The organism is Rhizobium sp. WYCCWR 11128, from assembly GCF_013416305.1.
GTDB lineage: Bacteria > Pseudomonadota > Alphaproteobacteria > Rhizobiales > Rhizobiaceae > Rhizobium > Rhizobium indicum.
In genome coordinates this window covers 114860-172228 of the sequence record NZ_JACCEZ010000008.1, presented here as the reverse complement: position 1 = coordinate 172228, position 57369 = coordinate 114860, and the positions used below count along the sequence as shown (strand labels likewise).

Annotated in this window: 51 protein-coding genes and 1 pseudogene (2 of these 52 only partly in view); 27 read left to right on the top strand and 25 right to left on the bottom strand. The window is 60.5% G+C overall.

Annotated features, from left to right (window positions below):
• From HX898_RS23470 to HX898_RS23435, 8 genes are all read left to right on the top strand, one after another.
• Window positions 1-757 carry the 3' portion of an LLM class flavin-dependent oxidoreductase gene (locus HX898_RS23470; RefSeq protein WP_138390202.1) on the top strand. The gene continues 284 nt to the left of window position 1, outside the view, so 757 of the gene's 1041 nt are visible here — the last part of the coding sequence; the start codon falls outside the window, past its left edge; the stop codon is at window positions 755-757.
• A gap of 4 nt (window positions 758-761) precedes the next feature.
• Window positions 762-2225 carry an aldehyde dehydrogenase gene (locus HX898_RS23465; RefSeq protein ID WP_138390203.1) on the top strand — a complete coding sequence of 488 codons (1464 nt, stop codon included), beginning with the start codon at window positions 762-764 and terminating at the stop codon, window positions 2223-2225.
• A gap of 5 nt (window positions 2226-2230) precedes the next feature.
• A complete protein-coding gene (locus HX898_RS23460) occupies window positions 2231-2554 on the top strand; it encodes an NIPSNAP family protein (protein ID WP_003538302.1) in 324 nt (107 codons plus the stop codon).
• A gap of 44 nt (window positions 2555-2598) precedes the next feature.
• Window positions 2599-3609 (top strand): ABC transporter substrate-binding protein, encoded by a 1011-nt coding sequence (locus tag HX898_RS23455; RefSeq protein WP_138390204.1) that lies wholly within the window; start codon window positions 2599-2601, stop codon window positions 3607-3609.
• 113 nt (window positions 3610-3722) lie between these two features.
• Window positions 3723-4595, top strand: coding sequence for an ABC transporter permease (locus HX898_RS23450; RefSeq protein WP_138390205.1), 873 nt, complete (start codon window positions 3723-3725; stop codon window positions 4593-4595).
• A 1-nt stretch (window position 4596) separates the two neighbouring features.
• Complete coding sequence (locus HX898_RS23445; protein ID WP_170281443.1) at window positions 4597-5397, top strand: ABC transporter permease; 801 nt, start codon at window positions 4597-4599, stop codon at window positions 5395-5397.
• Window positions 5394-6473 carry an ABC transporter ATP-binding protein gene (locus HX898_RS23440; RefSeq protein ID WP_138390207.1) on the top strand — a complete coding sequence of 360 codons (1080 nt, stop codon included), beginning with the start codon at window positions 5394-5396 and terminating at the stop codon, window positions 6471-6473. The genes HX898_RS23445 and HX898_RS23440 overlap by 4 nt, the downstream gene beginning before the upstream one ends.
• Before the next feature lie 10 nt (window positions 6474-6483).
• On the top strand, window positions 6484-7938 hold the full coding sequence (locus HX898_RS23435; RefSeq protein ID WP_180195894.1) for an NAD-dependent succinate-semialdehyde dehydrogenase: 1455 nt from the start codon (window positions 6484-6486) through the stop codon (window positions 7936-7938).
• 111 nt (window positions 7939-8049) lie between these two features.
• Here HX898_RS23435 and HX898_RS23430 read toward each other — a convergent pair whose 3' ends face one another.
• The 15 genes from HX898_RS23430 to HX898_RS23360 form a co-directional block, all read right to left on the bottom strand.
• Window positions 8050-9579 (bottom strand): FAD-dependent oxidoreductase, encoded by a 1530-nt coding sequence (locus tag HX898_RS23430; RefSeq protein ID WP_180195893.1) that lies wholly within the window; start codon window positions 9577-9579, stop codon window positions 8050-8052.
• Entirely contained in the window at window positions 9576-10793 is a 1218-nt protein-coding gene (locus HX898_RS23425; protein ID WP_180195892.1) for an NAD(P)-dependent oxidoreductase, read from the bottom strand. Before HX898_RS23425 ends, HX898_RS23430 begins: the two co-directional genes overlap by 4 nt.
• A 9-nt stretch (window positions 10794-10802) precedes the next feature.
• Window positions 10803-11783: a GHMP kinase gene (locus HX898_RS23420; RefSeq protein WP_138390211.1), complete on the bottom strand. Its 981-nt coding sequence runs from the start codon at window positions 11781-11783 to the stop codon at window positions 10803-10805.
• On the bottom strand, window positions 11780-13729 hold the full coding sequence (locus HX898_RS23415; RefSeq protein ID WP_180195891.1) for an HAD-IIIA family hydrolase: 1950 nt from the start codon (window positions 13727-13729) through the stop codon (window positions 11780-11782). The genes HX898_RS23420 and HX898_RS23415 overlap by 4 nt, the downstream gene beginning before the upstream one ends.
• A complete protein-coding gene (locus tag HX898_RS23410; protein WP_180195890.1) occupies window positions 13719-14660 on the bottom strand; it encodes an SDR family NAD(P)-dependent oxidoreductase in 942 nt (313 codons plus the stop codon). Before HX898_RS23410 ends, HX898_RS23415 begins: the two co-directional genes overlap by 11 nt.
• Window positions 14661-14692: 32 nt before the next feature.
• Complete coding sequence (locus tag HX898_RS23405; protein ID WP_180195889.1) at window positions 14693-15652, bottom strand: lysylphosphatidylglycerol synthase transmembrane domain-containing protein; 960 nt, start codon at window positions 15650-15652, stop codon at window positions 14693-14695.
• Complete coding sequence (locus tag HX898_RS23400; RefSeq protein WP_138390215.1) at window positions 15649-17619, bottom strand: hypothetical protein; 1971 nt, start codon at window positions 17617-17619, stop codon at window positions 15649-15651. Before HX898_RS23400 ends, HX898_RS23405 begins: the two co-directional genes overlap by 4 nt.
• Before the next feature lie 19 nt (window positions 17620-17638).
• Window positions 17639-18877, bottom strand: a complete 1239-nt coding sequence (locus HX898_RS23395) for a glycosyltransferase family 2 protein (RefSeq protein ID WP_180195888.1) — start codon at window positions 18875-18877, stop codon at window positions 17639-17641.
• A 17-nt stretch (window positions 18878-18894) separates the two neighbouring features.
• A complete protein-coding gene (locus HX898_RS23390) occupies window positions 18895-19521 on the bottom strand; it encodes an SIS domain-containing protein (protein WP_180195960.1) in 627 nt (208 codons plus the stop codon).
• Window positions 19522-19788: 267 nt separating this feature from the next.
• Window positions 19789-20013, bottom strand: coding sequence for a phosphatase PAP2 family protein (locus tag HX898_RS33305; protein WP_246697975.1), 225 nt, complete (start codon window positions 20011-20013; stop codon window positions 19789-19791).
• A 191-nt stretch (window positions 20014-20204) separates the two neighbouring features.
• Window positions 20205-20561 carry a RidA family protein gene (locus tag HX898_RS23380; protein WP_180195887.1) on the bottom strand — a complete coding sequence of 119 codons (357 nt, stop codon included), beginning with the start codon at window positions 20559-20561 and terminating at the stop codon, window positions 20205-20207.
• A gap of 14 nt (window positions 20562-20575) precedes the next feature.
• Window positions 20576-21397, bottom strand: coding sequence for an ABC transporter permease (locus tag HX898_RS23375; RefSeq protein ID WP_017958323.1), 822 nt, complete (start codon window positions 21395-21397; stop codon window positions 20576-20578).
• On the bottom strand, window positions 21397-22653 hold the full coding sequence (locus tag HX898_RS23370) for an ABC transporter permease (RefSeq protein WP_180195886.1): 1257 nt from the start codon (window positions 22651-22653) through the stop codon (window positions 21397-21399). Before HX898_RS23370 ends, HX898_RS23375 begins: the two co-directional genes overlap by 1 nt.
• A 69-nt stretch (window positions 22654-22722) precedes the next feature.
• The gene (locus HX898_RS23365) at window positions 22723-23772 is read right to left on the bottom strand and encodes an ABC transporter substrate-binding protein (protein WP_138390220.1); all 1050 of its coding nucleotides are present in this window, start codon (window positions 23770-23772) and stop codon (window positions 22723-22725) included.
• A 48-nt stretch (window positions 23773-23820) separates the two neighbouring features.
• Complete coding sequence (locus tag HX898_RS23360; protein WP_180195885.1) at window positions 23821-24903, bottom strand: ABC transporter ATP-binding protein; 1083 nt, start codon at window positions 24901-24903, stop codon at window positions 23821-23823.
• Between the two features lie 241 nt (window positions 24904-25144).
• Between HX898_RS23360 and HX898_RS23355 the strand changes: the two genes are divergently transcribed.
• The 4 genes from HX898_RS23355 (at window position 25145) to HX898_RS23340 (ending at window position 28646) form a co-directional block, all read left to right on the top strand.
• Window positions 25145-26542, top strand: a complete 1398-nt coding sequence (locus HX898_RS23355; RefSeq protein WP_180195884.1) for a PLP-dependent aminotransferase family protein — start codon at window positions 25145-25147, stop codon at window positions 26540-26542.
• 3 nt (window positions 26543-26545) lie between these two features.
• Entirely contained in the window at window positions 26546-27838 is a 1293-nt protein-coding gene (locus tag HX898_RS23350; protein WP_180195883.1) for an FAD-binding oxidoreductase, read from the top strand.
• A gap of 161 nt (window positions 27839-27999) precedes the next feature.
• Window positions 28000-28251: an AbrB/MazE/SpoVT family DNA-binding domain-containing protein gene (locus tag HX898_RS23345; RefSeq protein ID WP_138334589.1), complete on the top strand. Its 252-nt coding sequence runs from the start codon at window positions 28000-28002 to the stop codon at window positions 28249-28251.
• The gene (locus tag HX898_RS23340; RefSeq protein WP_029873484.1) at window positions 28248-28646 is read left to right on the top strand and encodes a type II toxin-antitoxin system VapC family toxin; all 399 of its coding nucleotides are present in this window, start codon (window positions 28248-28250) and stop codon (window positions 28644-28646) included. The genes HX898_RS23345 and HX898_RS23340 overlap by 4 nt, the downstream gene beginning before the upstream one ends.
• Window positions 28647-28689: 43 nt before the next feature.
• Here HX898_RS23340 and HX898_RS23335 read toward each other — a convergent pair whose 3' ends face one another.
• The 5 genes from HX898_RS23335 to HX898_RS23315 all read right to left on the bottom strand — a co-directional run bounded on the left by HX898_RS23335 (window position 28690) and on the right by HX898_RS23315 (window position 35081).
• Window positions 28690-29667 (bottom strand): ATP-binding cassette domain-containing protein, encoded by a 978-nt coding sequence (locus tag HX898_RS23335; protein WP_138390229.1) that lies wholly within the window; start codon window positions 29665-29667, stop codon window positions 28690-28692.
• Window positions 29668-29671: 4 nt separating this feature from the next.
• Window positions 29672-30499, bottom strand: a complete 828-nt coding sequence (locus tag HX898_RS23330) for a carbohydrate ABC transporter permease (protein WP_138390231.1) — start codon at window positions 30497-30499, stop codon at window positions 29672-29674.
• The gene (locus HX898_RS23325; RefSeq protein WP_180195882.1) at window positions 30496-31374 is read right to left on the bottom strand and encodes a sugar ABC transporter permease; all 879 of its coding nucleotides are present in this window, start codon (window positions 31372-31374) and stop codon (window positions 30496-30498) included. The genes HX898_RS23330 and HX898_RS23325 overlap by 4 nt, the downstream gene beginning before the upstream one ends.
• A gap of 64 nt (window positions 31375-31438) precedes the next feature.
• Window positions 31439-32722 carry an extracellular solute-binding protein gene (locus HX898_RS23320; protein WP_180195881.1) on the bottom strand — a complete coding sequence of 428 codons (1284 nt, stop codon included), beginning with the start codon at window positions 32720-32722 and terminating at the stop codon, window positions 31439-31441.
• Between the two features lie 37 nt (window positions 32723-32759).
• Window positions 32760-35081, bottom strand: a complete 2322-nt coding sequence (locus HX898_RS23315) for an alpha-L-rhamnosidase (protein WP_180195880.1) — start codon at window positions 35079-35081, stop codon at window positions 32760-32762.
• Window positions 35082-35221: 140 nt separating this feature from the next.
• On the opposite strand from HX898_RS23315, the gene HX898_RS23310 reads away from it, so the two are divergent.
• Window positions 35222-36280, top strand: a complete 1059-nt coding sequence (locus tag HX898_RS23310; RefSeq protein ID WP_138334595.1) for a LacI family DNA-binding transcriptional regulator — start codon at window positions 35222-35224, stop codon at window positions 36278-36280.
• A gap of 41 nt (window positions 36281-36321) precedes the next feature.
• Here HX898_RS23310 and HX898_RS23305 read toward each other — a convergent pair whose 3' ends face one another.
• A complete protein-coding gene (locus tag HX898_RS23305; protein WP_138390241.1) occupies window positions 36322-37338 on the bottom strand; it encodes a LacI family DNA-binding transcriptional regulator in 1017 nt (338 codons plus the stop codon).
• A gap of 179 nt (window positions 37339-37517) precedes the next feature.
• Between HX898_RS23305 and HX898_RS23300 the strand changes: the two genes are divergently transcribed.
• The 5 genes from HX898_RS23300 to ugpC all read left to right on the top strand — a co-directional run bounded on the left by HX898_RS23300 (window position 37518) and on the right by ugpC (window position 43721).
• Window positions 37518-38765, top strand: coding sequence for a sugar ABC transporter substrate-binding protein (locus HX898_RS23300; protein ID WP_138390243.1), 1248 nt, complete (start codon window positions 37518-37520; stop codon window positions 38763-38765).
• Between the two features lie 82 nt (window positions 38766-38847).
• Window positions 38848-39771 carry a sugar ABC transporter permease gene (locus HX898_RS23295; RefSeq protein WP_064654374.1) on the top strand — a complete coding sequence of 308 codons (924 nt, stop codon included), beginning with the start codon at window positions 38848-38850 and terminating at the stop codon, window positions 39769-39771.
• The gene (locus HX898_RS23290) at window positions 39771-40640 is read left to right on the top strand and encodes a carbohydrate ABC transporter permease (RefSeq protein ID WP_131665702.1); all 870 of its coding nucleotides are present in this window, start codon (window positions 39771-39773) and stop codon (window positions 40638-40640) included. The genes HX898_RS23295 and HX898_RS23290 overlap by 1 nt, the downstream gene beginning before the upstream one ends.
• A gap of 27 nt (window positions 40641-40667) precedes the next feature.
• Window positions 40668-42611 carry a beta-L-arabinofuranosidase domain-containing protein gene (locus HX898_RS23285; RefSeq protein WP_180195879.1) on the top strand — a complete coding sequence of 648 codons (1944 nt, stop codon included), beginning with the start codon at window positions 40668-40670 and terminating at the stop codon, window positions 42609-42611.
• A gap of 9 nt (window positions 42612-42620) precedes the next feature.
• Window positions 42621-43721, top strand: a complete 1101-nt coding sequence (ugpC, locus tag HX898_RS23280) for a sn-glycerol-3-phosphate ABC transporter ATP-binding protein UgpC (RefSeq protein WP_180195878.1) — start codon at window positions 42621-42623, stop codon at window positions 43719-43721.
• Window positions 43722-43771: 50 nt separating this feature from the next.
• Here ugpC and HX898_RS23275 read toward each other — a convergent pair whose 3' ends face one another.
• Window positions 43772-44683, bottom strand: coding sequence for a dihydrodipicolinate synthase family protein (locus HX898_RS23275; RefSeq protein ID WP_138334600.1), 912 nt, complete (start codon window positions 44681-44683; stop codon window positions 43772-43774).
• 150 nt (window positions 44684-44833) lie between these two features.
• On the opposite strand from HX898_RS23275, the gene HX898_RS23270 reads away from it, so the two are divergent.
• Entirely contained in the window at window positions 44834-45538 is a 705-nt protein-coding gene (locus HX898_RS23270; RefSeq protein ID WP_138334601.1) for a GntR family transcriptional regulator, read from the top strand.
• A 29-nt stretch (window positions 45539-45567) separates the two neighbouring features.
• On the opposite strand, the gene HX898_RS23265 is transcribed toward HX898_RS23270, so the two are convergent.
• Complete coding sequence (locus HX898_RS23265; RefSeq protein ID WP_138334602.1) at window positions 45568-46866, bottom strand: alpha/beta fold hydrolase; 1299 nt, start codon at window positions 46864-46866, stop codon at window positions 45568-45570.
• Window positions 46867-46988: 122 nt separating this feature from the next.
• Here HX898_RS23265 and HX898_RS23260 point away from each other — a divergent pair, with 122 nt between their 5' ends.
• The 3 genes and pseudogenes from HX898_RS23260 (at window position 46989) to HX898_RS23250 (ending at window position 49240) form a co-directional block, all read left to right on the top strand.
• Complete coding sequence (locus HX898_RS23260; RefSeq protein WP_180195877.1) at window positions 46989-48131, top strand: Xaa-Pro peptidase family protein; 1143 nt, start codon at window positions 46989-46991, stop codon at window positions 48129-48131.
• 55 nt (window positions 48132-48186) lie between these two features.
• Window positions 48187-48342 (top strand): annotated as a pseudogene (locus HX898_RS23255) (hypothetical protein); the annotation flags it as partial.
• A 157-nt stretch (window positions 48343-48499) separates the two neighbouring features.
• Window positions 48500-49240, top strand: a complete 741-nt coding sequence (locus tag HX898_RS23250; RefSeq protein WP_173863111.1) for a hypothetical protein — start codon at window positions 48500-48502, stop codon at window positions 49238-49240.
• 93 nt (window positions 49241-49333) lie between these two features.
• Here HX898_RS23250 and HX898_RS23245 read toward each other — a convergent pair whose 3' ends face one another.
• Together HX898_RS23245 and HX898_RS23240 are read right to left on the bottom strand one after the other, a co-directional pair.
• Entirely contained in the window at window positions 49334-50671 is a 1338-nt protein-coding gene (locus tag HX898_RS23245) for an alpha-L-fucosidase (protein ID WP_180195876.1), read from the bottom strand.
• 90 nt (window positions 50672-50761) lie between these two features.
• The gene (locus HX898_RS23240; RefSeq protein WP_180195875.1) at window positions 50762-51769 is read right to left on the bottom strand and encodes a LacI family DNA-binding transcriptional regulator; all 1008 of its coding nucleotides are present in this window, start codon (window positions 51767-51769) and stop codon (window positions 50762-50764) included.
• Window positions 51770-51962: 193 nt separating this feature from the next.
• On the opposite strand from HX898_RS23240, the gene HX898_RS23235 reads away from it, so the two are divergent.
• The 5 genes from HX898_RS23235 to HX898_RS23215 form a co-directional block, all read left to right on the top strand.
• The gene (locus HX898_RS23235) at window positions 51963-53888 is read left to right on the top strand and encodes an ABC transporter substrate-binding protein (RefSeq protein WP_180195874.1); all 1926 of its coding nucleotides are present in this window, start codon (window positions 51963-51965) and stop codon (window positions 53886-53888) included.
• A 102-nt stretch (window positions 53889-53990) separates the two neighbouring features.
• On the top strand, window positions 53991-54977 hold the full coding sequence (locus tag HX898_RS23230; RefSeq protein ID WP_138390265.1) for an ABC transporter permease: 987 nt from the start codon (window positions 53991-53993) through the stop codon (window positions 54975-54977).
• A gap of 12 nt (window positions 54978-54989) precedes the next feature.
• Complete coding sequence (locus HX898_RS23225; protein WP_138390267.1) at window positions 54990-56123, top strand: ABC transporter permease; 1134 nt, start codon at window positions 54990-54992, stop codon at window positions 56121-56123.
• Complete coding sequence (locus tag HX898_RS23220) at window positions 56113-57162, top strand: ABC transporter ATP-binding protein (protein WP_246697973.1); 1050 nt, start codon at window positions 56113-56115, stop codon at window positions 57160-57162. Before HX898_RS23225 ends, HX898_RS23220 begins: the two co-directional genes overlap by 11 nt.
• Window positions 57162-57369, top strand: partial view of an oligopeptide/dipeptide ABC transporter ATP-binding protein gene (locus tag HX898_RS23215; protein ID WP_180195872.1) — the beginning only. The gene runs 851 nt beyond the window's last position; only the first 208 of its 1059 coding nucleotides appear in the window; its start codon is at window positions 57162-57164; the stop codon falls past the right edge of the window. The genes HX898_RS23220 and HX898_RS23215 overlap by 1 nt, the downstream gene beginning before the upstream one ends.

The window sequence follows — 57369 nt, the reverse complement described above, 5'->3', positions numbered from 1 at the left end:
CATCATCTGCGATGGACGACTCGACATCGGTATCGCGCGCGGGGCCTATTCTTTCGAATACGAGCGTCTGCTGCCCGGTCTCGATGCCTGGGGTGCTGGCCAGCGCATGCGCGAGCTCATCCCGGCGGTCAAGGGCATATGGGCTGGCGACTACGCGCATGACGGGGAATTCTTCAAGTTCCCGTCGACCACGTCGGCGCCGAAACCGATGCAGCAGCCGAACCCGCCCATATGGGTGGCGGCGCGCGATCCGAACTCGCACGAATTTGCCGTCGCCAACGGCTGCAACGTTCAGGTGACGCCCCTCTGGCAGGGCGACGACGAGGTTCAGTCGTTGATGGAGCGCTTCAACGATGCATGCGCCAAGAACCCTGAGATCGAGCGGCCCAAGATCATGTTGCTGCGCCATACCTATGTCGGCTCGTCGGAGGACGATGTCGCCCAGGCCGCCCATGAACTCAGCGTCTACTACAATTATTTCTTCGCCTGGTTCAAAAATGAGAAGCCGGTTACCCAGGGTCTGATCGAACGGATCCCGGACGAACAGATCAGAGCAAACGCGATGCTGTCGGACCAGGTCATGCGCACCAACAATGTCGTTGGCGACGCTGAGACCGTCATCGCCCGGCTCAAGGCGTATGAAGCGCTCGGCTACGACGAATATTCCTTCTGGATCGACACCGGCATGAGCTTCGAGCGCAAGAAGGCGTCGCTCGAGCGCTTCATCACCGAGGTCATGCCGGCATTTCAGGAGTAAGACCATGCGACGTTTCCAGCACTATATCGATGGCGAATTTTCAGATGGCGAGGCCAGCTATCCGAGCATCGATCCAGCCTCCGGCGCGGTCTGGGCTGATATGCCCGAAGCGCGTGAGGCCGATGTCGATCGGGCCGTAAACGCGGCCGACAGGGCGCTTTACGACGGCCCATGGCCGAAACTGACGGCCACCCAACGCGGCAAGCTGCTTTACAAGCTGGCCGACCTCGTTGCTGCCAACGCGCACGTGCTCGCTGAACTGGAGACACGCGACACCGGCAAGATCATCCGCGAAACCTCGGCGCAGATCGCTTATGTCGCCGAATACTATCGCTACTATGCCGGCATCGCCGACAAGATCGAAGGTGCCTATCTGCCGATCGACAAGCCCGACATGGATGTCTGGCTTCGTCGCGAGCCGATCGGCGTCGTTGCGATGGTCGTGCCATGGAACAGCCAGCTCTTCCTGTCCGCGGTGAAGATCGGCCCGGCGCTCGCGGCCGGCTGCACGATGGTGGTCAAGGCCTCGGAAGACGGGCCGGCGCCGCTTCTCGAATTTGCACGGCTCGTGCACGAGGCAGGCTTTCCCGCCGGCGTGGTCAACATCATCACGGGTTTCGGCGCCTCCTGTGGCGCCGCCCTCGGCCGCCATCCGAAGGTCGCGCACGTCGCCTTCACCGGCGGACCCGAAACCGCCCGGCACGTCGTTCGCAACTCGGCCGAAAACCTCGCCTCCACCTCGCTTGAACTTGGCGGCAAGTCGCCATTCATCGTCTTTGCCGATGCGGACCTCGAAAGTGCGGCCAATGCCCAGGTCGCAGGCATCTTCGCCGCGACAGGGCAGAGCTGCGTTGCCGGATCGCGCCTCATCGTCGAACGCAGCGTCAAGGATAGATTCGTCGCCCTGCTACGCGAGAAGGCGGAGGCGATCCGGATCGGTGCTCCGCTCGATATGGCGACAGAAGTCGGCCCGCTTGCCACCAGGCGCCAGCAGGACAATATCGGCGCCCTCGTCGCCAAGTCGATTGAAAGCGGCGCCCGGCTCGTGACGGGAGGACGCAAGATCGACGGCGAAGGCTATTATTTCCCGCCGACGATTCTCGACTGCGACGATGTCGCCTCGCCCTCCCTGATCGAGGAATTCTTCGGACCGGTCCTGTCCGTCGTGTCATTCGAGACGGAGGCCGAGGCGCTGCGGCTCGCCAACGATACCCGTTATGGCCTGGCTTCCGGCGTCTTCACCCAGAACCTCACCCGGGCGCACCGGCTGATGAAGGGGCTGCGTGCCGGGATCGTCTGGGTCAACACCTACCGCGCCGTCTCGCCGATCGCGCCGTTCGGCGGTTTCGGCCTGTCAGGCCATGGCAGGGAGGGCGGCATGGCCGCGGCGCTCGATTATACCCGTACCAAGACGATCTGGCTCAGGACATCGGACGATCCGATCCCCGATCCCTTCGTGATGAGGTAGCGCCGATGTTTTACGAGATCCGGACCTATCGGCTGAAGAACGGCACGATCCCGCAATATCTCAAGGTCGTCGAGGAGGAGGGGATCGAGATCCAGAAGAGCCATCTCGGTACGCTCGTCGGTTACTTCTTTTCGGAGATCGGGACGATCAACGAGATCGTTCACATCTGGGCCTTTGCGAGCCTGGACGACCGGGAGGCGAGGCGCCAGAGGCTTTTGGCCGATCCCCGGTGGCAGGCCTTCCTGCCCAAGATCCGCGATCTCATCGAGGTGGCGGAAAACAAGATTATGAAGCCAGCTAACTTTTCTCCCAGGAGCGAGGCGCACTGACGGCATAAGGCATACAGGACAAACCAGAACAAGGATAAGGGAACATGAAAACAACATTTGCTTTCGCGGCGGTTGCCGCATTTGTGGCTGTGTCCGTACCGGCGCACGCCGACAACATGGTCTTTTCGAGCTGGGGAGGAACGACCCAGGACGCGCAGAAGGCCGCATGGGCTAGCCCGTTCACGGAGAAGACCGGGATCACCGTCGTACAGGACGGACCGACGGACTACGGCAAGCTCAAGGCGATGGTCGAGGCTGGCCAGGTTACCTGGGACGTTGTCGACGTCGAAGGCGACTATGCCGCCCAGGCCGGCAAGAATGGCCAGCTCGAGAAACTCGATTTCTCCGTCATCGACAAATCCAAGCTCGATCCGCGCTTCGTGACCGATTATTCGGTCGGCAGCTTCTATTATTCCTTCGTGATCGGCTGCAATGCCGATGCCGTCAGCGCCTGCCCGAAGACATGGGCTGACCTGTTCGACACGGCAAAATTTCCGGGAAAGCGCACATTCTACAAGTGGTCGGCTCCCGGCGTGATCGAAGCGGCGCTGCTTGCCGACGGCGTGGCCGCCGACAAGCTCTATCCGCTTGATCTCGACCGCGCCTTCAAGAAGCTCGATACGATCAAATCGGATATCGTCTGGTGGTCGGGCGGCGCACAGTCGCAGCAGCTTCTGGCATCCGCCGAGGCTCCTTTCGGCAGTGTCTGGAATGGCCGCATGACCGCGCTTGCGGCGAGCGGCATCAAGACCGAGACCTCGTGGGAACAGAACATCACCGCTGCGGATTCGCTCGTCGTGCCGAAGGGTTCGCCGAACGTGGAAGCCGCTATGAAGTTCATTGCGATGGCGACCTCGGCCGAACCGCAGGCCGCCCTTGCAAAAGCCACCGGATATGCGCCAATCAACGTTGACTCGGCCAAGCTGATGGATCCGGAAACGGCCAAGACCCTGCCGGATCAGCAGACGGCCAGCCAGGTGAATGCCGACATGAACTACTGGGCGGACAATCGCGATGCCATCGGCGAGAAGTGGTACGCCTGGCAGGCGAAATAGTCTGAAACTTGAGACGGATGGGCACGGCGAATGTGCGCCGTGCCTCCCGCAGCGTCGGAGCCGATTTGTCGGACCTCGGCGCCTGCGGAATTTGACGGGTGGGAAGGACTGTCATGTCGACATATAGCGATGCCTCCGCTGCAATTGCGCCCCTGCCAAAGGCGCGCAGGGCAACAGGGTTTGGCGGGGTCCTTCCGGCGCTCGCCTTCGTGGCGATCTTTTTCATCGCGCCGGTGGCGGTACTCTTGCTGCGCAGCGTGCTGGAACCGGTGCCGGGCTTTGGAAACTATGCGCAGCTGATCGGGTCCGCGACCTATCTCAAGATTTTCGCCAACACCTTCATCGTCTCGGGTCTCGTCACGGCGATTTCGCTGCTGATCGGATTTCCCGTTGCCTGGGCACTGGCAATCATGCCCGGGCGGCTGACCTCGGTGATCTTTGCCATCCTGCTCCTGTCGATGTGGACCAACCTGCTTGCCCGCACCTATGCTTGGATGGTGCTTTTGCAGCGGACGGGACTGATCAACAAGATGCTGATCGGAATGGGGCTGATCGACAAACCTTTGGCACTGGTCAACAACCTGACCGGGGTCACGATCGGCATGACCTATATCATGTTGCCCTTCATCATCCTGCCGCTCTACGGCGTGATCAGGAAGATCGACCCGTCGACCCTGCAGGCGGCAGCACTTTGCGGCGCCAACCGGTGGCAGTGCCTGACCCGTGTCCTGCTGCCCTTGGCCATGCCCGGCATGGCGGCTGGCGCCCTCATGGTCTTCGTCATGTCCCTTGGTTATTTCGTCACGCCGTCGCTGCTCGGCGGCACTGCGAACATGATGCTCGCAGAGCTGATCGCGCAATTCGTGCAGTCGCTGGTCAACTGGGGAATGGGCGGTGCCGCGGCGCTGGTGCTCCTCGTGGTGACCCTGTCGCTCTACGCCGTGCAGTTGCGCTTCGTCGGCAACCAGAACCCGGGAGGGCGTTGACATGTTGCTCAATTTCGACCGCCTCGGCTGGTGGAAATATATCCTGCTGACGATCACGCTTCTGACTGCGGCCTTTCTGCTGCTGCCGATCGTCTTTATCGCCGCACTGTCCTTCGGCTCCTCGCAGTGGCTGATCTTTCCGCCGCCCGGATGGACGCTTCAATGGTACAGCGAGCTCTTTGCCGATCCGCGCTGGCTGGAATCGGCCTGGACGAGCTTCAAGATCGCGGTCATCGTGACGATCCTGTCGGTGCTGCTCGGGCTTGTGACTTCCTTCGGGCTGGTGCGCGGTTCGTTCCTGTTCCGCGATGCGCTGAAAGCGCTGTTCCTGACGCCGATGATCCTTCCCGTCGTGGTTCTTGCGGTTGCCCTTTATGCCTTTTTCTTAAGAATCGGCCTGGGCGGCACGTTGGCGGGTTTCGTCATTTCGCACCTCGTTCTCGCGCTGCCTTTCTCGATCCTGTCCATATCCAGTGCGCTGGAGGGCTTCGACAAATCGATCGAAGATGCGGCGGTTCTGTGCGGTGCCTCGCCTCTGGAAGCAAAGATCAGGGTCACCCTGCCGGCGATCAGCCATGGGCTGTTTTCGGCTGCCGTCTTCTCGTTCCTGACATCCTGGGACGAGGTGGTGGTGGCGATCTTCATGTCCAGCCCGACCCTGCAGACGCTGCCCGTCAAGGTCTGGGCGACGTTGCGGCAGGACCTGACGCCCGTTGTCGCTGCGGCATCGACCCTTCTCATCCTTTTGACGATCATCTTGATGGCGCTGGTTGCCGTCGTGCGTAAGGTACTGAAACAATGAAAGAACCATTCCTTCAGATCAGCGGAATACGCAAGGAATACGGCCCTGTCGTCGCCGTCCACGACGTCAATCTCGACGTTCGACGCGGGGAGTTCCTGACCTTTCTCGGACCGTCCGGATCCGGGAAAAGCACGACCCTCTACATCCTGGCCGGTTTTGAAACTCCGACGAAAGGCGACATCACGCTGGAGGGCAAGACCTTGCTCGACACGCCGTCGCACAAACGCAACATCGGCATGGTGTTCCAGCGCTACACCTTGTTTCCGCATTTGACGGTGGGCGAAAACATCGCCTTCCCGCTGAAGGTCCGGCGCAAGTCCAAGGCCGAGGTCGACAGCAAGGTGAAGGAGATGCTGCGCCTCGTCAGGCTCGAAGGCTTCGAGGATCGCAAGCCCGCACAAATGTCCGGCGGCCAGCAGCAGCGTGTCGCCCTTGCCAGAGCCCTTGCCTATGATCCGCCGGTGCTTCTGATGGACGAGCCGCTGTCGGCGCTCGACAAGAAGCTGCGCGAGGAAATCCAGCATGAGATACGCCGGATCCATCAGCAGACCGAAGTGACGATCCTCTATGTCACGCACGACCAGGAGGAGGCGCTGCGGCTCTCCGACCGCATCGCCGTCTTTTCCAAGGGCGTCATCGACCAGATCGGAACAGGCCCCGAACTCTATGCCAATCCCAAGACCCGCTTCGTTGCCGAATTCATCGGCGACAGCGACTTCATTTCGTGCGACCTGGTGTCATCCTCCGACGGACAAGCCACCATTGCGCTCGGAGGCGGGACCATCTTCAATCAAATTCCGGTGCATGGAAAAGGGACCTCCGGCGCCAGGGCAGCTCTGATGCTGCGGCCTGAGCGCATTCGCCTGTCGCGCGTCCGGGCGGCCGGCGTGGGTCTTGCCGCGACGGTCAGCGACATTACCTTTCTCGGCAACAATATCCACGTCTCGACGGAGACGGCGGCCGGCGAGGCGCTTTCGGTCCGCTTGCCATTCGGTCATGAGGCTATTGCCGGGCTCAATCGTGGAGATATAGTCCATCTGGATTTCGATCCCGGCGCCGCTCACGTATTCTGCTGAAAGTTGTCCTATGAAGCTCAATGATCCCTCGCTGTTCCGTCAGGCATGCCCCATCGCCGATCGCTGGATCGAAGCGGAAGGCCGCAAGGCGGCGACGGTCCGCAATCCGGCGACAGGTGAGGTGCTGGGGGTGGTCCCTGACCTCGGCGCCGCGGAAACGGAAGATGCCATCCGCGCCGCCGTCATCGCCCAGAAGCTTTGGGCGAAGAAGACCGCCGGGGAGCGCGCCGCCATTCTCAAGGCATGGCACCGCCTGATGATCGAAAACCGCGATGATCTGGCGATGATCCTGACGCTGGAGCAGGGAAAGCCGCTCGCCGAGGCCAAGGGGGAGATCACCTATGGCGCGAGCTTCATCGAATGGTTCGCCGAAGAGGCGAGACGCATCAACGGCGAGGTCGTACCGGGACATCAGCCGGACAAGCGGATCCTCGTCCTGCGCCAGCCTGCAGGCGTGGTGGCGGCGATCACGCCCTGGAACTTTCCGAACGCGATGATCACCCGCAAGATCGGCCCCGCGCTTGCCGCCGGCTGTGCCGTGGTTCTCAAGCCGGCGCTGCAGACGCCATTCTCCGCCATAGCGATCGCCGTTCTCGGTGAGCGTGCCGGCCTGCCGCCGGGGCTTCTCAACATCGTCACGGGTGACGCAGCGGCAATTGGCGGGGCGCTGACGGCAAGCCGTGACGTTCGGGTCCTGACATTCACCGGTTCCACCCGGACGGGCGAGCTGCTTTACCGGCAATGCGCGCCGACGATCAAAAAGCTCGGCCTCGAGCTTGGCGGCAATGCACCCTTTATCGTCTTCGACGACGCTGATCTCGACGCTGCGGTCGAAGGCGCGCTCATCGCCAAGTTCCGCAACAACGGCCAGACCTGCGTCTGCGCCAATCGGCTTTATGTCCAGGACGGCGTCTACGAGGCGTTTGCCGCCAAGCTCGCCGCGGCGGTTTCGGGCTTGAAGGTCGGCAACGGTCTCGATAGTGACGTCGTGCTTGGCCCGCTCATCGACGACAACGCCGTCGCCAAGGTCGAAAGCCATATCCGCGACGCCGTCGCAAAGGGTGCCGGGATCGTTTCAGGCGGCAAGCGCCACGCGCTGGGCGGCCATTTCTTCGAGCCGACGATCCTGCGCGATGTCGCTGCCGGCATGCAGGTCGCCCGCGAGGAAACCTTCGGGCCGCTTGCACCGCTTTTTCGCTTCCGCGACGAAGAGGACGTCATCGAACAGGCAAACGACACCGAGTTCGGGCTCGCTTCATATTTTTATGCCCGCGATCTGTCGCGGGTATTTCGCGTGGCCGAAGCGCTCGAATATGGGATGGTCGGCGTCAATACCGGTCTCGTCTCGACGGCTGAGGCTCCGTTCGGCGGCGTGAAAATGTCGGGCCTCGGTCGCGAAGGGTCGCGGCACGGATTGGACGAATATACCGAGCTTAAATATGTATGCTTGGGTGGAATTGCCTGACCTGGTCGATGCTTGCGCTTTGCCGCAAAGAAAGACCGAGAATGCATTGGAAACGGATTTTTGCCGATGCATTCCGTTAATCGCCAAAGCTCTGGGGTGAAATTCAAACTGCTAAAGTGCCGAGTTTGCTTCCGTTTCGGCGAGACGCTGAGCGATGCGGTCGGCATTGGCCATGATCGTCATCGTGATGTATTTCGAGGAAAGATCGGGAAGAATCGAACCATCGACGACGTAAAGACCGGGATGGAGATTCACCTCGCCATCCGAAGACGTGCCGAACGGGCCGGCCGCGCCCATAGGGAGAGTGCCGGCGAAATGGGCATCGATGCCAGGCTCTGCCAGCGATGCGCCCGGGAGCTGTATCAGTCCCAACCGTTTCCATTCACGGCGGAGCGTTTTTTTCAAATTCTCGGCGCGAGGGCCAAAACCCTCTGCGAAGCCGCCGCGGACGGTCAGACCCTTTCCTGCCGTTTCATCGCGACGGATGTAGCTGTGGCTTTGATCGCCTGGATAGTAGATCGTTGCGACGAGGAGACTGCCGCCGATAAGCTCGAACACCGCGCGCCCGGCTTTTCGACCGAGCGGCATCCTGTTGACGAAGCTCTGCGCCGGCAGCGTGCCGACTTCATAGATCGCTCCCGTCACGTAATCGGATGCGTCGTCGCCGTAGCGTAGAGATAATCCGAGCTGCGCAAGGCTGTGCGTCGCCGTCGGCGGACGCAACATTCTTGCGGGGGGGAGCAGGGGAATGGCCAGCGTGGGACTGTTCAGAAGACGCAGCCCCTGCTCGTCAATCGGCAGGAGGTCCGACAGCAGGCCGGCCGTTCCAAGGACTCCTGCGGCCAGAATGATCCTCGGTGCGGAAAATAACGATCCGTCTGCCGTTCTGACCGCCCAGCCCGAGCTGCGTGTCAACGAGACGGCCCGCATGTTATCGAGCAAACGAAAATGCGGAGACTTTCGCAACAGAAGCAGATCCTGCCGGCTGTTATAGATCGCGCCGCTCGGGCAGCCATAGAGACAGTCGCCGCGCAGATCGCATGCCGCCCGCCCGGACCTCGCCTCCGAAAGTATGGCATTGACGGCGGGAAAAAGCCGGAACGACCCATCAGCCGGCTTTGCGGCCTGGTGCCGATGCAGAACATGGGCCGCTGTCGCCCCAAGCGGTAGGACGGGCGCGCCGTCAGCGCCTGTCGTAGAATCCGCATTCCTGCTGATGCCGATGCGCTTGGCAACATGCTCGTAGGATCTCTGCAAGGAGGCGATGTCGATTGGCCAAGCCGCGATGTCTTCGGCATCGAGATAGCTGATTTGCGCTCCCCAAATGTTGGAGAGCCCGCCGCGGGCAAGGCTGCCGATTGGGATGAAACCGTCGCCGGTTATGCCGGATTGGCGTCGAAAAGGTTCGAGAATTCCTCGTGCTGCAGGGGTCTGCAATTTCGGCGAACTTCCGTCGTCCGTTCGCAGCGATTCCAGATTGCTTCCCAGGACGCGGACGCTGCGGCTTTCCTCTTGCGATCCGGCATCATCCCCGCCATCCAGCATCAGAACGCGGCGTCCGGCCGCTATCAGGGGAAACGCAGCGGAGACACCGGCAGGTCCACTGCCGATGATGATGAAGTCGGCGTCCGGCCCATTCATCGATATCTCCCCGCTAAAAGCACGCGGAGCGGAAAGAGCAAAACATCGCTCGAAATCGCCAGCATCGCGCCGAAAAATCCGACCTTTTTGCCCGAGGCCCTTTCCGGTTCGCTCGCGAGGTCGGCCAAATAGAGGGCCTGCGCGAGGCGATGCCGTGTTCGATTGGCCGGCGGTTCAAAGAGCGCCAGCAAACCAGGATGCCGGATCATTGCCGGGGAAAGGCCGAGCGGCGATAACCCTTCACGCCGCAGCCCTTCACAAAGCCGTTGCAGCTGTATTTCGGTGGGCGCGATGCCTAGATATCGCAGCAGAGCCTGTGCCTCACGTCGCGATGGCTCCTCGTGTGTCTGGCCGAATTCTCCGGCAAGTGTAGGCGCTGGGTCAGCCAGGTTCAACTTCAGGAGCCTGAGGCTCTCGCTACTCTCCATCGGTGCGGCGCCTGCAAGCCCCAGGACGCGCTCCGGATCGACCGTGGGAATCAACGGGAGAAGCTTCGTCATTCGGCAGGCGAGGAGTGCGGCGGTCAGGGGAACCGGTATGAAATGAAGGTTGCCCTTACCTTGGCCGCGGCGGAGAATTCTGAGCCAGGCGGCAAAGCTTATGGGCTTTTCCGGCGCCAGCACAAATGTCTTCAGCGGCTGGTTCTCTCCGGTCGCCAGCGCCAGCAGGCCTGCGGCGACTTCGTCGAGATGAATGGGCTGAACTTTTCGGCTGAGCCCGATCATCGGCAGGATTGGGCTGAGCGCCGCCAATTTCGCCATCAGGCCGTACATCGCTGTGCGCGGGCCGCCATAAACCAACCCTATTCGCGCAGTTCTGACGATCGGTGCCGCCTTGCAGGCAGCCAAATGCTCTTCGATCCTGAACTTGGTCCGGCCGTAGACATTGAGCGCTTCTCTTCTGGACGAGGTGGACGAGGCAAAAACGAAGCGCGGCACGCCGGCTGCCTTTGCCGCTTCCGCCAGCTTCAAGGTGCCTGATATATTGACGTTTTCTTCTTCGGCCGCCTCCGGCGGAGTAGCCCAGGAATGCGCGAGATGGACGAGCCCAATCGCTCCCTCCAGATCGGACGCGGCAGGCTCATCGCCAATGCGCCACGCCGGGCCGAGCCGGCGGCCGAGTTCAACCACGTCGAAGCCGCGCTCACGCGCCATCGCGACAAGTCTTGCACCGATATAGCCGGTCGATCCCGTGATGATGAGACGTGGTGCCATTCACACTCTCTACTGCGCAAAGGCGATGCGCGCGCCGCTCCAGTCAAAACGAAACTCGATTTCCTTGAGCTGCGACAGCGCTTGCCGGACTTTTTCCTGACGATCTCTAGGGCAATAGAGAACGAGGAATCCCCCTCCGCCTGCACCCGCAAGCTTGCCACCGATAGCGCCGGCAGCACGGGCTGCCTCGTAACACTCGTCGATCGCATTGTTGGTAATCTTCGACGTCAGCGATCTTTTCATCATCCATCCGCGGTGCAGCGCTTCGCCGAACGCACTGAGATCTCCAGCCATCAGGATGTCGCGCATTTCGTAGCTCAACTGCACCATGCGCTCCACGGTCCGGAATTTTTCTTCGTCCGCTTCCATGGCTTGCACCTGCGTCGACAGCACTGAGCGCGTGTCGCGCTGGCTTCCTGTGAAAAACAACAGGATGTTGCTCTCGAGTTCTGCCATCTTTTCGGAGCCGAGGACGACGGGCTGAACGTTGACGCCGCCGTTGGGATTGAATTCGATGAAGTTCAGGCCGCCATGGGCGGCCGCATATTGGTCCTGCTTGCCGATCGGCTCCTTCAGGATATCGATTTCGAGTTTGCACGCTTCTTCCGCCAGCTGATCCTTGGAGGCAAAGCGCGACCGGTGGGCGTAGAGCGCATTGATCAGCGCCACGGAAAAGGAACTGGATGATCCCAGCCCGGTTCCCGAGGGAATGTCGGCGACCGAAGCAACTTCGATGCCGGGCTCGACCCGGTGCATTCGCAGGGCCTCGCGCAGCAGCGGATGCGCGATCTCCTCAAGCGTATCGGCGAGCTCGGTGCGCGTATATTTGAGATGATATTTGTTTTCATTGAAGTAGTTATGCACGATAACGAAGCTGTACTTGGCGATCGCGCAGGACAATACCGCGCCCGCTTGACGACGGTAGTAGGACGCTATGTCCGAGCCGCCTCCGGCGAAGCTGACCCGAAAAGGTGCGGATGAAACGATCAAAGGATGGCCTCCTCGAGATTGATGACGATATCGGCCGATGTCCGCTGTAGATCGATCCTCGGCCACTCCTCTTGAATTCGCGATGCCCAGAGCCCGTCGGCCGCGGCTGCCGTAAGGCCTTTCCAGGCGTAAAAATTGTGAAAGCGGTTGAGCAGTGTCTGCTGTGATGCCTCGACGAAGACAGCCATATCGACATCTTCGCGGATCGACCTGTGTCCGGCAAAGATGCCGTCCAGCAGAATGACCTCGGCATCACGCGCATCATAGGTGGTCGTATCCTTGCCCTGACTACGGCTTGCCGCGTCATAGCTGGGCGCCTCGACCTGTCCGGATTGGCGCAGCCTGCTGACGATCTCGGGATAGAGCTCGACCCTGTTGCGTTCCTCCGCGGTCATATCAGGACGGCGATATTCGAGCGGCAGTATCCAGCGATCGAGTTCCAGCCTCAGCACCCGGCGTCCTGATTCCGAGAGCATACGCTCGACCGCATGCGCAAACGTGCTTTTCCCGGAACGGGAACGGCCGCAAATGCTGACGAGCAGCGGACCTGCTTTACTTGGAAGACGTTGATGAATGGCTCCGGACAGCCCTTGCCCGATATCTTGATAACCGCATTGAAAGCGAACGGCGTCATAGACCGTGTCGAAGACAAGATCGGGACGCGGAATATCTATTTCCGCAGCAGGATAGCTCTTCTCATCCCGCAGGCCATAACCCGTCCGGACCCCATAGGCCCAGATGCCTGTCTTGCGGGCCGCACCTATGTCGCGCAGGCTGTCTCCGATGATGACGGATTTCGACTTTTCGACCGGCAATTCCGTCATTGCTTGGCGGATCATCAGATCGCCCGGTTTGCGGCATGCACAATTGATCTTGAGTTCCGGGATCTCATTGGGAAATCCTTTGTCCGGATGGTGCGGACAAAAGTAAATGCGGTCGAGGACGCCGCCATCTTCGGCAAGCTCGGCCTCCAGGCGACCAAGAACATGATCCAGGCCGGATTCATCGAGCAGGCCTTTGGCGACCTGCGGCCTGTTGGTTACGGCAACCGTCAGGAAGCCGGCCTCGCGGGCGAGCCGCACCGCTTCGCCGGCTCGGTCGATCAGCTTCACCTGCTCGGGATGGATGACGCCATGGCTGCCGACATCTTCGTTGAGTACGCCATCGCAATCGAAAAACACCGCGGGTCTTCTAACGGACAGATGGACCGCATGAACCCGTTCCTGCCGAAGATCCGCCGCCGCGGCAGCATGTCGGCTCGGAGACCCGGTATCCTTCATATATTCCGGCGTGTCATAGATTGCGACCGGGATCGAACGTTCGAGGAGACCGGGAATGACATCATGGATCATGTCGGCCGGCTGCCCCGGCAGGAGCGTCTCGAAGAACTGGTCGGAAGCTACGTACAAACCGGCCGGTACGAGATTGCGCCAATCCGCATCGCGGGGCGTTTTGCGAGGCAACAGGCGCTGGAGGTAACCGCTTTTCTGGACGACGAGATCGGATGTGCGGGGATGATCGTTGGGGTGAGCGATGATGGTTAGAGCGGCCGGAAATCGACGACGATGACGTGCCAGTGCCGCCAGATCGAGGTCAAAAAGCATGTCGCCGTAGACGATCAGGACGTCACCTGATGTCGTGTCCAAAGTCGTCAAGCAGCCTGCCGTGCCGAGCGGAGACGTCTCGACGAAGACGTCGATCGTGATGCCGAGCTTTTCAGCTTCCGGGCCAAGAGCAGGTTCCAGCTGGCTGCCGAGGTGACCACCGAGCACGCGCACATGCTGAACTCCTTCGCGGGCCAGCACACGAATCTGCCTGAGGATGATCGGCACGCCGCCAAGCGGCAAAAGAGCCTTCGGAATGGCATCGCCTGTCATGCTGCGAGCACGCGTTCCAAGGCCCCCGGCAATAATGACGGCCTGGCGGATAGCGTCTTCAGAACCCATTCGCCAGGATCCGATCCACGGCAAGCTCAACGGCCTCGGTTGATTTTCGCTTGGGAGACCAGCCCAGCGCGACGAGCCGGCTTATGTCGTAGCTGAAGCGCGGCACATCGCCTAGCCAGCCGCGGTCCTCGCTGCCGTATTCGATAGCGGCTCCGGCTGCGACCTTCGAGACCACGATCTCGGCGATATCCCGGACGGACGTTTCGCCGATGCCGCTGGCATGAAATACTTCATAGACGCCGGGTGCCTTGTCCCATGCGAGGAGAATCGCATCCACCAGATCTCCGACATAGAGATAGGGCTTTGTCTGCATTCCGTTGCCGAGCACCTGAAGTCTCGTCGGATCAGCCTTCAACCTGTTGATGAAATCGTAGATCGCTCCATGCGTGGAGCGCTCCCCAACGACATTCGGAAAACGCAGCACCAATGTCTTGATGCCGAATGACAGCGCATAGACAGACAGATAGGCTTCGGCGGCAAGCTTGCTGGCGCCATAGAGCGAGATCGGCCGCAGAGGGCCGTGATTCTCATGGATGTTTCCTTCGGCTTCGCCGAAAACGGCGGAGGTGCTGGCGAAAAAAAGCTTGCCGATCCCGTGCTTGCGCATGATGGCAAGCAGTGTCGTTGTCGTCAGCTGGTTCAGCTGCAGGTCCAGTTCCGCATTGGCATTGCCTGCGGCAATATCGGAATTTGCGGCGAGATGAAAAACAGCGTCGGGGCGGTCCTCCGCAATAAGCTGATCCATGCCTTCCCGATCAAGCATATCCAGTTCGTGGAAACGAAAATCCGATCGCTCCAGCAGGTGATCTATGTTCCGCATGCGGCCAAGATGAAGATTGTCGATCGCGGTGACCCGATAGCCCTTTTCCAAAAGGCGATCGCAGAGATGGCTGCCGATAAATCCGGCCCCTCCTGTTACCAAGGCATGCATGTCGGCGGCTCCATATGATCTGCTAAGGCTCATCAGAGCGCTTTGATCTTTCCCGAATGAGGACGCGAAAGGACGAATACACCACCGGCTAACCCGACCACAAGCTGCAGCAGGCCGAAAACCACGGAGAGCGTTGCCGCGTCTGTCGTGCCAATGCCGAATACGGCAAGTGAAATAATCATACCGCCTTCCCGGAGACCCCACCCTCCGACGGAAATAGGGACCATGGCGATCAAGAGCACCGGCGGGAAAGCGGCTGTGGCCTGACCCCAATCGAGAGGGAGATCGAGGCCGAGAACGAGGATCTCGAGCGAGACGACGCTCAACCCGTGAATGGCGAGGGTCAATAGAAATACGCCGACCATTCTTTGGTGGGTGACCAAAGCCCGCAACGCGTCGGTCAACGCATGCAGCTTTGCCGGAAAGAACCGGACGAATAAGTGGCGGCGCCAACTGAACACCAGGGCTGATGCGATAGATCCCGCAACGCCAAGCGCCGTGAGTTCTGTCAGATAGGGGATGGGAAAGTCGTGCCCGTAAACAGCGCGCAGGATGATCAGTCCGATCAGCGCAACGACCGCCAGTCCGAAAAGAGTAAGGATGCGGTCCATGACGACGCCTAGCGTGGCTTCTCCGATCGTCAGGCCATATTTGACGGCACCAAATATGCGAGCGGCATCACCTGGAATGGGACTTGGGAGAGCTTGATTGTAAAAGAGGCTTTGCATGAAGAGTTTCATGGCGCCCGATAGCTTCAGCCTTTGCCCTATCATGTCCGACAGAAGGCACCACCGCCACGCCGAAAGCAGAGCCTGCAGGAGCAGAAGCAAGATGCTGCCCCAGATGGTCGTCGCCGACAGGGTCTGGACGGCAGCCCACCCTTCCGAAAAATCTACCCTGCGCGCGATCCATATGACGAGGCCAAGCGCGACAGCTACTTTCAGAACCGGTATGCCGATGCGAAGCAACGCTGGGGAGGACGCAGTAGTCACGGTGTCCGACCCGCGTCAAAACGGTAGAGCGTCCAGCCGAACCGATCCGTCAATATCACCGAGGAACGGGGCATCATGTGCGCTATGACGCTGTTGGCCATCAGGATTTTGTCTTCTCCAAGGCGTTCGGCGAGGAACGCACTACCGGCATCGGGCGGGACTATGAAGTAGCCTATATGATTGTCCCTGATGAATGCGCCGACATCCGACCCGGGTGCAGGCAGCACGTGGCGTGGCAATTGCCAGCCGCCGTCGCGGCCGTCGTTGTAGGCCGTGGACAATAGTGTGTTAGCAGTGTCGAAAGGTTGAAAAACGGTCCGCAGGTCATGATCCGCGATGTAGCGGTACATGAAATAAGCTTTGCGGTGTCCCTCCAGATATCTTTCGACGCTTATCATCCCGAGCATGACGTCAAGCTGTTCCGCCTTGGCGGGATCCAGGTCGCCGCCGCCCACCCGGTGCCAGCGGGAAATCCAGAGTCCGCCGGCCAGCAAGCTGATGACCACCGGGCTAGCGACCATGCATGCTGGCGAAGAGACAATTTTCGCAAGTGGGGCTATCTGCGGCAGGACTCGCCGGTCGAGCCATTTATCCAGCCGCTCGCGAACCAGGGAGGCGCCGATAAACCCGGTGGAGAAGAAGAGCAGATAGGCTGGCGTTGCCCACCGTATGTGATTGAACATAACGGTGTACCATATCACAAACATTGTAGCGACAATCGCTGCCAGAAATGCGATGCGCCGGAAAGCCACTGCCAGACCGGCCAGTATCAAAGCAAGAGCGACGAAAGTGTTCGGCTTGCGAGCGAGGAACCATTCGTAAAGAATATAGAGGAAGTCGTGCCAACCTTGCAGAGATGCGAGGTTTGTCACGAAACGTCGGTTGGCAGGATCGAAAGCCCGGCCCAATTCCAGCGTGTAATCCGCCATCCAAGCGTCGGTGAGGCCCGGATGACCGAACAGGAAGGGATAGATCGGATTGCCGAGAATGATGAGATTTTTCGCATACCAATAGCCCGCGACGGCGAGAAATGCGCAGATGCATGACAGGAAGAGCGGCAGCGATACTCTTCCTTTGATGAGCGCCGGCATCAATGCCAGCCCTATAAGGCCAACCATTTGCAGTTCTGTATATTTTCCTCCGACCGCTCCCCCTAAGACGAGCGCACAATGAAAAAGCTCCGCCGGACGCCGGGTTTCCAAATAGCGCCACAGAAAAAGCACGGCTGCGACTGAGAAACACGAGCGGGCCAGATCCGTCATTGGTTCGCCGACGCTTCCCCTGAAGAAAGGGATGCTGAGGATCAGAGCTGCCACCAGGAAAAAACCGCATGCCCGCCAACGACTTGCGCAGCTTGAAAGCAGGAACAGAAATCCGAAGAAAATTGCGATATTCATGGTCGCCGCGCCGGTCCAGTGACCGCTGGCCATCATGACGAGCGCAAACAGCAGATTGAAGAAGAGTGGAATATTGCCGTAGAACGGATGGTCGATCTGCGGAGACACGAAGCCGGCGTGCTCGATGATGCTGTTCGCAAGCGGCACGTGGAAAACCCACACGTCGTCAATACCGGGCGGAAATAGGGCCAGAACGCTCCACGCATAGCAAAGTAAGATGCATGTGAGTGCTGCAAGCACCGGAAACGGATTTCCGATTTTCGTTTCAGCGGCGATTTTACGAAACAGCGAACCCAGGTCGCAAAGAACGGCAACGAGATCGCGACGGCGCCAGATCATCGAAACAGCCACGATAGGAAGAACGATTTCCCATCGTAATCCGTGAAATGCGCCAAGGACGGTAGCCGCGCCGCCTGATATCGCCAGAGCCGGCAAAATACCGCTGAATAGAAAATCGAAACTATCTCGAAATGGCTGATCGCAACGTCGGTTGAGCCAAGCAACGAGACCCCTGTCCATCACGAGGCCCCATAATATTATGGAGAGAACCGTGCACCAGCCTACTATCATTATAGCCCTTTCGTGGCTCTTATCCCGCGAGAGGCGGCGCAGGCTTCTTGATTGGCAGCATGACCCCAAGCGCTCGTATCATGAGGCCTGAAATAAAGATCTGAAATGCTGTCGTGATAAGCCAGAGCCCGAAGATGGCCCAGTTCGTTTCGATACCAATCTCAGGCAGCACGTATCCATTCCCGACATAGGAATCGAAGAGTGGAAACGCCAACAAAACGCCTGCAAGAACAGCCACGACCGTTCCCCAAATCGTTGCGTTGTAGGGCAGGAGCCGCTCGAAACGAGGTTGCACGCGTCCGGAATAGTCGAAGATAACCCGGCCGATCGCGGCCGAAACCAGCATTGATTGACCAAGGACGGCCAGGGCCATGGCAAAAAGCATGGCGTTGGACGAGAACCGCACACCGGCAATAGACATAGGTCCAGCCAGCAGCGGCAGCATGATGATCAGGCCGAGGGCCAGAAGCAGGAAGCCCGGCCAGATGAGAAAGAAATCGAACCCGTAGACAAACATCGCCTGAAGATTGCGCCAGCCTGCGCGCCACGGCTCCATCCAACCCCGCCGCTTCATGTGGCTGAGCCGTCCATCCGGATCTTTCAGGAAGTGGATCGGTACTTCGGTGGTCGGAAGCTCCATATGCACGGACTTCAACACCATTTCCGACGCATATTCCCAGCCTTGCGACCGAAGATCCATGCGCAGCAATGCATCGACGCTGATGCCCCGCATGCCGCAATGGATGTCGGAAAAGCGGCTGGCAAACATCCGATTGAGAATCCACGTCGTCAGTGGCGTTCCGAAATAGCGATGCAGGGGCGGCATCGCATTGTCTTCGATCGAGCCCTTGAACCGCGAGCCCATCACGAAGTCGTAGCCCTTCCGGAAGGCCTCGACAAACGGCGCAATCTGCCGAAAATCATAGGTGCAGTCCGCATCGCCCATGATGATGAACTTGCCGCGGACGAATGGAATGGCATCGATGTAAGCCCTGCCCAAACCGCGCTTCGGCGTCCGCAACACGCGGGCCCCCCTGTCGCGCGCGATTTCGGGTGTGCGATCGGTCGAACTGTCGACGATCAGGATCTCCACGGCCGCACCGCTTGCCGCGATACCCTCGCGGCACCAGTCGACGAAGGTTCCGATCGTCAATTCCTCGTTGAGAGACGGGACGAGGATCGTCACTTCAGGGTTGGCGACATCATCGTCGGGCGTAAGGAGCGACAATTCCGGATCGTGAATGCTGGGGAAATTCATGCGCGTGAAACGGCTCGTTAGGAAAGAGTGGGCGGGACAAGTCCGCAGGAAAAATCCAATACGGCATGGCAAATCGCCAGATGTGCGATCTCCACATAGCCATATTGATCGGAAGCCACATAAAAGTTCAGGTCACCGAGATCACGCAGCGGATTGCCCGGCGCGAATCCGCTCAAAGTCATGACGGCGCAGCCTTTTTCCCGGGCCGCGCGGGCGGCCTTGGTAATGCTTTCCGATCTCCCCGAACTGCTGATTGCCACCAGCAAGTCACCTTCGTTCGCGTGCATGGCGATTTGCGTAGAGAACACGTTCTCATATCCAAGATCGTTTGAGAGGCATGTCAGCGTCGCGCCGTCGTTCATCGCCATGGCCCGCAGCCCACCGTTTTTGGAATAGTCCGTCGCCATGTGGCTGGCGATTGCCGCGCTGCCGCCGTTGCCAATGAACATGATCTTCCGTCCGGCATCGTGCGTGGCGCGAGCCAGTTGCATGGACTCTGTCACCGCTGCTGCATAGCCCAGGCTCTCTCCGGCTGCCCGCGTAGCGGTTGCATTCACAAGAACATGGCGGAGAAATGTGAAGTAGCGATCCAGATCGCTGTTTGTCACACGAAGCTCCGAAGACCTGTTCTCGTTATGCGACATGCTCATTGAGCCCTCATATTTCACGCGACACGAGCGCCACCAATTGGGTTACATAGCGGAAGGCGATCGGTTTTCCAGCAACGGAAGATCGTTCCATCTGCCGCGCCGAGATTAGCAGGAGCGCTTAAATGGGAATTTTTCCCATTTGTCAATTGGTGCTTTTACAGATCCGAGCAATTGCTTCAGCTTCGAAACTGGCTGCGGCGCGGAGATGTCGGGGCCTCGGTCGTGAAAGGTGCAGGCACGGGTTGGACGAATATATCGAACTCAAATACCCGCCTTCGGTGATGGCGACAGCAGCATTAGCGTATTTATGAAGATCGTCGGAAATCTTATCCATCGTATTGGCCACGCACCCCAACTGCACAACATCGCTACCGCCGCATGGATCGATGGGAACGAGATGATGCCGCTTGCATGCTCCAATTGCAGGACAAAATTGGGGTCATCCCTGACTGCTAGGATTTGCGGAACATATTCCAAGCCGAGCATGCCATTGATGTTTCTGAGATCCCGGGACTGACGGCAAAATCAGTGTAGGTCCCGAGCGCGGGATACCAAATGGTGATGATACTCGCGATGACGCAAATCAGGCCGTATGTCCCGACGACCTAATACGCGCGAGTTCGGTGCGTCAGTTTTTATCATACCTGCGCTGGCGAGATGACGACAGGCGCGGACCTTCAGTTCCCGACCGCTGCGATGATGCCGATTTCGACGGCGAATTCCGATGCGGCGAGCCTTGCTTCGACCGTGGCGCGCGCCGGCGCATGACCTGAAGGCACCCATTCGTCCCAGACGGCATTCATGTCTTCGAATCTGGACATATCAGTAAGCCAGATCGTCGCGCTGAGGATCCGTGTTGGATCGCTGCCGGCGCCTTCCAGAAGCCGCGTGATCCGCGCCAGGATGTTGGTCGTCTGTTCGCGGACGGACGCGCCCGGCACATCGATGGCGACCTGGCCTGCGAGGAACACGAAGCCGCCATAGGTCACAGCCTGGCTCATCCGCTTTCCGGTTTCGTAGCGTTCGATCTGCATGCTCACTCCCTAAATTAGTCCCTATGCGCAATCTTTTGGCGTTCGGCGCGGCGCTGCAGCCATTGGATCGTGGCGAGGAACAGCGTCGAAAACAGGATGAGGAGCGTGGCAACGGCGGCGATCGTCGGGCTCAGCGTTTCGCGCACGCCGCTCCACATCTGGCGCGGCAGCGTGCGTTCTTCGGAACCGGCTATGAAGAGCGCAATCACCACTTCGTCGAACGACGTCACGAAGGCGAAGAGCGCGCCGGACGCCACCCCCGGCGCGATGACCGGCAGCATGATGCGCAAGGTCGCTTCGACTGGGGCTGCGCCGAGACTGGATGCCGCCCGCATCAGATTGTGATCGAAGCTTGCGAGCGTCGCGGTGACGGTGATCACCACGAAGGGGGCGCCGATCGCCGTATGCGCCAGCACCAGCCCGGTCAGGCTGTTGAGCAGCCCGACCGCCGCGAAGGCATAATAGATACCGACCGCCGAAACGATGACCGGCACGATCATCGGCGAAATCAGAATGGCGGTCAGCGTTGCACGCGCCGGGCAAGAGGGCCGGCTGAGGCCGATCGCGGCAAGGGTGCCGAGAAAGGTCGACAGAAGCGTGGCGAAGACGGCGACGATGATGCTGTTCTTCAGCGCCAGCTGCCAGACGTTGGAATCGAAGAATTCGCGATACCAGCGGAGCGACAGGCCGGGCATGGGATAGGTGAAGAACGGCTCGGCATTGAAGGAGAGCGGCACGATCGCCACGATCGGCGCGATCAGAAAGAGGATCACGAGGCCGCCAGCCAGCCACAACAGGATCGAAAACAGCCGCGGGAAAGAAAGGAAATTCGTCATCAGCCGATCCTCAGCCTGTCGATGCCGACAATGCGATTGTAGACGGCATAGAGGATCAGCACCGCCACCAGCAGAATCGTGCTCAAAGCCGCCGCCATGCCCCAGTTCGTGACCTGGTTGGAGTAATAGGCGATGAAATAGCTCACCATCTGGTCTCCCGGCCCGCCGACCAGAGCCGGCGTGATGTAGTAGCCAAGCGCCAGGATGAAGACGAGCAGCCCGCCGGCGCTAACACCAGGCATGCTCATCGGCAGGTATATGCGGAAGAAGGCCGACATCGGCGGTGCGCCAAGCGACGAGGCGGCACGCAGATAGACCGGAGGTATACTCTTCATGACGCTGTAGATCGGCAGCACCATGAAGGGCAGCAGAATATGGGTCATGGCGATCAGCACACCGATGCGATTGTAGATCAGGTCGAGGGGATGTGCGGGGTCGATCAAGCCCAGCCAGATGAGCGCCGAGTTGATGACGCCGCGTCCCTGCAGCAGGACGACCCAGGCGCTGGTGCGGACCAGGAGAGAGGTCCAGAACGGCAGGAGCACCAGGATCAGCAGCGTATTGGCAACCGCCCCTTTCGACCGGGCGATCAGCGCGGCGAGGGGATAGCCGAGGAACAGGCAGATCACCGTGACCGAAGCGCTGACGACGAATGTGCGGATCAGCACATCGACATGCACTGCATTCTCCGCCGAGACCCTGCCGATGGCGCCTGAGGCGTCGCGCTCCAGGTCGAGCGAGGCGAGCAGGTAATAGTCGGTGAAGGGCGGCGACGCATTCTTGATGAGCGTCCAGTAGTGCGGCGTCTCCCACTTGGAATCGATGGCGACAAAAGCGGCCTTGTAGGGCGGCTTCGCGTTGCGGATCGTGCGCGCAGTTTTCAGCAGCATCGAGCGCATGCCCGTCTCGTAATAGTTGAGACGCTTGGCCACTTCGGCGATCTGGTCGCGCGGCGATTGCTTCAGATCGGTGGCAAAGGCAGCAAACAGCGCTTCGTCGGGCGGGGATTTTTCATCCCAGCCGGAAAGGGCCGACATCGTGTAGGGCAGGGCGGCGGAAGCCGCCCTGTTGTCGACCGCGCGTGTCAACAACAGAGCAATGGGCAGGACGAAAACGAGCAGCAGGAAGATCAACAGAGGCGCGACCAGGAGCAGCGCTCTCAGCTGCGCCTTGCTTTTCGCACTGCCGAGGCTTTTCACCCGCGTGCGGGCGGCAATCATAGAGCCGTCGCTTTCATTCATTGTCGCGATCACCATCGCTCATGCCTTCCTGCGGTAGAGAAGGGGGCGGACGGAGCCAGGGATACACTCGCCCGCCCGAAGAGGTTACTGTGCGAGCCACTTGTTGAAGCGTTCGGTCAACTCTTCATCATGGTCGGCCCAGAACTCGGAGGAGACGACAAAGGCGGTCTTCGTGTTCTCAGGCGCGGTCGGCAGATCGACAAGAATATCCGCCGGAACCTTGGCGATGGCCGCTTTCAGGGTCGGGCCATAGGAAATATATTTGGACTGCTGCGCCATCACGTCGGGATTGACGGTGAAGGCGACGAATTTGTCCGCCAGTTCCTTGTTCTTCGAGCCTTTCGGCTCGGCCCAGAGATTGAAGTCCATTCCCTGGCCGTCCCAGACGATCTTGAAGTTCTTGCCGCTGTTCTTGACGGCATCGTAGATACGGCCGTTCCATGCCGTGGTCATCACGACTTCGCCGTCGGCGAGAAGCTGCGGCGGCTGTGCACCGGCCGTCCACCAGACCTTCACATCCTTCTTGATCGTGTCGAGCTTCTTGAAGGCGCGGTCGACGCCCTCCGGCGTCCCGAGCACGTCGTAGACCTCGGCGGGTTTGACGCCGTCGGCAATCAGCGCGAATTCCAGCGTGGTCTTCGGCGACTTGCGCAAGGCGCGCGGCCCGGGGAACTTGGTCGTATCGAACAGATCGGCCATGGTGGTCGGCCCGCCATTCGGGAACTTGGCGGCATCATAGGCATAGATGGTGCCGAAGACGATCGTCGCGACCGCACAATCCATCGCGGCGCCGTCGATGAAGGCGTCCTTGCCGCCAAGCTTCGAATAGTCGATCGGCTCAAGCCAGCCTTCGTCGCAGCCTTGCAGCGCATGGCTGGGTTCGACATCGACGACATCCCAAGTCACCTGGCCGGTTTCGACCATGCCCTTCAGCTTGGCGGTCGAGCCGTCCCATTCATCCTGGAGAATCTTGGTGCCGGTTTCCTTGGCGAAGGGCTTGAAAAAGGCCTCCTCCTGGCTCTTCGTATAGGCGCCGCCCCAGGATGTGACGGTCAGCGTATCCTCGGCAAATGCGGCTCCTGCGATGGCAAGAGTCATGACGGAACTGAGAAGCATGCAGTTTAAACGCATCATGGTGGTTCCCCTTTTTGTAGCTGCGTTTGCGAAAGAATGAATGTCCGGTCAGGAGAGCGCGAGGACGCGGCAATCCTCCGGCGTCCAGCCGATGACGGTATTCGCGCCTGGCGCATGAACCGGAATGTCCTGGGCGGCTGCCACTTTGATGAAGACGTCGTCGCAGCCACAGGCTGAGACGCGCAACCTGACGTGGTCGCCGTGATAGATGATTTCCTTGAGGGTGGCCGTGAACCGGTTCGGAACATCGGTTGCGGGCGCCAGCTGAATCCGCTCGGGCCTCAACACCAGCGTTGCCCGCGCGCCTTCCTTCAACCCCTCTCCGGCATGGCCGGTGATGATCGAACCATCGGGGGCGCGAATCCGGCAGACGGCATTTTCGATCACGACGACTTCGCCCGATATCGCATTGTTCTCGCCGATGAAGGTTGCGACGAAGGGGTTTGCCGGCGTCTCGTAAAGCTCATGCGGCGGCGCGATCTGCTGCAGGATGCCGTCATTGAACACGCCGACCCGATCCGACATGGTCAGCGCCTCGCTCTGGTCGTGGGTGACGTAGACGACATTGATGCCGAGGCGGGCATGCAGGTGCTTGATTTCGAGCTGCATATGTTCGCGAAGCTGCTTGTCGAGCGCACCGAGTGGCTCGTCCATCAGCACGAGCTGCGGCTCGAAGACGAGAGCCCGGGCGAGCGCGATGCGCTGCTGCTGTCCGCCGGAAAGCTGGTTGGGTCGCCGCGTTTCGAAGCTCGCCATGCGCACCATGTCGAGGGCGCGGCGCACCCGTTCGGTGATCTCAGCCTTGCCCAGCCGGCGCATTTTCAGTGGGAAGGCGACGTTTTCGCCGACGGTCATATGCGGGAACAGCGCGTAATTCTGGAAGACGACACCGATATTGCGGCGGTGCGGCGGGACACTGTCGATCCTGTTGTCGGCAAGCGTGATCGTCCCGTCGGTCGGCGCTTCGAAACCGGCCAGCATCATCAGCGTCGTGGTCTTGCCGGATCCGGAGGGGCCGAGAAGGGTCAGAAACTCGCCTTTGGCGACGTTGAGGTCCAGGCCGCGCACGACAAAGCTGACGCCGTCATAGGATTTACGCACGCCCTCGAAAGCAATGAAGCGCTCGCTCATGAAGTCCTCCTGTTTTGCATCGGCCGGGTCCCTGCCTCTTTGTCTCGATGCCGGGCCATATTGTCTCGGCCTACTTCGGCTTGTCAAGCCACACAAATAATTTTGTGTGGTGGTGGCGGCAGGCTCTCGAAAACATTGGGAAAGCGTGGTATGTCGCACGAAAGCGAGCTGAATCGCAGCGCCTCGGGGATTGATGTGTGCGTCCGGCTTATGGAATTTACGCCGCTGTTACGGGAATTGTATGTCTGAAAGATCGGAAGTGACCCGGACAAATCAGGAGCGGAAAATGCGGATACCCGCCTATCTGGAGCTCGCAAGCGAGCTCGAGGCGAAGATCCGCTCGGGCGCCTTGCCTCCCGGCAGTCAGCTCCCGCCGCAGCGCGACCTGGCGCGAGAGCGGTCGCTCAACGTCTCCACCGTCACGCGCGCCTACCGCGAATTGCAAAACCTCAACCTTGTAATGGGCAGCACCCGGCGCGGCACGATCGTCATGGGCGACGGCGCCATGCCGCGGGTTGACCGGGCAGCGAGCCCGACCGGTGTCATAGACCTGACGGTCAACCGGCCGGCCGTCGACGATTTCCAACAGCGCCTCGCCCAATCCCTGCCGGACCTTTCATCGGACCGGCGCTTCCGCCAGATGCAGGAGTATCAGCCGCCGGAAGGTCCTGCCTGGGCGCGCCACGCCGCGCGAAAATGGATATCGTTCAACGGCTTCGATCCGTCCGAAGACGATATCGTCGTCACCAGTGGTGCCCAGCATGCTTTACTGGCGGTGATCAGCAGCCTGATAGAGCCCGGCGACACCATCGTCTGCGATAGGCTGACCTACTACGGCCTGATCGCGCTTGCCCAGATGTTCCGCTTCCGCATCATCGGCATCGGAAGTGACGATCAGGGGATGTCGGCGGCGGAGCTCGACGATATCTGCCGCCGGGAGAGCGTGCGCGCCGTCTTCACGGTTCCCTCGATGCACAATCCGACCGTCGTCACGATGAGCGAGGCTCGCCGGCGGGAATTGGTCGACGTCGCGGAGAAGCACGATCTCGTCATCATCGAGGACGATGTCTATGGACCGATGCTCGGGACCCGCGCAAGCGCCCTGATCACGCTTGCTCCAACCAGAACCTACCATATATCGGCACTCTCCAAGGCGCTGGCGCCGGGTCTGCGCGTCGGCTATCTCTTGTGCCCGCCCGGCCGGGCGCTGCTGTCTGCCGAGGCGGTCCGCACAACCGCCTGGATGCCCTCTCCGCTACCGCTGCTGCTTGCGACCCGCTGGCTGGAAGACGGCACGGCCGAAGCGATCCTGAAGGCCCAGCTTGCGGAGCTGCGCGCGCGCCATGCGATCGTCACGACGATCCTTGCCGGCCATTCGTTCTCCGCCGATCCGCGCTGCATGTTTTTATGGCTGAGGTTGCCGGCCCCTTGGCGATGCGAGGATTTTGCCGCCAACCTGCGTGCCCATGGCGTTGCCGTCATGGCCGCCACCGCCTTTGCCTGTGACCGCCAGCCGGTCGAGCATGCCGTTCGCGTCAATGTCGGCTGCGCATCGTCGCGGGACGAACTTGCAACGGCGCTACGCATCATCGCCGCCACGCTGAACGATCGTCCCCGCGCTCTGGCGGGCCTGGTCTAGCCGATGAACAAGCCGTTGCCGGAGCTTCAGCCCTTGCCCGACGCCGAGCGTCGGCATGTGGCCGTTGTCGGTGCAGGACTGGTCGGCCTCTGTTCGGCCCTCTGGCTGCAAAGAATGGGGCATCGGATCACGATTGTCGATCCGGCGCCGCCCTTGGGCGATACATCCTACAGGCAGGCCTGTTCCTATGGGAACGCCTGCACCTTTGCCCCGCACGGCGTCGTTCCCGTCGCGACGTCAGGCGTCATCTGGCGAGTGCCTGGCATGCTACTCAATCCCCTCGGTCCGCTGGCGATCGTCTGGAGATACCTGCCGCAACTGGTCCCGTGGCTGCGCGCCTTCCTGGCATCGAGCACGAAAGCCGAGGTCGAGCGGATCGCCGGCACCCTGGCGGTGCTGCTTTCCCACGCCGATGCTGCCTGGCAACCGCTTGTGACGCAGGCAGGCGCCGAACGGCTGAAGCGGCATGACGGCTGCCTGTATCTCTACAAGAGCGAAGCGCAATTCCGGGCGGCTGACGCCGAGAACGGGCTGCGTGAACGCCATGGCGTCGCCATGGACCGGCTGGACCGAGCCGATATCCAGGGTATGGAGCCCAATCTTGCGCCGCTCTACCACAAGGGCGTGCTGTTCCGTGACGCCTATGTGTTTTCCAGCCCCAGGCAACTCGCTTTCGCGCTCGCCCAGGCTGTTATAAGCGGCGGCGGGGAGATCGTCCGCGGCGAGGTCTCGGCCATTGAGCCGTGTGACAATGGCATCTGCCTGCGGATCGCGGACAAGCAAATGCTGACGGACCACGCCGTCGTGGCCGCCGGCGCCCATTCGCGCAAGCTGACCGCATCGACAGGCGATCGTGTCCTGCTCGACACCGAGCGCGGTTATCACGTCTTGTTCCCGCAAGCGGGCCATCTGCTGTCGCGCCCGGTCTGCTATCCCGAACACGGCTTCTACATGGTGCCGATGGCAGATGGATTGCGCGCGGCCGGAACCGTCGAACTCGGCGGGTTTGCCGCTCCGTTGAACCCAAAACGGACCGCGATGATCCGTGACGGCGTGAAAATGCTCCTGCCGGCGGCCGGACAGGGCAGCGACGAGTGGTTGGGTTTTCGCCCGTCCATGCCGGATTCACTTCCGGTGATCGGCAGATCCCGGCACTTGCCCCGCGTCACCTACGCCTTCGGCCACGGCCATCTCGGCCTGACGCTGTCGGCTCTGACCGGCTATCTCGTTTCCCAGCTGGTCGCGGGACAGACCCCGGCTGTCGATCTGACGCCCCTGCGTCCCGACCGGTTCTAAACCGGGTGCATAGAAGGCGGCTCATGCGTCGGCGCTCTTTTCTTCGGTTGGACTGAGCCACACACGAACAGGCATGTGAAGGCAAAGTCCCTATCACTCGAACCTTGAATGTAAGGAAAAATTCCATTACTTTTGTATTGGTTTAAAGTAGGAGATTTTCCATGGCTTCCCTTGCCGTCACAATGAAAGGGCAAATCACGCTGAGACGGGACTTGCTGACGCACCTTGGGGTCAAACCGGGGGAGCGGATCGAATTCGACAAGCTGCCTGGGGGCGAGCTGCGGGTAAAGGCCGCTCGTCCAACGGGGACAATCGACGATTTTATCGGTCGGCATGCTGGCAAACTGAATAAGCCGTTGACCATCGAAGAGATGAACGAAATCGTGGCTTCGGGCTGGGCCGGCGAGGAATGAAAGTTTCAGTCGATACCAACATTCTTGCTCGAGCCGTCCTGCAGGATGATGCTGAGCAGGGCAGGGCAGCGGCAAAGCTCCTCAAGGAAGCATCGCTGATCGCCGTTTCTCTGCCGAGCTTATGTGAACTGGTCTGGATACTGCGTCGAGGAGCCAGGCTCTCAAAGGAAGATGTTTCACAGACGATCCACGACCTGCTCAACGCGGGCAATGTGGCGATGAACCGTCCTGCTGTCGAAGCAGGACTGGCCATGCTGGAGGCGGGTGGTGATTTCGCAGATGGCGTGATTGCCCATGAAGGCGCATGGCTTGGCGGCGAGAGCTTCGTATCTTTCGACAAGCAGGCGGTCGAACTGGTAATCCGCCAAGGCCAACCCGCGCGTCTTCTCGCCTGAAATTCCGCAGGCTCATGAGCGAGACGGCGGGCGGGCGTTAGCTTCAGAATCGATGTTCCGCTCCTTCGACCGGATTTGCCCAGACCGTCATTCCAGGCGCAAACGGCGTCTCGCCTTCGGCGCGCACCACCATCTCGCCGAGTTCGGGAACGTCGAGGTAGAGGATCGCGTCAGCGCCAAGCCGCTCGAGATGCCGAATCCTGCCCTGCCATTGCCCGGCACTTTCCGAAAGCCTGATATGCTCAGGGCGGATGCCATAGGTCGTGCAGTTCAATCGCCGCGCTATCTCGCCGCCATAGAGGTTCATCTTCGGGCTGCCGATGAAGCCGGCGACGAATGGTGTCGCGGGATTGCGGTAGAGTTCCATTGGACTGCCGATCTGTTCGACCGCGCCGCCCTTCAGGACAACGATCTTATCCGCCATCGTCATGGCTTCGACTTGGTCGTGGGTGACATAGATCATCGTCGATTTCAGGCGGGCGTGCAGATCGGCGATCTCAAGGCGCATCTGGGCTCTGAGCGAAGCGTCGAGATTGGATAGTGGCTCGTCGAACAGGAAGACCTTGGGATCGCGGATGATCGCGCGGCCGATGGCGACGCGCTGCCTCTGGCCGCCGGAGAGTGCTTTCGGCTTTCTCTCCAGCAACTGGGTGAGCTGCAGGGTTTCAGCCGTCGCCGCAACCTTGGCGGCGATTTCCGCCTTTGGGCGGCGGGCGAGTGAAAGGCCGAAGCCGATATTCTCTGCCACGGTCATGTGTGGGTAAAGCGCGTAGCTCTGGAATACCATGGCAATGCCGCGCTCCGAGGGTTCGGCATAGGTCACGTCCTTGCCGCCGATGGTCAGCGCGCCTGACGTCGTTTCCTCCAGGCCGGCGATGATCCGCAGCAGCGTCGACTTTCCGCATCCAGACGGGCCGACGAAAACGACGAACTCGCCGGAGGCAACCTCCAGATCGATCCCCTTGATGACTTCGAGGGCGCCAAAGCTCTTGCGAACCTGTTTGAGAGTGAGCTCAGCCATTCTGCTACCCTTTGACTGCGCCGGCCGTCATGCCCGCGACGATCTGCCGGTTGAAGAAGATGAAGACGATCAGCGGCGGGATCGTCACGAGGAGGATGTTCATGAACAGGAGATTGTACTGGCTCGTGTACATGCTCTGGAAGTTATAGAGCGTCAGCTGCACCGTCACGTTCTCCTTGCCTGGAAGATAGTAGAGCGGGTTGGTGAAATCGTTGAAGATCGCGATCGACTGGACGACGATGTTGGTGACGGTCACCGGCTTCAAAAGCGGCAGGATCACCCTGAAGAAAATCTGCCGCGGCTTGGCGCCGTCGATCAGCGCCGCCTCGTCGAGGTCGCGTGGTATGGTCGAAATGAACGACCGGTAGAGCAATGTCGAGAAAGAGAGATTATAGGCGACCTGGATCAGGATCATCCCGGTCATGGTCTTGAAGAGACCGATCTCCTGCAAGAGGCCGATGGTGGGCACGACGGCTGGCGGCATCATCAGACCCATGAACAGGGCAATGGAGGCCACCTTGTTCCAGACGGTCTTGCGACGCTGCATCACATATCCGACCATTGCCGACAGCAGGATCAGGATCGTGACGGAGGCCACGGTGATCAGCGTGGAGTTGAAATAGGCGAGTGCGAGCTGGTAGTCGCGCGCCTTGAAGACGGCGATCAGATTATCCCAGAACAGCCAATACTCGGGCAATTCGAAATCGAGGCGAGAGGCTTCGGATTTCGATTTGACCGCCTGGAGAGCGACGAAAACGAAGGGCATGACGAAGATGACGGCCGCCACCGCAAGGGCTATCGCGCCGGTCACGTAAGGGCGGACGCTCCTCATTCCTCGACCTCGCGCCGGTTGAACCACAGGGTGAATGGCAGGATGATTACGGCGATCAGCGCAAACAGGATAACGTTTCCGGCCGTCGACAGGCCGTAGAAACCCGCCTGGTACTGTTTGTAGATGACCGAGGCGATCACATCGGAGGAGAAACCAGGCCCGCCGCGGGTCATCGCCCATATCAGGTCAAAGGATCGAAGCCCGCCGATCAGCGACAATGTCACTACGATGACAGTGGCGGGACGCACGAGCGGCAGGGTGATCCGGAAAAATTGCTGGAGACGCGTGGCGCCGTCAATCCTCGCGGCCTCATAATAATCGGGGCTGATCGCGGCAAGCCCGGCGATGAAGATCAAGGTGGCGAGGCCGACACCCTTCCAGACGTCGACCAAAGCCACCGAAAAAAGCGCCAGCGCCGGATTGGTGAGCCATCCAGGTCCCGGAATGCCGAGCGTTTCGAGCGTAACATTGATGATGCCCCTGGTCGGATGCATCATCACCGTGAAGGTGATGCCGATGCCGATCGTCGAGACCAGGACGGGAAAGAAGACCAGCGTGCGCAGGAAGCCGCGGGCGAAGATATTGCTGGTCAGCAGCACGGCAAGCAGCAGCCCGCAGACCGTCTTCAGGCCGGAGGTCGTCACCGCGTAGATCAGTGTGTTGACGAGCCCCTTGACTAGGAAGGGTTCGGAAAAGAATTGCCAGAAGTTCTCGAGTCCGATGAATTCAGCCGTCGAAAGGTCCCATCGCGTCAGGCTGAACCAGAGTGACGAGACCGTGGGAACCAGAAACAGCACGCCGTAGATGATTGCGGCCGGAATGAAAAACCACAGCGGGTAGGGCGATTTGCGCGAGCGGGGGCGTGTCTCTGTCATGACTACCTCTTCGATCGGGTGGAACCTCGCCCCTCGGAGCGAGGTCAACTAGCCCGATAGACCGCTACCAGTTGGGCAGGCCGAGTTGCTTGGCCTGTTTGCGCACATCGTCGTCATAGAGTTTTGCCGCGTCGGCAGGCTGGCGAATACCGGAGCCAACCTCGACGGTGATCTGCTCGAGAGCCGGCCCCTTGACCGGCGAAACAAATTCCAGCGCCGGGGTCGTCTTGTCCTTGGCCTCGAAATAGGGAAGCATGTCCTTCACCGCAGGCGGTACGTCGGCAGGCAAACCGCAGCCGTCGATCAAGGGAGGCCCTTGCACGGTGTTGGTTTCCACCATGATCTTGCAGCCTTCGACGCTTCCTGCGAAATCCACGAATTTCTTCGCTTCCTCTGCGTGCTGACTGGTAAGGGGAATGTAGAGGGCGGGCGGCATCCAGACCGTCAGGCCATTCGTCGCCGCGTCGTCGCTCGGCTGCGCGAAGAAACCGACATCTGCGAGGTTCTCGGGATAATTCTGCTTGAGCGCGCCGATTGCGAAGCTCAGCATTGGATAATGCGCTGCCTCGCCCGTTGCCACCATTCTGAGGCCATCGTCATAGCTTGCCGCGCCGAAATCCTCGTTCATCAGGCCAGCGTCGTGAACGTCCTTCAGCCGTTCGAAGCCTTTCATGGCCGCCGGCGTCTCTGCGTATTTCGCCTTGTTGGCAGTGTAGTCGGCGGCGAAGTTCGGCACGGCGGCATGCAGGTTGTAATAGTCCGCCAGAACGAACAGCTGCGAGGTCCAGGTATCGCGATAGGTCTGCGCCACGGCCACCTTGCCTGATGCCTTGACTTTTGCGTTGTTCGCCATGAAGTCCGCCCATGTCTTCGGGACTGACAGGCCGAGGTCCAGGTAGATTTTCCTGTTGTAGAGGATGCCCCCCGCCATCGCCGTGCCGAAGGGAACACCGTAGAGCTTGCCGTCGGCGCGGACGACCGACTTGAAGCCTTCGTCCACCTTCGCCTGCGACGCAAGACCGCTCAGATCGACAAGCGTCTGCGCGGGTTTCAGCGCCTGGAGCAGCGAGCCGGAATTATAGAGAAACACGTCGGACATCTCGCCCGTCGCCAGGCGCGTCTTGATGATGTTGTCACCCTCGCCACCTCCTGCCCGCGGCTCGATTTCGATCGTCACGTCAGGCGCCTTTGTCTGATAGGCGGCAACCAGTGCCTCGGCCGCCGCGACCGTGTCCGGGTTATTGTCGATCAGGAATGACAGCGTGGTTTCTGCATGCGACGGACCGGCCGCGACCAGCGCCAAAAGCGCGGACGCGCCCGCAAGAATGAGCTTTATCCGATGTGTCATGACGTTCCTCCTCTGAACGGTGTGACGTGTATGCTCCTCAAGAACTGGGTAGAGAAAAGACCAGTCGGTGCGTTCCCGGGGCAAGAACGGCTTCCTCGACGACGAGCTCTCCGTTGAGCGACGGGTTTTGATGCCGTTTTCCTGGTCGGAAGCGGCCGATGCAGCCTTCCGGAAGTGTCAATACATAGGTGACTTTGTTGCCGTCGCACTGCCAGCCGGCCTCGATGCGCCCCTGGCTGATATCATGATGGGCCGAAACCGGCGAAAGGGACGGAATCGGCGCCGGATCGACAATGACCTCGGCAAATCCGGGTGCGCTCGGGCTCGGCGAAATTCCGGCGACGCTTTCGAACAGCCATTGGCAGACCGCGCCATAGGCATAGTGGTTATAGCTGTTCATGTCGGGTTCGTAGATGGTGCCGTCAGGCGCCATGGAATCCCAGCGCTCCCAGATCGTCGTTGCCCCCTTCGACACCTGGTAGAGCCAGCCCGGCACATCCTCCTGCAGGAAGACTTTTTCGGCAAGATCGTCCATGCCGAGCTTCGTCAGCGCCGGCAGCAGGGCGGGCGTGCCGATGAAACCGGTGCCGATCTTGTAGTCGGCATCGATGATCACCTGCCGGAAATGCTGCTGTGCAGCTTGCCTGTGCTCTGCCGGTATCAGGTTGTGAAGGAAGGCCAGGGCGTAGGATGTCTGGTCGTTGTGTGCGAGCCGTCCCGCGGGCGTGATGAACTCGTTGGAAAATGTCAGCCGGATCTCGTTTGCGCGCTGTTTCATCTTTTCTTCAAGGGCATGCTCGCCGAGAGTGGCTGCGATCCTTGCCAGAAGGTCGGTCGAGATGAAGTGATAGAGCGTGGCCGCGCAGTCGTCGGCGATCGTCGGACGAGGCTTCCTGTTGTCGCCGACCGGCTGCAGCCAGTCGCCGAAGGTGAAGCCGCGGTCGCCCCAACGCGAGGGCGGACGCACGAGCGGACCATCCGAGATTGACCAGACGAAATCGACCCAGCGCACCATCGAATCCAGGCACTCCGACAGAACGGCCCGGTCGCCGTAATGGGTATAGAGTACCCAGGGGATGACGACGATCGCGTCGCCCCAGCCGGTCGAGCCGGCATAGCCCGGGAAATTGGCCGGATGCAAGCGCGTCGGATCCGGCGAAAAATGTGAGACGGCGCCATCCTCGCGCTGATCGGCCATCACATCGCGCAGATACTTCCTTAGGAAGGATTGGCTGTCGCTCAGCCAGCATGCGGTTGCGGCAAACACTTGGGCGTCGCCCGTCCAGCCCAGGCGTTCGTCGCGCTGCGGACAATCGGTCGGCACTTCGATGAAATTGGCGCGCTGCGACCAGATGGTATTTTCGACGAGTCGATTGACCAGTGCATTGCCAGAGGTGAAACCGCCGGCAGGCTCGGGCACCGACGAGATCGGGATGGACGCGATTACAAGAATCTTCGCATCGCCCTTGATCGTCACCCTGGCATAACGGAAGCCGTGGAAGGTGAAATGTGGCGCGTAGGTCTCGTCGCCGTCTCCCCGCAGCGTGTAGACGGTATGTGCGGCGGCCGTGCGATAGTTGCGATTGTCGAAATGACGGTTGGGACCGAGAACTTCCGAATGCTCCACCCGGACTTCGGCACCGGCAGTGCCCCGGACCGTATATCTGATGTAGCCGCCGGCATTCTGGCCGAAATCATAGATCTTCCTACCCTCATCGTCGGTCCAGTTTTCGACCGCGGCGAGTGGCCGCATCTCGCGCACCGCAGCAGTTTCATGCGCGACGAGCAGCTCTCTGTCGAAGGGCAATCTCTCGGTGCCGTGGGTCTCGACGTAGTTTTCCTGGCGGGCGTCGTAGACTTCGCCGAAATAGATCCCTGACTTCAGGATCGGCAGAACACCGCTTCGCCATGTGGTGTCGGTGGAAAGAACGGTGCCATCAGCTCCGATCAGATCCGCAATGGCGCCGATTCTGTCGCCCCAGCAATTCGGGATCGCCTGGGCGCCCCACATCAAAGGCGATCGGTACCATCCGTCGGCAAGCCAGATCTCGATGCGGTTGAGGCCCGGCTTGAGCAGGTTCGAGATGTCGTATCGCTGATAGGCAAGGCGATCGTCGTAGTTCGTCCAACCTGGGGTCAACAGGTCGCTGCCGACGCGAGCGCCGTTGATGAAGCAGCGGTAGAGGCCAAGTGCGGAGATAAAGAGCTCGACGGGAAGCTTGGCGCCATCATGTTCGAAAGTCTTGGAGACGAAGCTTGCGGCCGTTCCCTGACCGCCATCCGATAGCGGCGCGATCATGTCCCCAGACCAGACGCGCGAAACGAGGTTGCCGCTGATGGCTGCCGGCTGAAAGTTCATCAAGTCCTCCCGACGAGTTGTAGAACGTTCTCCATATAACGTTCTACATTTTCTTCGGAAGCGCAATAGAATTTTCGTTGTCAGTCTGCCATGGTGGTTCTGCGGGCGATGTTGACGATCCGCAGCAAGCCAGAGATTTCATGTCAATCGAAGACAAACAAAAGCCGCAACGAAACGATCGCGTGACGATCCGGACCGTGGCAACTCACGCAGGCGTATCGGTCGCAGCGGTTTCCAAGGTGATGCGAAATGCCTATGGCGTCAGTGATGCGCTGCGCGCAAGGGTGACGGATGCCATCGACGCACTCGCATATCGCCCCTCGCGGGCAGCTAGAGGGCTGCGTGGCCGGAGTTTCACCATCGGTGTGCTCCTGATCGATATCCGCAATCCTTTCCTTCCGGAGGTGATTGCCGGCGTAAACGGGGTACTGGCGCCCTCGCACTATCAGGCGATGATCGGCGTCAGCGATGCGCGCGTGCAACTGGAGACGTCGTTGATCGAGTCGATGATCGACTACAAGATGGACGGCCTTATCCTGGTTGCGCCGCGCTTGCCTTCGGAGATCCTCGCAAAGTTTGCAGTCCAGATACCGATCGTCGCGGTCGGCTACCACGATGCCAGCGCTACGGCCTTCGATACCGTCAACGCAGATGATCAGCGCGGCGCCGAGATCGCCGTCGAAGCGCTTCTTGCCTGCGGCTATCGCGATATCGAAATGCTGAGCCTTGGCGAGCGCCAGGGGCACGCGGTCTCCGTCGTCCGCCAGCGTGAGATCGGGTTTCGCCGGGCGATGCAGCGCGGCGGGCTCGGCTCCTCGCCAGCGATCGGCAAAATTCCGATAGCCTCGCCAAAGCGGGAGCAGGCGATGCGAAAATTCCTATCGAGGAAGGACAGGCCGCGCGCCGTATTCTGCTGGAGCGATCTCGACGCGATCACCCTTCTGAGCCTGGCTATGGAGATGGGCGTGCGCGTCCCCGAAGATCTCGCCGTCATCGGATACGACAATTCGCCGACCGCAGCACTCGGCCTCGTCAATCTCGCAAGCATCGATCAGTCGGGCAGGGAACTCGGTCAGGTCGCAACCCGGGCCCTCATTTCCAGAATAGAAGGCCGCGCCAGCGCCGAGCATATTTTCCAGATACCGTCGCTGGTCAGCCGCGACAGCCTGATTCGTTCCGGCAATGGCACGGACAAATAATAGCGACGGCGCCGCCTTGTCTATGTTCGTTGCCGTCGTTTTCAGTCGGATCGAAGGGGGCTGCCGCACGACTGCCGCACGACCAGGCGACACGGCAATCTGGTGATGCCGGCAGGGACCGGTTCACCCTTGGAGAGGCTGAGGATTGCCAGGCCGGCGCGATGGCCCAGTTCCTTCAACTCCATGTCGATGGTGGTCAGCGGCGGGCGCGTTTGCCGTGCGACGACCTCCCAGTTGTCGAAGCCGACCACGGCGACATCCGTGGGAATCTCCACATTAAGGTCGCGTAGCGCGTCGATGACGCCACGGGCGATCTCGTCGCTGCCGCAGAAGATGGCGTCGGGCTTTGCGCCGGGCCGGGCAAACACCGTCTGAACTGCTTCGTGACCCCATTCCTCCGACCAGTCGCCGAACATCGCTTCGGCACCGTCGCCGCAGGCGTCGAGATAGGATTGGGCACGGATGCGAGCGGCGAGATAATCCCGCGGCCCGGTGATGTGGAGGATCCGCGATCGACCGAGCTCTTTCAGGTGATCGACGGCGAGGCGGGCGCCCTGTTCGTCATCCGGAAAGAAAGTGACGCTGTCGGCCGGTCCCTCGGCAAAGACGTAGACGACGGGTATCGGCAAGCGAGACAGCTGGACCGGCGGCGTGAGATCGAGGCGGGTCGCGGTGAATATGATGCCGTCGACCTGCCGGTCAAGAAGCGCCTCCAGATGAAGCTGGGCGAGCCTTGGATCATTGTTCGTGGCACAGAGGAAGACGGAAACGCCGTGATCGACCAGCACCTCCGATACCCCGGCCGCCATCGGCAGCGTCAGTCTGCCATAGGTGTCGTTCGTCAGCATGCCGATCGCATGGCTTCGCTTGCTTAGCAACCCACGGGCGAGTGCATTGGGCCGAAATCCGATCTCCTCCGCCACGCGCCGGACCCGCTCGCGTGTTTCGGCATTCGTCCGGCCGGTGTCGTTCAGTGCGTTCGACGCCGTCGAAATGCTGACGCCTGCAGCCTTCGCCACGTCATAAATCGTCCGTCTTCGATCGCCCGTATTCTTCAAGTGCCGCCTCGTAGTCGATTCATGATAAAAGCTTTTAGCAGAAAAAAATGTGCTGTTAAAAGGTTTTATCAAACGCGCATCAGAATTTTGCACACAGACTGTCGACACCAAAAAATTTCTGATCTAACGTCCATTTCGTCCGATGGCCTTAGGCCTGAACGAGAAAAAGGGGAACAAGCATGCTTCGACTGAAAACGACAATCACCGCTCTCGCGCTGTTGGCAAGCTCTTCTCTCGCCAGCGCCGAAGAAATCACCCTATGGGTGCGCACGTCGTCCGGCGCCGTCCTTCAGGGCCTGGCCGACAAATACAACGCCTCGCACTCCGACAAGGTCAATGTCACCCAGATCACGGCGGAGCAGATGGTGCCGAAGCTGGGCGCGGCGATTGCCGGCAGCGCGGCTCCTGATGGCGCCGTGCTCGACCTGATCTATCTCCCGACCTTTGCCGCCGCGGACGGTCTCGAGGATATCTCCGACTTCGTGAAGGGCTTGCCTTATTCCGCGGCGATGAGCCCGTCTCACATCCGCCTTGCCACCTATGACGGCAAGATCTATGGCGTGCCGGCCCTGCCGGATGCCTCGATCATCGCTTATAACACCGATCTCTTCACCAAGGCCGGCCTCGACCCCAACAAGGCGCCGGCGTCGATGGAGGAGATTGCCGCCGACGCGAAGAAGATCGCCGCGCTCGGCAACGAGACCTATGGCTTCTATTTCGTGGCTAATTCGGGAAGCTGGCTGATCTACGATTTCCTGCCGCATCTCTGGGCCGCCAATGCCGATGTGCTGAGCGATGACGGCCGCAGCGCCACGGTCGATACGCCGGCGCTGCGTGAGACCATCGCAGCCTATCGCGATATGTGGAAGGCCGGTGCGATCCATCCGACCTCGCGTTCCGGCAACGGCAACAATGCCGTCGAGGCCTTCGCCTCGGGCAAGGTCGGCATCCTGATGACCGGCTCCTACATCGTCAATCTGCTGACCAGCAAATATCCCGACGTGAAATTCGCCGTCGCACCGATCCCGGGGCCGAAGGGCGGTGAATCGAGCTTTGCCGGCGGCGATACGCTTTCCCTGATCAAGGGTATCAGCGAAGAGAAGAAGAAAGTCGCGCTCGACTTCGTCAATTTCTACATGCAGCCCGAGCAGCAGGTCTACATCACCCAGGAATCGGGGATGCCGTCGCGCACCGACCTCGCAGCGGAAGCCTATGCGAAGTTCGACCAGCGCAATCTCGTCGCCTACAATATCCTCGCCAAGGCGCGCACGCCCTACACATTTTCGTCCGACGAACTCTTCGTCAGCCGCACCGGACCCTTCCTCAATCTGATTCAGGGCACGATCTTCGGTGACGATGTCGACGCAACGATCGCCAAGACGCAGGGCGACTTCACCCGTATCCTCGAACGCACCAATCCGAACTAAGCCGACGCGTTTCGGCAGGGTATCCGCGGATGCCCTGCCGTCCCTTTCACATCTCGACTTTCAAGCGGAAGGAGGAGTTGCGGTGATATCCTCGACACTTCGCAGCCGGAGGCGCGCAGTCGCGACCGGAGAACCGGAGCCAAAGGGTTGGCTTGGCCTTGCCTTCATCCTGCCGGGCTTGCTGTTCATCGTCGTGCTTTTCCTCGTGCCGCTTGTCATGACGGTCTGGATGAGTTTCTACAATTGGCCGCTTCTAGGCCGGACCAAATTCATCGGCCTCTCCAACTATGCCGAGCTGATCGGCGATACCCAGCTCTGGCATTCCCTGGGCTTCACGCTGCTCTACACGGTGCTGGTCACGGCTGCGATCTTCCTGGTGGCCTTTCCTCTGGCGCTGCTCGTCGACCGGCCGCTGCGCATCGCCGGCTTTTTCCGCACGATCTATTTCATGCCTGTTGTCATCGGCTTCGGGGCGGCCTCGACATTGTGGATGTGGCTGCTCAATCCCGATAGCGGCGTCTTTGCGCAGTTGCTGCGCGGAGCAGGCATCATCGACAGCGCCCCGAGGCCGCTCGAAAGTTTCTGGCCGGCACTTGGCGTCGTCATCCTGATGGTCGTCTGGAAGACAGCAGGCTTCACGATGATCATCCTCCTGACCGGCCTGCAGAGCATATCGAACGACGTCATCGAAGCGGCCAGGATCGACGGCGCCAGCGTCTGGAGCCGGTTTCGCCGCATCACGCTGCCCTTGATGAGGAACTCGGTCGTGCTGGCGCTCGTCCTCAACGTCACCTCGTCGATGCTGGCCTTCGACCAGTTCTTCATCATCACCCAGGGCGGCCCTGAGAACAGCACGATCTCCGCGGTGTTCTCGATCTATCTCGCCTCGTTCTCATCCTACCGTCTCGGTTATGGCTCGGCGATCTCCTTTGCCCTGCTCGTCGTCCTGGTGGCGATCAGTGCGATCCAGTTCGTCCTGCTGCGCCAGCGGCCGGAGGAGGGTTGATGGAACGGCTCAATCACAATCTCGCAGCCAAGCCGGCGAGCGAGCGGCTCGGTTATCTCGCCTTCGTTCTGACGGCATGTGTCTTTGCCGTCTTCTTCGTGATGCCGATCGTCTGGTCCTTCGCCAATTCCTTCAAGCCCGCGGCCGCAGCACTTGCCGATCCGGCAGCACTTTTCTCGAAAGCCTTCTCGCTTGAAAATTACCGCCGCCTCGAACATGTCGGTGCAGGCTGGTACGTCTATGCCGGCAATTCGGTGCTGATTGCCGCCGGAACGGTGATCCTGACGGTGCTCGTCTCGGTGCCGGCGGGATACGGCTTTTCGAAATTCCGGTTTCCCGGTCAGTCGCTGCTCTTCGTGCTGATCATGGCGACGATGATGATCCCGTTCCAGTCGATCCTGACGCCGCTTTTCCTGATCCTGAAGGTCTTCCGGCTGCAAAACAATCTTTTCGGCCTGGTGCTGATCTACGTGACCTTCCAGCTTCCTTTTTCCGTTTTCATGATGCGCAATGCCTTCGATGCGGTGCCGAAGGCGCTGATCGAAGCGGCGCGGATAGATGGTGCGTCGCAGGCGACGATCCTGCGCCGGATCATGCTGCCGATCGCGCTTCCCGGTGTCGCCACCGTTGCGATGTTCGCCTTCCTGAATTCCTGGAACGAATTCCTCGCCGCCCTCATTTTCCTGTCCGACCAGAACAAGTTCACGCTGCCGATCATGCTGGTGAATGTTTCGTCGGGCATCTATGGCATCATCGACTGGGGTGCGCTGCAGGCCGGCATAGCCGTGACCATGGTCCCCTGCATCCTGCTTTTCCTTCTCTTGCAACGATATTACGTGCGCGGCCTGACGGCCGGCGCCGTGAAGTAACAGCGCTCGTTCCGCTCAGGAGTCCTCATGACCAGCTCACCTCGTTTTCAGCCGGCACGCGCTGCGGGACGGCAGCGATACAGGCCCGCCGACCATTCCTGTGTCGTCTTCCATGGCGGTTTCTGGCAGAGCTGGACGGAGACGGTCCGCAACGTCACCATCCCGACGCAGCACAAGCGGCTGGAAGAGGAGGGCTTCCTCGAGGTGCTCGATTTTGACAAGCCGGCCGGGCCGCTGGTGCGCCCGATCCAGTCGAGCGGGCTGTCGATGCAGCATTTCTTCGATTCCGATTTCGGCAAATGGATCGAGGCCGCAAGTTACACGCTGAAGGCTCACCCGAATGCGGCGCTTGAGGCGAAGATCGATGCTATCGTCGAAAAGCTCGAAAAAGGGCAGATGGCGGATGGCTACCTCAACAGCTGGTTCATTCGCCGCGAGCCGGACAGGCGCTGGACCAATCTGCGCGACCTGCACGAGATGTATTCGATGGGCCACTTGCTGGAAGGGGCCGTCGCCTATTACGAGGCGACGGGAAAGCGTCGGTTCCTCGATGTGATGATCCGCGCCGTCGACCATATCATCGAAACCTTCGGCGCCGAGCCCGGAAAGCTCAAAGGTTATGACGCCCATGAGGAAATCGAGCTGGCGCTGGTCAAGCTCTATCGCGTGACGCGCGATCCGCGGCATCTGAAGCTTGCGACCTACTTCGTCGACGAACGTGGCCGGATGCCTTCATATTACGATGAAGAGGCTCGCAAACGCGGCGAGAGCCCTGATGATTACGTCTACAAGACATATGCCTATAGCCAGGCCCATATGCCGGTGCGCGACCAGCACCAGGTCGTCGGCCATGCGGTCCGCGCAATGTACCTGTTTTCTGCGATGGCGGATCTCTCCCATGAAAACGACGACCCGACATTGAAGGAAGCCTGCGACCGGCTTTTCGACAATCTGGTCAGCCGCCAGCTCTACGTGACCGGCGGCCTTGGCCCGTCGGCATCCAATGAAGGGTTCACTCGGGAATTCGACCTGCCGAACGAGACGGCCTATGCCGAGACATGCGCAGCCGTCGCGCTCGGCTTCTGGAGCCATCGCATGGCGCAGGTCGATCTCGACAGCAAGTTCACCGACAGACTGGAAACGGTGCTCTACAACGGCGCGCTTTCCGGCATCTCGCGCGACGGCGAGCATTATTTCTATGAGAACGTCCTTGAAAGCCACGGGCAGCACCGCCGGTGGAAATGGCATTACTGCCCCTGCTGCCCGACCAACATTGCCCGTTTCATTGCGTCGCTCGGCCAATATTTCTATTCGACTGATGATCATGAGGTCGCCGTCCATCTCTACGGCACCAATTCCGCCGAGCTGACAGTCGGCGACAGCTTCGTGCGCCTGATCCAGGAGACGCAGTATCCCTGGGATGGCGACATCAGCCTGCGGTTCGCCGTCGAGCGGCCAAGCCGGTTTCAGCTTCGTCTTCGCATCCCCGGATGGTGCAGGCAGGCGCAGATCTCGGTCAACGGGGTTGCCGTCGATCTCGATCAATGCGTGACGAAAGGTTATGCGGCAATATCAAGGGAATGGCGCAACGGCGACGAGGTCCGCATTGGCCTGTCGATGCCTGTCGAGCGCATCTACGCGCATCCTGCCGTCTCCGAAGACGGCGGACGCGTCGCGCTGCGGCGCGGCCCCGTCGTCTATTGCATCGAGGAGACGGACCTCGGCGGCGAGCCGCAGCGGCTCCGCCTGCCGGCATCTGAGGAAATTTCCGCCCGCTACGATGCCGTGCTTCTCGGCGGAGCGACCGTCCTCGAAGGCACTGCGCTCGAAGCCGATATATCCGATTGGCAGAAAGCGCTCTATCGCACCGCGCGCCCCTCGCTGAAGGAGCGGCGCTTCACGGCGATCCCCTATCACCTCTGGGCCAATCGCGAGCCCGGAGCAATGGCGATCTGGTTGCAGGAGGTCTAGGAGAAAACCATGGCACGGCTGGAACTCAGGAGCATCGTCAAGTCCTATGGCATCTACGAGGCCGTGCGCGGCATCAGCCTTGACATCGAAGACAATGAATTCGTCGTTTTCGTGGGCCCGTCGGGATGCGGAAAATCGACGACATTGCGCATGATCGCGGGTCTCGAACACATCACCGGCGGTGAGATCGTGATCGGCGACCAGGTCGTCAACCGGCTTGGCCCGGGCAAACGCGATATCGCCATGGTCTTTCAGAACTACGCGCTCTATCCACACATGACGGTGCGGGAGAATATTTCGTTCTGCCTGGAGCAGCAGAAGCTTGCCAAGAGCGAGATTGACGCCCGTATCATCAAGGCGGCGGAAACCCTGCATATCAGCGAGCTGCTCGGCCGGCGTCCGGGCCAGCTTTCGGGCGGGCAGCGCCAGCGCGTCGCGATGGGGCGCGCCATCGTGCGGAATCCGAAAGTCTTTCTCTTCGACGAGCCGTTGTCCAACCTTGATGCCAAGCTTCGCGTGCAGATGCGCACGGAGATCAAGCGGTTGCACCAGCTGTTGCCGACGACGACCGTCTACGTCACGCACGACCAGGTCGAGGCGATGACCATGGCGGATCGTGTCGTGGTGATGAATGGTGGCATCATCGAACAGGCGGGGCCGCCGCAGGCGCTCTATCATCGGCCGGTCAGCCAGTTCGTCGCCGGCTTCATCGGCTCACCGTCGATGAATTTCCTGTCAGCGACGCTGCTATCAGGAGACAAAGGCCTCGTCGTCAAACTGACCGACGGCAGCGAGCTTCCAGTGCCGGAGGCGCGCGCCGGCGACTACGCCAGCCATGCCGGCAAATCAGTCGTGTTCGGGATCAGGCCGGAATCGATCACCGACCGCCAGGCCCGTCCTGGTTATGCCAACATCGAAGCGAAGATCGATCTTGTGGAACCACTCGGGCCGGAGACCATGGTTTATTTCGGCATCGGCGAGGCAAGCCTTTGCGCCTGCATCGATCCCGAGAGCGGACCCAGGCCGATGTCGACGATGCCGCTCTCGTTCAACATGAACCAGATGCATCTGTTCGATCCGGCGAGCGGCCGGTCGCTGGCGCTCGCCTGATGAGCAAATACGGAAAGGCCGGCAACCGCGGGGTCGCCGGCCTCGTTGTATCAGGCGGCGTGGCGGATCTTCGAGGGACGCGTGGCGGCGGCCTTTTCGACCATTGCGGTGACTTCGGCGCGGCGGGCGCCCGAAAGCGGCATGCGCGGCATGCGAACGCGTTCTGAGCCGCGGCCCATGATCTGCTCGGCGAGCTTGATCGACTGGACGAGGTCGTGCTCGGCATCGAGGTGCAGAAGCGGCATGAACCAGCGATAGATCTTGCGGGCCTCTTCCCAGTCACCGCGTTCGGCGGCGGCGACGAGCTGCACGGATTCCTGTGGGAAGGCGCTGGTCAGGCCGGAGACCCAGCCCTTGGCGCCGAGCATCAGGCCTTCAAGCGCCACGTCGTCGAGACCGGCGAAGATATCGAAACGATCGCCGAATTCATTGATAAGATCGGTGAAGCGACGTGGATCCGGCGCGCTTTCCTTGACCGCCTTGATGTTCGGCACGTCGGCAAGCACCTTCAGCACATCGGCGCCGATATTGACGCGGTAGGCCGGCGGGTTGTTGTAGAGCATGATCGGCAGCGAGGTCGCTTCGGCGACGGTGCGGAAATGTGCGATCAGCTCTTCGGGCTTCGGCACATAAACCATGGCCGGCAGCAGCATCAGCCCGTCGGCGCCGAGCTTTTCGGCGTCGCGAGCATAGGCGACGGCACGGCGCGTATCGAATTCTGACACGCCGGTGACCACGGGAACGCGGCCGTTGACGACCTCGACGGCCGCTTTCAAGATCGTGCGCTTCTCCTCGGGGTCCAGCGAATTGTTCTCGCCACATGTGCCCATGACGATCAGTCCGTTGACGCCATCGCTCACGAGCGCGTCCTGGACACGCTGGGTCGAGGGCAGGTCAACGGAAAGATCTTCGTTGAACTGCGTCGTTACGGCGGGAAATACGCCCTTCCATCCTGTGGTCATCGATCGAGCCTCGTTGAAACTGGTTGCCTTATATACAAACTGTCGACAAGATTCAATGATGTGGTTTTACAAATTTGAGGCCCCCGAAGGCCGACATTGCGAGAATCGGCCGAAACGAAATACAAGGCTTTAACGAAAGAGGGCAGACGGATGCGGAACGACGCGGAAAATGTGCGGGTGCGCGGCTCTGGCACGCAGAGCGTCTATGTGACGCTCAGGCAGGAAATCCTCTCGATGGCGCTGGAACCCGGCAGTCCGCTCGACGAAGTGCGGCTGTCGGAGCGTTTCCGGATGTCGCGGACTCCCATTCGCGAGGCGCTGTTGCGGCTCGCCGCCGACGGGCTGGTCACGACGCTGCCGAACAGGAATACGATCGTCGCGACCATCGATTTCGCAAGCCTGCCCACCTATTTCGAAGCGCTGACGCTGATGTACCGGGTGACAACCCGCGGCGCGGCGCAACGGCGAAACGGCGAGATCATGAAGACCGTTCGCCAGCATCAGAAGGACTTCGCCGATGCCGTTGCTGCGCGCGATGCCTATGCGATGATCGAGGCGAACCGCGAATTTCACGTCGCGATTGCCGAACTTGCCGGCAATTCCTATTACACGGCCTTCTTCGCCAGGCTGCTCGACGAGGGCCGCCGCATCCTGCGTCTTTACTACTCGACATTCGACGACCGTCTGCCGCGCCAGTATGTCGACGAACACGAGGAGATCATCGCCGCGATCGAGGCCGGTGACATCGAGCGGGCCGACCAACTGGCGATCGCCCACGCCGGGCAGATCGTTCGCCAGATTCAGGAATATATCGCCCGCGATCTGGACCGGCCGGTGGCGATCAGCATGTCCTGATGCGATGAGAGCAATGAACCATTCGAGCCTCAGGAGGCGAGGGGGCCACCCTGCTCCCTGACCAAGGTCATCAGCCTGCGCAGGACAGCCGCCGATTGGCGAACACCGTCGTGCTCGAATTCGTTGGTCACCCATGCCTGCACGTTGGCGACGTGGCGCGCTGTTTCGAGCGAAAGCCCGGCATCGACATACATGTCGTCATGATAGATGACGGCGGCGACCGGCACCTCGTTTGCTGCGAGACGTGCCGGAGCATAGAGCGGCACGTAGCGCTCATGCGTGGCCAGCGCCTCGACACCCGCCCTGAAGGCCCTGAGCGAGCGAATTTCCTCGAACATCCAAGGATACATCATCTCCCCCGTCAACAGCAGCGGCCGCCGGTCGCCGGCAAAGGCCGGATGCTCGACGCGGATGCGTTCGGCCGCCCAGGCAGTCGGCGTCCCGGCCTGGCCATAGATGCTTTCCTGCAGAACGGCGAAGAGCGGATTGTCGTCATAGGAGGTCAGCGACATCACCGACGCGAGGAAGCGATCGGAGAGACGGTCTTCATTGGGACCGGCGAAAGCCTCGTCGACCAACCAATGGATGTTCTCGTAACCCGGCGCCATGCCGAAATCGATGCCGATAGTCTGAAAGCGGCGAACGGAGAGGCGATCGCCATCGGGCAACCGCACCTCGTTGGCCTCGATATAGTCGGCGATCCGGCCGATGCGTTCGGCATCCCCGGGGTAGCGGCGGTAATAGGCGGCGTTCTTTTCGGCGACGCGCGGGTAGGTGCGCCGATAGACATCATCGGCCGTCGCCCCAAGGCCAGCAAGGCCACCGGTGACATAACAGGCAGAAAGTCCCTCCGGCGCCTTCGAGAGATAGGTAAGTGTCAGGAAGCCGCCATAGCTCTGGCCGAGCGTCTGCCAGCGCCCGCCGCCGAAGACGGTTTTCCTCAGATATTCGCAATCGGCAATGATGCTGTCGGCGCGAAAGAGGCTGAGATAGTCGGCTGCGGCCCTGCCGTCGGCAAAGTGCTCCATGGTCGCACTTTCGATCCGGCTGCTGCGCCCGGTACCGCGCTGGTCGATCAGGATAACGCGGTGCGTCTTCAGGGCTTCGGCAAGCCATGGCGGCCCGCCATTGCTCGGCCGCGGCGATTTTCCGCCAGGGCCGCCTTGAAGGAAAGCCAGCAACGGCAGTGTTTCGCGACGGCGGGCGGGATCGCATACTTCGCGTGCGAAAACCCGGATCGTCTCCCCTTCCGGCTTCGACCAATCCAGGGGAGCGTCGACCATATGATCGCGTATCAGCATGCCCGGTATGGTGTATTCGATCGCCATCGCTACCTCCTCATTTTTCATGTCGACATATTGCCTACAGCGGCATTAGTGTCGGTTCAAGATCCTGGCTGCAAGGCGAGGGCTTCATCGATCCGGAAGCGCAAGAAAAGCAGGAAAACAACATGTCATGGCAGCATACGGTACCCCGCATAACTGAGGACGAACGGCAGACCCGCCTTGCCAGGCTTCGGCAACTGATCGAAGCCGAAGGATTGGCTGCCGTGCTTCTTGGGCCTACCGAAAGCCTCCATTACTTCACGGGGCTGGTCTGGCATCCGAGCGAGAGGTTCCTCGGCGCGCTCGTCACGCCCGCGACCATTTCCTACATCGTTCCGGGGTTCGAGCGTAGCCGTGTCGAAACACTGCCGCATCTGCCGGGGGAGATCCTGGTCTGGGAAGAGGAGGAGAGCAGCGCCGCTCTCATCGCCCGCCTTGTTGCCCAGGGCGGCAGACTTGCCCTCGACGATGGTTTGCCGCTTTTCTTCTATCATGCGTTGGCAGCGGAGATGGGCGCGGCGAGGCTTGCCGATGGCGGGCGGCTGATCCGCGACCTGCGTTGCATCAAATCGGCCGCGGAGATTGCGCTCATTCAGTATGCGATGGACCTGACGCTTGGCGTCCACAGGCAAGTGCATGGGCTTTTGAAGCCGGGCATCAAATCATCCGAGGTGGTCGATTTCATCGACCGGCAGCATCGCCAGGCCGGCGCCGATGCCGGCTCGACATTCTGCATCGTCTCCTTCGGCGCGGCGACCTCGCTTCCGCATGGCGCCGACGGCGATCAGGTCCTTGGTCGCGACGACGTCATTCTCATCGATACCGGTTGCCGTATCGACGGTTATCATTCCGATATCACCAGGACCTATATGCTGGAGGGCGGCGAAAGCGCGTTCGAACGGGCATGGTGGATCGAGCGCGAGGCGCAACAGGCCGTCTTCGACGCAGCCCGGATCGGCGCCGCCTGCTCGAGCCTCGACGACGCGGCCCGCAAGGTGCTTGCCAAACACTCCCTCGGCCCCGACTATCGTCTGCCAGGTTTGCCGCATCGCGCCGGTCATGGCCTCGGGCTCGAGATCCACGAGGAACCTTACATCGTTCGCGGCAACCACGCGCCGCTTGCCGCCGGAATGTGTTTTTCCAACGAACCGATGATCGTCTTCCCCGGGAAATTCGGAATCCGGCTGGAAGACCATATGTACATGACCGCCGAGGGACCATGCTGGCTGACCAATCCGGCGGCGGGACCGACCGAGCCATTCTCCTGAGCGGTCACCATCTCCTGCCCGATCAGGCCGCGCCGGTTTTCAAGTGGCTGTCAGGCTGGACGAGCATGAGGAGATCATCGCCGCGATCAAGGCTGGCGACGCCGAGCAGGCCAACCGGCTGACGATCGCTCACGCCGCGCAGATCGTCCGACAGAACCAGGACTATATTGCCCGCGATCTCGGCCGGCCGCTGGCGATCAGCATAGCCTGAAGCGACTGGATTGAAGAGGCGGAGGCTGCCCCGGCCCGCACATTGGCGAGGGGTGCCAGAAATTCGATCCGTCAAGTATTACTTCACAAACGTTACTTGCTTTCTGGCGTGGTAAAAGGTTGACTATGGTTAACCCCATAGTCTCGAGGATAGGATGATGGATTTGTTCAGAAGGGAGGGGGATGACCACGCTCAACTGAAGAAAATGACACTGAATGGCAGATATAGAAATATAGCGGCGATGCTTTCGATAGCAGTGGTTGCCCTGTCTATATTCTTGATATCGATTGGCGCTTTAATTGAGTTTTTTCAACCTGCGTTTTTGTCAAACGTCATTCTCGATGACGTCCCTTTGCACTACATCGCCTGGTTCATGATTACCTTCGGGATCACGATCGCCGTCATCAACGTGATTTTGGCGGCAAGGCGGGAGATCGAGCAAGAGACGGCCGAAAGCATGCTTCCGTCGGACGCAGCCGAGATCAAAAGGCAGGCTTTGCGTGACCTTCGAACACATCGAAACGGCTATGCGCGCTCCTCCAAGGTCAATCAATATCTCTGGAATTTTCTCACATTGGGGATCATCGTTTTGAGCGGTCTCTCATCGTTGTTTTCCGCCTATGGCCCGGTTGTCCCCAATTGGCTGCCAATGACAGCTTCCGCGCTCGTGGCACTTTTCGGCGTGATAATGGTTCAATTTCGCGTCAGGGATGTCTGGCAATTGAGAGAGCAGGGAAGGATTGAAGCGGAGGTGCTCGTCGCCGATGCTCACCTCATCGAGACAACAGACAATCTTGCAACGCTCAAACAGGTAGCCGCCCTCAGAAGGCGCGCCCATGCACTCGAGATGAAACAACTCAACCAGCTCTTCGTGGAAACCACCGAGGCCAATCCGTAAGTCACTGTCGGCATATGGCGGGGTTTATCAGAGCGGGCATATGCCCCGCCCGCTCAGGCAATCTATCTCAGCTGCGCAATCATCCGCCGCCCTTTAATCCTGAATGCCGGAGGTGCTCCCCGCCTTGAGCTTAACTTCGATGACCGGGACGACGATCTGAGGTCGGCGCACCGGCAGGACGAATGTCATTTGATCATCACCGACGGGGAACTGGGTGTTCGCCCACAAGGTATTGGCGGACGGGCGCAGCCAGGTGACCTCGCTGCCATCATGCAGGAATTGCGCATATTCGACTTTCCCCGCCAGCGCATCGAAATGCAGATGGCGATAGGGCCAGTTGAAGAGGTGGATATAGAGACGATCGCCATTCTGGGTCAGGCGGCAGTCGGCCGGAGCGGTGAAGTCGGACTGGGTGCAGCCGACGATGCTGCGCTCGTGCAGTGCCATCCACTCCTCATAAGCGGCAAGGGCTGCAATCGCGCGGTGGTCGAGTGTGCCGCGCGCCGTCGGCCCGACATTCATCAGCAGATTACCACTCATGGCAACGGTGCCGACAAGCATCTGGACCAGTTGTTCTGTGCTTTTCCAGGTGTCCTCGTCGCGGTGATAGCCCCAGGAACCGCTGAGCGTGTGGCACGCTTCCCAGACGACGCGCCTGCCATCGCGGAGTGGCCGGGCGCGCGGCATATATTGCTCCGGCGTGACGATATCGGGCTGCAAGCCGGCGAGATCGAGCCGGTTGTTGATGATGATGTCGGGGGCGAGTTCGCGCACCAGGCGCACGAGTTTCTCGCTTTCCCAATCCTGATGGCCCTTTCCGACCAGTTCTCCGAGCTTCCATTGCGGATAGCTGAAGTCGAACCACATGATGTCGATCTGGCCGAAGTCCGTCAGCAGTTCGCGGACCTGCTCGCGCATGAAGGCGGCATAGCGCTGCACGTCCCGGCCTTCATTGATTTTCAGCGCATCTGGATGATTGCGCTGCGGATGGCGTGGATCGACCGTGAAGTCCGGATGATGCCAGTCGATCAGCGAATAGTAGAACCCGATCCTCAGGCCCTCCGCACGGAAGGCGTCGACGAATGGACCCACCAGATCCCGCCCATAAGGCGTGTTGGTCACCTTGAAGTCGGTCGCCTTGGTATCCCAGAGGCAGAAGCCTTCATGGTGCTTGGTCGTCAGCACGACATATTTCATGCCCGCAGCTTTCGCGCGTCTGGCCCATTCTCGCGGGTCGTAGAGATCGGGATCGAAATGATCGAAATATTTCTGGTAGTCGGCGTCGTTCAGCTCTTCGCGGCTCTTGACCCATTCATGGCGTGCCGGCAGCGCATAAAGCCCCCAGTGCACGAACATGCCGAACCGGTCGTGAACGAACCAGGCCTTCTTCTCCTCAGGCAGGGCCAGCGACTGCAGATTGTTGATATCCATCGGATATTCCTCCTGTTCCAAACTTTAAGAGTTGGAGCATGATGTCGTCCGAAAACCGCTCACACTTTTCGGCATCATGCTCCGGGGCGTTCAGGTCGTTTCGCGGATGATGAGCTCCGGCACGATGACGATGCCGTGCTGGCGGTTTCTGGTGGCGATGCGGCTGAGCAGCAGGCGCACGGCTTCCTCCCCCATTTCGCGTTTTTGCACCCGCAGGGTGGTGAGCGCCGGGGACAGCAGTTCGGCAGTCGGAATATCGTCGAAACCGATCAAGGCGATTTGCCCGGGGATAGAAATGCCGGCGGCCCTGCAGGCCTTCATGGCGCCGATCGCATTGAGATCGTTGTAGCAGACAAGGGCATCGATGCCGGGCGTCTCCGCCAGCAATTGCGCGGCCGCTGTTTGCCCGCCTGCCGCGGTCGGATCACAATAAACGATGCCTTGCGCTTTGAGCCCGTGGGCGGCCAGCGTCTTGCGAAAGCCGACAAGACGGCTCTTGCCGCCAAACGAACTGCGCGGCCCGGCGATGATCGCTATCTTGCGGCGCCCGCGCTCGACCAGATGGTCGATGGCACGCGACGCGCCCGTCTCGTAGTCGGTGACGATCGTCCCCGCGACCTCGTTGGGCGCCTCGCGGTTGATGAGCACCACGGCACGGTGTGGCGCAAGCGCCTTGTGAAGCGCAGCGTCGGGCAGTCGCGGGCTGCAGACGATGATCCCGTCGACCCGATGCCGCAGCAGCGTTTCGATGAGTTCTTCCTCCCGCTTGCTGTTCTCGACGACATTGGACAGAAGCAGGTTGTAGCCGGCAGCGCTCGCGGCATCCTCGGCTCCCCTGATGACTTCTGGAAAGAACGGATTGGTGATGTCGGGAACGAGAAGGCCGATGGCCTTCGATCGATCGGACCGCAATCCGCGCGCAAAGGGATTGGGCCGGTAGTTGAGTTCGCTCGCCGCTAAGATAATCCGCTGACTGGTCTCCGCACTGGCTCCGCCCCGATCATTGAGCACGCGCGATACCGTCATCGGCGACACCCCTGCGGCGCGGGCGACATCGGCGATGGTTATTTTGGATTCTGGCTCTTTGGGGCGGCTCAATTGGATTGTCTCGTCAGAAGGGGCAGGAAACTACGATAACGATAACTAGCATGATTTCCAGGAAAGCCAAGTCTGCTCAGGCCAAGCATAAGGCCATGAGAATCTTTTTGACAAGATTTAACGGTAACGATAACGTTAGAGAAAGAGGAGAATACGTTAACGATAACCTAGAGCAAAATATTGGGAGGAAAGAATGCAACACGTCAGAATCTTAAGACGGCAGGTTGTCTCGACCGTTGCCGCGGCGATCCTCATGGGTGCCGGCTGGGCCGGTGTCGCATTCGGCTTTGAGGAGTCGCCGGAACTGAAGGCGCTGGTCGATGCCGGCAAGCTGCCGCCGGTCGAAAAGCGGCTGCCCAAGGAGCCGCTGGTACTCACGCCGCTTGAATCGGTTGGTACCTATGGCGGCACCTGGCGCACGGCCACCTTTGGCGGTGGCGACAGCGAGATCGAACGTTCAATCGGCTATACGAGACTGGTCCGCTGGAATCCGGAATGGACGGAAGTGATCCCCGATCTCGCCAAGAGCGTCGAGGTCAATGCCAATGCCACCGAATATACCTTCACCTTGCGTGAAGGCACACGCTGGTCGGACGGCGAGCCCTTTACCGCGGACGATCTTGTGTGGTGGAACGAGAACGTGCTGCGCAACACCAAGATCACGCCTGCGGCACCCGACTGGCTGACCGCAGGCGGAGAGACCGTCAAGGTCGAAAAGCTCGCCGCCGACAAGGTCGTCTTCAAATTTGCCGCGCCGAACGGCCTGTTCCTGATGAATATGGCGACCGTTCGCGGCTCCGATATTCTGGCAGCGGCACCGGCCCATTACCTCAAGCAATTCCACAAGGATTTCAATCCCGACGGCGTCGATGCCCTGGTGAAGGCAGCCGGTGCAACCGACTGGGTCCAGCTCTTCAACAACAAGATCGGGTTTCCCGGCCGCTGGCGCGATCTCGGCCGTCCAACGCTCGATGCCTGGGTGTTGACCGCGCCCTATAACGGCACCACCCAGGTCGTTGGAGAACGCAATCCATACTATGCCAAGGTGGATACCGCAGGAAACCAGCTGCCTTACTTCGATCGGATCACCATCGATGTGATGCAGGATACACAGGCCATCATCCTGAAGGCGATCAGCGGCGAAATCGACATGCAGAACCGCTTCATCGAGACGACGGACGCCCGTACGGTGATCGTGCAGAACCAGGAGAAAGGAGGCTACGGCCTGTTTATCGCCCGGCCGGCGTGGTCGAACGCCCTGCTGATCACCCTCAATCAGACCCACAAGAATCCGGCCTTGCGTGCTGTCTTTTCCAACAAGGATTTCCGCATCGGCCTCAGCTACGCTATCAACCGCGAAGAGCTCAACCAGCTGATCTATGCCGGACAGGCCAAGCCTTATCAGGCGGCACCGCGTGAAGGCACCGCGCTCTATGACGAGAAGATGGCGACGCAGTATCTGGAATATAATGTCGATCTCGCCAATCAGTATCTCGACAAGGCCGGCCTTACCAAACATGACGCCGAAGGCTATCGCCTCGGTCAGGACGGCAAGCGGATCACCTTCGCGATCGACGCCTTGACCGGAAGCCCGATCCAGGTGGATGCCCTCGAGATGATCCAGCGCTACTGGCGGGCTGTCGGCATCGACATGCAGCCCCGCCCGGCCGAACGTTCGCTGATCTTCTCCCGCCTGCAGAACAACGAGAATGACGGCCTTGGATGGGTCGGCGGCGGTGGCTACGACTTCCTCGGCCTGCTGGATCCCAAATGGTATTTCCCGCACGAATACGAGTCGAGCTTCGCGACGGCCTGGGGCCTCTATTACCAGAACCCCAAGGATCCGAACGCGCAAGAACCGAGCCCCGCTGCCAAGAAGCAGATGGATCTCTACCGGCAGGTGCAGGAAGCGCCGACGCTCGAAAAGCAGTTGGCCGAGATGAAGGAACTGCTGGCGATCACCCGTGACGAATTCTACGTCATCGGCACCAACCTGGAGCCGGATCGCGTCGGCATCGTCAAGACCAATATGCGCAATGTCCCGAAGGTCATTCCCAGCACATCGTTCTACATGACGCCGGGACCGGCAAAGCCCGAGACCTTCTACTACCAGCAATAACGGAACGCGACCGACAGGGCTGGCGTCTACGGGCGCCACCCCATCAACACCAGCCCAGTCCCAATCATCCGATCGGCGATCGCCGATTGAAGGAGCTTGACCATGGCCGGCTTCATCATCAGACGTCTGCTTTACATGATCCCGATGATGTTCGCGATATCAGTCGTGACCTTCATCATCATCCAGCTGCCGCCCGGCGACTTCCTGACCGCGATGACGGCGCGTCTGGCCTCCCAGAACGAAACGATCGATCCCGGCGTCATCGCCGGCCTGCGTGAACGTTACGGCCTCGATCAGCCCTGGGCGGTCCAATACTGGAAATGGATCAGCGGCATCCTGCTGCGCGGCGATTTCGGCCAGTCCCTCGATTGGAACAAGCCGGTCAGCGAGCTGATCTGGGGCCGCATGGGCCTGACGATGGTGGTCTCGGTCACCACACTGTTCTTCGTCTGGGCGGTGGCCTTTCCGATCGGCATCTATTCGGCCGTGCGGCAATATTCGGTGGGAGATTACGTCGCCACCTTCTTCGGCTTCCTCGGCCTTGCCATCCCGAACTTCCTGCTGGCGCTGGTGCTGATGTATGTTTCGGCTCAATATTTCGGCCAAAGTACCGGCGGGCTGTTTTCGCCCGCCTATATAAATGCGGTCTGGAGCTGGGCCAAGCTCGGCGATCTCATGTCGCATATGTGGATCCCGGTCGTCGTTCTCGGCACCGGCGCGACGGCAGCGCTGATCCGTATCATGCGCGCCAACCTGCTCGACGAGCTCAACAAGCCCTATGTCGACATGGCCCGCGCCCGGGGCTTGAGTGAAATCCGGCTGCTGTTGAAATATCCGGTGCGGGTGGCGCTCAACCCCTTTGTCTCGACCGTCGGCTGGGTGCTGCCGCACCTCGTCTCCGGCTCGGTGGTGGTCTCCATCGTTCTCAGCCTGCCGATCACCGGGCCACTGCTGCTCAACGCCCTCTTTGCCCAGGACATGTATCTGGCCGGCACGTTCATCCTGCTGATGAGCATGCTGACGCTGATCGGCACACTGATTTCGGACCTGCTGCTCGCCTGGCTCGATCCACGCATTCGCAACGGCTGAAGGACGAGACCAATGACCGATCAAGCCATCGCGCTATCACCCGAACGGATCCAGAATTCCGACGCGGTCGCCGGGCAGTGGAAGCTCATCTGGCGGCGCTTCCGTCGCCATCGCCTGGCGCTGGCGGCCGGCGTCGTCATCTTTTTGATCTACCTGGTCGCCCTGTTTGCCGAGGTTCTCGCCCCGGTTTCGTCGCAGACCTACGATTCCCGCTACACCTATGCGCCGCCGCAGCAGATCAGGTTCGCCGGCTACGACGCGGCCGGGCAGTTTCATCCGCTCTACGTCAACGGTTATTCGATGAAGGTTGACCCGATCGCGCTCAGCCGCAATTACGTGCCCGATCCGGCCGTCGTCATCCCCCTCGGCTTCTTCGTCAAGGGCGAACCCTACCGGCTCTGGGGGCTGTTTAATTTCGACCGGCACCTGATCGGCCCGATCGAGATGGGCAAACCATTCTACCTGTTCGGCGCCGACCGGCTGGGTCGCGACGTCTTCAGCCGGACGGTCCACGGCACCCGCGTTTCTATGTCCGTCGGACTGATCGGGGTGGCAATCAGCCTCATCCTCGGCATCATCCTGGGCGGCATCTCGGGGCTCTACGGCGGCTGGGTGGACGATGTCATCCAGCGCTCCATCGAACTCATCAACTCTATCCCGACCATCCCGTTGTGGATGGGCCTTGCGGCTGCCGTTCCGATCAGCGCCGATCCGCTCCTGGTCTATCTCTGGATCACGATCATCCTGTCGCTGATCGGCTGGACCGACCTGGCACGGGTGGTGCGCGGGCGCTTCCTGTCGCTCAAGACGGAAGACTTCGTCATAGCCGCCCGTCTCGACGGCTGCTCGCAGATGCGCATCATCTGGCGGCACATGGTGCCGTCCTTCATGAGCCACATCATCGCCTCGGTGACGCTTGCCATTCCGACGATGATCCTCGCAGAAACCGCGCTCTCCTTCCTCGGCATCGGCCTGCGCCCGCCGGTGGTGAGCTGGGGCGTGCTGCTTCAGGAGGCACAGAACATTCTTGCCGTCTCGAGCGCACCCTGGCTGTTTCTTCCCGGTCTCGCGGTGATCGTCACCGTGCTCGCCCTCAATTTCCTCGGTGATGGATTACGCGATGCTGCAGATCCCTATGAATACTGATCCCAATTTTGCCGCAGCCGGCGGCCGGCACAGGGATCGCGACCCGCTGATCGAGGTCGATGATCTCAGGACCCACTTCTTCGGGGGTGCGGGCACCATCAAGGCGGTCGACGGCGTCTCCTTTTCCATCCCGCGCGGCAAGACGGTCTGTGTCGTCGGCGAATCCGGTTCGGGCAAGAGCATCACCGGCCGCTCGATCCTCAACCAGGTTCCCAGGGGAGGGCGGATCGTCTCGGGGGCAATCCGCTACCGGCCGGATCCGGCAGCACCCTCCGTCGACCTGGCGGCGCTCGATCCGCGCGGCCACGACATGCGGGCGATCCGCGGTGCCCAGATCGGCCTGATCAGCCAGGAGCCGATGGCCGCACTTTCCCCCGTTCATACGATCGGCAACCAGATGGTGGAAGTGATCCGCCTGCATCTGAAGATGGGAAAGAAGGAGGCGCGCGAACATGCCATCGAGACATTGGCTCTGGTCGGCATTCCGCGGCCGGCCGAGCGTATGGAAAACTATGCCTTCCAGTTTTCCGGTGGCATGCGCCAGCGCGTCTGTATCGCCTTGGCGCTCGCCTGCCGCCCCAAGCTGCTGATCGCCGACGAACCGACCACGGCGCTCGATGTGACCACCCAGGCCAATATCCTCGATCTGCTGGCCTCGCTGCAGGCCGAATTCGGGCTCTCGGTGCTGTTCGTGACCCATGATCTCGGTGTGGTGGCCGAAATCGCCGACGAAGTCGTCGTCATGTATGTCGGCCGGGTCGTGGAGGCAGGCGATGTCGACACGATCTTCCACGCGCCTGTTCATCCCTACACCAAGGCGCTGCTGCAATCGGTGCCGCGCATGCACGGGCAACCCACCGAACGGCTTGCGATCATCGATGGCATGGTGCCCTCGCGTTTCAACCGGCCCCAGGGCTGCAGCTTTCATCCCCGATGCAAAGAGGCGAGGGCCGGCCTGTGCGACCAAAAGGATCCGCAGCCCGTTACGATCGGCGACGGGCATGTCGCCAGCTGTCTGCTTTACGAAGGAAGACAATGATGGCTGATCCCATAACCCAACCAAGCCCGCTGCTCGAGCTGACCGATCTCAGGATGCATTTCCCCATTCGCAAGGGCGCATTCCGGCGTGTGGTCGGACACGTCAAGGCGGTCGATGGTGTCTCGCTTCGTGTCGAGGATGGCGAAACACTCGGCATTGTCGGGGAATCGGGCTGCGGCAAGTCCACGCTTGCCCGCACGGTGCTGC

What these genes read in the sequence shown, in the direction of transcription:
- HX898_RS23465 (WP_138390203.1), top strand. Translation starts at nt 762, where the DNA reads ATGCGACGTTTCCAGCACTATATCGATGGCGAATTTTCAGATGGCGAG.
- HX898_RS23460 (WP_003538302.1), top strand. Translation starts at nt 2,231, where the DNA reads ATGTTTTACGAGATCCGGACCTATCGGCTGAAGAACGGCACGATCCCG.
- HX898_RS23455 (WP_138390204.1), top strand. Translation starts at nt 2,599, where the DNA reads ATGAAAACAACATTTGCTTTCGCGGCGGTTGCCGCATTTGTGGCTGTG.
- HX898_RS23450 (WP_138390205.1), top strand. Translation starts at nt 3,723, where the DNA reads ATGTCGACATATAGCGATGCCTCCGCTGCAATTGCGCCCCTGCCAAAG.
- HX898_RS23445 (WP_170281443.1), top strand. Translation starts at nt 4,597, where the DNA reads ATGTTGCTCAATTTCGACCGCCTCGGCTGGTGGAAATATATCCTGCTG.
- HX898_RS23440 (WP_138390207.1), top strand. Translation starts at nt 5,394, where the DNA reads ATGAAAGAACCATTCCTTCAGATCAGCGGAATACGCAAGGAATACGGC.
- HX898_RS23435 (WP_180195894.1), top strand. Translation starts at nt 6,484, where the DNA reads ATGAAGCTCAATGATCCCTCGCTGTTCCGTCAGGCATGCCCCATCGCC.
- HX898_RS23430 (WP_180195893.1), bottom strand. Translation starts at nt 9,579, where the DNA reads ATGAATGGGCCGGACGCCGACTTCATCATCATCGGCAGTGGACCTGCC.
- HX898_RS23425 (WP_180195892.1), bottom strand. Translation starts at nt 10,793, where the DNA reads ATGGCACCACGTCTCATCATCACGGGATCGACCGGCTATATCGGTGCA.
- HX898_RS23415 (WP_180195891.1), bottom strand. Translation starts at nt 13,729, where the DNA reads ATGGGTTCTGAAGACGCTATCCGCCAGGCCGTCATTATTGCCGGGGGC.
- HX898_RS23410 (WP_180195890.1), bottom strand. Translation starts at nt 14,660, where the DNA reads ATGCATGCCTTGGTAACAGGAGGGGCCGGATTTATCGGCAGCCATCTC.
- HX898_RS23400 (WP_138390215.1), bottom strand. Translation starts at nt 17,619, where the DNA reads ATGATAGTAGGCTGGTGCACGGTTCTCTCCATAATATTATGGGGCCTC.
- HX898_RS23395 (WP_180195888.1), bottom strand. Translation starts at nt 18,877, where the DNA reads ATGAATTTCCCCAGCATTCACGATCCGGAATTGTCGCTCCTTACGCCC.
- HX898_RS23390 (WP_180195960.1), bottom strand. Translation starts at nt 19,521, where the DNA reads ATGTCGCATAACGAGAACAGGTCTTCGGAGCTTCGTGTGACAAACAGC.
- HX898_RS33305 (WP_246697975.1), bottom strand. Translation starts at nt 20,013, where the DNA reads ATGCTCGGCTTGGAATATGTTCCGCAAATCCTAGCAGTCAGGGATGAC.
- HX898_RS23380 (WP_180195887.1), bottom strand. Translation starts at nt 20,561, where the DNA reads ATGCAGATCGAACGCTACGAAACCGGAAAGCGGATGAGCCAGGCTGTG.
- HX898_RS23375 (WP_017958323.1), bottom strand. Translation starts at nt 21,397, where the DNA reads ATGACGAATTTCCTTTCTTTCCCGCGGCTGTTTTCGATCCTGTTGTGG.
- HX898_RS23370 (WP_180195886.1), bottom strand. Translation starts at nt 22,653, where the DNA reads ATGGTGATCGCGACAATGAATGAAAGCGACGGCTCTATGATTGCCGCC.
- HX898_RS23365 (WP_138390220.1), bottom strand. Translation starts at nt 23,772, where the DNA reads ATGATGCGTTTAAACTGCATGCTTCTCAGTTCCGTCATGACTCTTGCC.
- HX898_RS23360 (WP_180195885.1), bottom strand. Translation starts at nt 24,903, where the DNA reads ATGAGCGAGCGCTTCATTGCTTTCGAGGGCGTGCGTAAATCCTATGAC.
- HX898_RS23355 (WP_180195884.1), top strand. Translation starts at nt 25,145, where the DNA reads ATGTCTGAAAGATCGGAAGTGACCCGGACAAATCAGGAGCGGAAAATG.
- HX898_RS23350 (WP_180195883.1), top strand. Translation starts at nt 26,546, where the DNA reads ATGAACAAGCCGTTGCCGGAGCTTCAGCCCTTGCCCGACGCCGAGCGT.
- HX898_RS23345 (WP_138334589.1), top strand. Translation starts at nt 28,000, where the DNA reads ATGGCTTCCCTTGCCGTCACAATGAAAGGGCAAATCACGCTGAGACGG.
- HX898_RS23340 (WP_029873484.1), top strand. Translation starts at nt 28,248, where the DNA reads ATGAAAGTTTCAGTCGATACCAACATTCTTGCTCGAGCCGTCCTGCAG.
- HX898_RS23335 (WP_138390229.1), bottom strand. Translation starts at nt 29,667, where the DNA reads ATGGCTGAGCTCACTCTCAAACAGGTTCGCAAGAGCTTTGGCGCCCTC.
- HX898_RS23330 (WP_138390231.1), bottom strand. Translation starts at nt 30,499, where the DNA reads ATGAGGAGCGTCCGCCCTTACGTGACCGGCGCGATAGCCCTTGCGGTG.
- HX898_RS23325 (WP_180195882.1), bottom strand. Translation starts at nt 31,374, where the DNA reads ATGACAGAGACACGCCCCCGCTCGCGCAAATCGCCCTACCCGCTGTGG.
- HX898_RS23320 (WP_180195881.1), bottom strand. Translation starts at nt 32,722, where the DNA reads ATGACACATCGGATAAAGCTCATTCTTGCGGGCGCGTCCGCGCTTTTG.
- HX898_RS23315 (WP_180195880.1), bottom strand. Translation starts at nt 35,081, where the DNA reads ATGAACTTTCAGCCGGCAGCCATCAGCGGCAACCTCGTTTCGCGCGTC.
- HX898_RS23310 (WP_138334595.1), top strand. Translation starts at nt 35,222, where the DNA reads ATGTCAATCGAAGACAAACAAAAGCCGCAACGAAACGATCGCGTGACG.
- HX898_RS23300 (WP_138390243.1), top strand. Translation starts at nt 37,518, where the DNA reads ATGCTTCGACTGAAAACGACAATCACCGCTCTCGCGCTGTTGGCAAGC.
- HX898_RS23290 (WP_131665702.1), top strand. Translation starts at nt 39,771, where the DNA reads ATGGAACGGCTCAATCACAATCTCGCAGCCAAGCCGGCGAGCGAGCGG.
- HX898_RS23285 (WP_180195879.1), top strand. Translation starts at nt 40,668, where the DNA reads ATGACCAGCTCACCTCGTTTTCAGCCGGCACGCGCTGCGGGACGGCAG.
- ugpC (WP_180195878.1), top strand. Translation starts at nt 42,621, where the DNA reads ATGGCACGGCTGGAACTCAGGAGCATCGTCAAGTCCTATGGCATCTAC.
- HX898_RS23275 (WP_138334600.1), bottom strand. Translation starts at nt 44,683, where the DNA reads ATGACCACAGGATGGAAGGGCGTATTTCCCGCCGTAACGACGCAGTTC.
- HX898_RS23270 (WP_138334601.1), top strand. Translation starts at nt 44,834, where the DNA reads ATGCGGAACGACGCGGAAAATGTGCGGGTGCGCGGCTCTGGCACGCAG.
- HX898_RS23265 (WP_138334602.1), bottom strand. Translation starts at nt 46,866, where the DNA reads ATGGCGATCGAATACACCATACCGGGCATGCTGATACGCGATCATATG.
- HX898_RS23260 (WP_180195877.1), top strand. Translation starts at nt 46,989, where the DNA reads ATGTCATGGCAGCATACGGTACCCCGCATAACTGAGGACGAACGGCAG.
- HX898_RS23250 (WP_173863111.1), top strand. Translation starts at nt 48,500, where the DNA reads ATGGATTTGTTCAGAAGGGAGGGGGATGACCACGCTCAACTGAAGAAA.
- HX898_RS23245 (WP_180195876.1), bottom strand. Translation starts at nt 50,671, where the DNA reads ATGGATATCAACAATCTGCAGTCGCTGGCCCTGCCTGAGGAGAAGAAG.
- HX898_RS23235 (WP_180195874.1), top strand. Translation starts at nt 51,963, where the DNA reads ATGCAACACGTCAGAATCTTAAGACGGCAGGTTGTCTCGACCGTTGCC.
- HX898_RS23230 (WP_138390265.1), top strand. Translation starts at nt 53,991, where the DNA reads ATGGCCGGCTTCATCATCAGACGTCTGCTTTACATGATCCCGATGATG.
- HX898_RS23225 (WP_138390267.1), top strand. Translation starts at nt 54,990, where the DNA reads ATGACCGATCAAGCCATCGCGCTATCACCCGAACGGATCCAGAATTCC.
- HX898_RS23220 (WP_246697973.1), top strand. Translation starts at nt 56,113, where the DNA reads ATGAATACTGATCCCAATTTTGCCGCAGCCGGCGGCCGGCACAGGGAT.